The following is a 57,671-nucleotide window of genomic DNA, read 5'->3' on the forward strand; positions in this document are numbered from 1 at the left end:
CTGGAGCCCCGTGCCCGGCGGCGCGTCCGCGCAGCGCTGGTACAGCCAGTCGACGAAGGCGGCGGCCTCCTCGGTGAAGCCCAGGCGCATCAGCGCGTAGAGGGTGAAGGCCGCGTCGCGGATCCAGGTGTAGCGGTAGTCCCAGTTGCGCCCGCCGCCGGGCGACTCGGGCAGTGACGTGGTGGCCGCGGCGACGAGGGCGCCGGTGGGCTGGTGGACGAGGAGCTTCAGGGCGAGCGCCGAGCGTTCGACCATTTCCCGGTAGCGGCCCTGGTAGTGGGAGTGGCGCAGCCAGCCGTCCCAGTAGCGCAGCGTGTCGTAGAGCAGCCGGGTCGCCTCCGCGCGGTCGATGGGCCGCACCCCGCCGGGGGCGCCGTCGCCGTCCCACTGGACGGCGAGTTCGAGCGTCTGCCCGGCCTCCAGGACCACCGTCGCGCGGGCCGCGTCGCCGTCGGTCCGCAAGGGGGCGGACGAGCGCAGCACCAGGCTCCCGGCCGAGCTCGTGAAGACGGCTCCGGCCCCTTCCACGACGGTCACTTCGTGCGGGGCGCGGGCGTAGTCGAAGGCCGGGCGGCAGCACACGTCGACGGTGGCCCGCCCGCGCAGCACCCGCACGTGCCGGACGATCTGCCGGATGCCCGCGCGGGGGCAGGATTCGTGATCGGGCACCATGAAGTCGTACAGCTCGGCGACCGACTGCTGTGCCAGGAACCGCGTGAGCAGCACATTGGAGTCCGGCATGTAGAGCTGCTTGGTGTGTTCCACTTCCCGGACGGCGACGGAGAAGGCGCCGCCGCGCTCGGCGTCGAGGAGGGCGCCGAAGACCGAGGGCGCGTCGAAGCGTGGCAGGCAGCACCAGTCGATCGTGCCGTCGACCCCCACGAGCGCCACCGTGTGCAGGTCGCCGATGATCCCGTGGTCCTCGATCGGCAGGTAGGCGGAGCGCTGCGTTCCGGCCTCGTGCTTCATCTGTCCCTCCTCGCCGGGACATCACCCACCACACCACCCGTTATACGCCCGTCGGGGTGCGACCGCCCGGGCCCGCCGGGATCGCGCACAGGGCGCGTCCACGCGAACACTTACGGCGACGCTTTCGGTGACCGTCACGCGAAGGAGCCGGCAGGCCGCCGCGCCGCGCTCTTCGGCCCGACTGAGCGCCTGACGTGCGGTTTTGAGTGGTTGTCAGTGGCCCGGCGTAGCGTAGTACGCATGCCCCCTGCATCGTCTTCCGGTCCTGTGCGCGTGGATGCCGCTGATCTGAACGAGGCGATCCGCGCGTTCCTGGTCGCGCGCCGGGGCCGGGCGTTGTCGCGCGAGGAGCGGGTGGTCTACGAGGAGCTGCGGGCGCGCTGGGTGGCCGCGACCCGGCGGGACCGCTACGGCACGGCGGCGTAGGGGCGAGATGGCGAGGGCGCGGGCCAGCTCGGCCTGGCCGAGCCGTCGTTCCTCACGCAGTCGGCGCAGTCGCGCTCCGGCATATGTCTTGGCCATGCCATCGCCCTAGGCCGTACAGGGCACTTGACCGGCGGCTTTCTGCCGGGTGCGGGGCCGCCCCTGAGGTGGGGCGGCCCCGGCACGGCGGTGGCGGCCCGTCACACGTGACGGAACGCCTCCCGGTCGAGGAAGACCAGTTGGGCCCGCTTCTCGGGGAGGTCGATCTCGGGGCCGCGGACGAAGCCGGCGCCGGTGAGGCGGTCGACGGCCTTCGCGTTGCGGGCGTCGGGTTCGGCGACGATCCGCAGCCGGCCGGGGTCGGCCGCGAGGACGTAGGTGAGGAAGACGGAGAGCAGGGTCGCGGTGAAGCCCCGTTCCGTCCCGCCCGCCGGGGGGCCGATCATCAGGTGGATGCCGAAGTCCCCGGGCCGCACGTCGTAGCACTCGCCGACGGGGTCGGCCTCCGGCTCGTACGTCTGGAAGAGGGCGACGGGCCGGCCGTCCCGTTCGAGGAGGTAGGCGTGGTGGGTGGGCAGGGAGTCGATATAGGTGTAGATCTCCAGGACCCGCTCGCGGTCGGCGTCGCGCATGCCCCAGAACCGGGCGCGTTCCTGGGTGACCCAGCCGTGGATCAGTCCGGCGTCGGCGGCGGGGTCGACGGGGACGACCCGGACGGTCCCGAAGCCGTCGACCGCCTGCTCGTGCACGGCCGCTCGCTCCGCGACGGGTACGGACTGCGTGGGGGAATCAGACATCGTCCTGCTCCTCGGTCAGTTGCCGCCAGTCGGTGATCACGGGGACGAGTCCGCCCCGCAGCCACAGCGGCAGTTGGTCGCGGTGGTGGGCGTCGCCGGGCACGCCGGAGGCTCCGAAGGGCACCGCCCAGAGGCTGTCCTCGCGGCGCGCGAGGTCCCATACGTAGCGGGCGGCGGGCCCGCGCGCGCTGCGGTCGGTGACGCCGGGGACGCTGGAGGTGGACAGCACGCAGTCGTGGTCGCCCGACAGGCCCGGCCAGTCCTCGGGCGTCGCGCCGGGCAGCGACTGCCAGGGCGCGAGCCGGTGCACCTCTCCCCACGGGACCGACGGCTCCCCTTCCGCCGCCACGTCCTCCAGTGCCGCGCGGACAAGCCCGGCGCGGTCCACACCGGGCAACAGGTCGTCCCGCAGCAGGTGTTCCAGGGCGAAGGCGATCCGGGGGGCCAGGGCGAGCCACGGCAGGAAGACCTCGGGATACGCGGGCGGCTCGGCGAGCCCCGCGAGCGCCGGGTGCGCCGCGAAGCCGCGTACGACGGCCGACCGCAGCGTGGCGTACGCGGTGGCGTCCGTGCTGTCGGCGTCCATCCGGCGGTCCCAGCGCAGCAGCCGGTCCCGCAGCCGCCGGGCGTCCGGGCTCAGGCCGTCCAACTGGGAGAGCAGGTCCAGCAGGGGTGCGGCGGAGGCCAGGTGGGTGTCGGTGTGGACGGCGGCCATGTCCCCGGCGGACCACTCCCGTGACGCGTCGAGCAGGTGGCGGATGCGGTCGGCGCGGTGCGGTGCGGCGAATTCGACGCCGAGCGGTGCGGCCAGGCCGCGCTGATTGGCCATCACCGCGGTGCCGTCGACATCGGCGCACGGCATCGGGTCGTGCCAGCCCTGCCAGGTGTGTCCGGGTTCCCAGGCGGGTACGACGCGCAGCCGGTTGTCGTGGTGGCGCAGCGGTACGCGTCCGGCGACGCGGTGGAGGAGGCCGCCCTGGGTGTCGGCGGCCTGGACGACGTTGACGGGTTCGGCCCAGTGGTCGAAGGCCCGGTCGACGTCGGTGACGGTGGTGGCCCTCAGCAGGGCGGGCAGGGTGGCGAAGCCGAGGTCCTCGCTCACGCGCGGGGGGATGCGCAGGCTGATGGCCCGCGGTGCGTCCGGGCCGCCGATCACGACGGGGCCGCGGTCGGTCTCGATCACCTCGACGTCGACGGGGTCGCCCCCGGCGACCTCGACGGTCTCGGTGTGGACGGCGGCGGGCCGCCAGCCGTCGGGGCCGAGCGCCTCCACGGCGGTGCCGCGGCGGCGGAGCTTCTCGTCGTAGAGGTCCTGGTAGTCGGCCATGGCGTTGGTGATGGCCCAGGCGACCGTGCCGGTGTGGCCGAAGTGGGCGATGCCCGGGACGCCGGGCACGGCGAGGCCCACCACGTCGTACTCCGGGCAGTTGAGGTGGATCTGCTGGTAGATGCCCGGGTCCTCGATGAAGCGGTGCGGGTCACCGGCGATGACGGGGGCTCCGGTGGCGGTGCGGTCGCCGGTGACGAGCCAGCCGTTGCTGCCGGAGGTGGCGGGGCCGTCGGTGGCGAACAGCTCGGTCATGCCGGGGCCGAGCACGCGGGCGGCCTCCTCGCGCCACAGCTTGGCGGGGAAGCCGGCGAAGAGGATGTGGTGGGAGAGCCAGATCCCGAGCGGGGTCCAGGGCCGCCACTGTCCGGGTCCGACCCCGGCGGCCGCGAATTCCGGTGCGCGGCGCGCGCCCGCGGCGAGGCCGGAGTTGACGCCGTCGACATAGGCCGTGACCCACGCCCGGGTGCCCGCGTCAAGGCTCTGGAAGCAGCGGCGGGCGGTGTCGTCGAGGCGGGCCTGCCGGGCCAGCCGGTCCCAGCCGACGGCGTCGGGCCCGAGGAAGGCGGCCGTGGTGCCCTGGGAGCGGTGCCGCTCCACCTCGATCTGCCAGGCCCGGTCGAGGGCGGCGTTGCGCCCTTGGGCGCGGGCGAGTTCGTCCGGGCTTCCGGCTCGGAGGTGGGGGATGCCCCAGGCATCCCGGTGGACCTCGATGCTCACAGAGTCTCCTTGTTCCGCGGCGGGTTGGCGCAGGTCACGGCGGGTCTCGGGGGTGTGGCGACACCCCTGCCCGACGAAGACTTAGGTTAGGTTAACCTAAGCCCCACCCCCTCCCGTGATCACCCTCCCCGCCGGGCGGAGCCTGCATTTCCCCGCCGAAGATTAGGTTAGGCTCACCTAAGTTGATCGCAGTCAGCGACCGGAAGGACACCACGCTCATGAGTTTCCCGGGGCACACCGCCGAGGCCGAAGCCCCTTCGGCGGGCGAGATATCGGCAGCCCCCGCGCCCGGCGCGGCGCACGCCCGGCCGCACCTCTTCAACCACCTCACGGTCGATACCTACCGGCGTTCCCTCACCGCCGGGATCGACCGGGTGGCGAGCCGGATAGCGGGCACCGAGCGCCCCTTCACCGGGATGTCCCCCGACCGGCTCGCCCCGGAGATCTCCGGCATCGACCTGGACCGCCCGCTCGAGGACCCCGCCGCCGCCCTCGACGAACTCGAGGACGTCTATCTGCGGGACGCCGTCTACTTCCACCACCCGCGCTACCTCGCCCACCTCAACTGCCCCGTGGTCATCCCGGCGCTGCTCGGCGAAGCGGTCCTGACCGCCGTCAACTCCTCCCTCGACACCTGGGACCAGAGCGCGGGCGGCACCCTCATCGAGCGCCGCCTGGTCGACTGGACGGCCGAGCGCATCGGCCTCGGCCCGGACGCCGACGGCATCTTCACCAGCGGCGGCACCCAGTCCAACTTCCAGGCGCTGCTGCTGGCCCGCGAGGAGGCCCTGGAGCTCGCGGCCAAGAACGCCCCCACCCCGCTCGAACGGCACGAGATCCTGCCGCGGCTGCGCATCCTCACCTCCGAGGCCAGCCACTTCAGCGTCCAGAAGTCCGCCAAGCTGCTCGGCCTCGGCCCGGACGCCGTCATCTCCGTGGAGACCGGGCCCGAGCGGCGCATGCGGCCCGCCGCCCTGGCCCGCGAGATCGACCGCTGCCGCGCCGACGACCTGGTGATCATGGCGGTCGTCGCCACGGCCGGCACCACCGACTTCGGCTCCATCGACCCGCTCCCCAAGATCGCCGACCTGTGCCGGTGGGCCGGGCTGTGGTTCCACGTGGACGCCGCGTACGGCTGCGGCCTGCTGGCCTCCCCCACCCGGCGGCACCTGCTCGACGGCATCGAGCGCGCGGACTCGGTGACCGTCGACTACCACAAGTCCTTCTTCCAGCCCGTCAGTTCCAGCGCGCTGCTGGTGCGCGACCGCGCCACCCTGCGGCACGCCACGTACCACGCCGACTACCTCAACCCGGCCCGCATGGCCGAGCAGCGCATCCCCAACCAGGTCGACAAGAGCATCCAGACCACCCGCCGCTTCGACGCGCTGAAGCTCTGGCTGACCCTGCGCATCATGGGCGCGGACGCGATCGGCTCGCTCTTCGACGAGGTCGTGGACCGCGCGGCCCAGGCGTGGGAGCTGCTGACCGAGGACCCGCGCTTCGAGGTCGTCACCAAATCCCAGCTGAGCACCGTCGTCTTCCGCTACGTGCCGGCGGACCAGCGCGGCCGGGACCTGGCCGACGGGGCGAACCTGTACGCCCGTGAGGCGCTGGCCGCCTCCGGCGAGGCCGTGGTCGCGGGCACCAAGGTCGACGGCAAGCACTACCTGAAATTCACCCTGCTCAACCCGGAGACCTCGCTGGACGACATCGCGCACGTCCTCGACCTCCTCGCCGGGCACGCGGGCCGGTACGTGGACGAGCGGCTCACCGCCGAACTCCTCCACCGCGCCGGCTGAACTCCCTCGCCCCGCCCTCACCCCCGCCCCCTCCAACGGGAGACCTCCATGTCCACCCATGACTTCATCGCGATCGGCCTCGGCCCCTACAACCTGGGCCTCGCCTGCCTGACCGAGCCACTCGACGAGCTCGACGGCCTCTTCCTGGAGAGCAAGCCGGACTTCGACTGGCACCCGGGGATGCTCCTGGAGTCCGCCACCCTCCAGACCCCCTTCATGGCCGACCTCGTCACGCTGGCCGACCCCACCTCGCCGTACTCCTTCCTCAGCTACCTCAAGGAGTCCGGGCGGCTGTACTCCTTCTACATCCGCGAGATCTTCTACCCCCTGCGCAACGAGTACAACGACTACTGCCGCTGGGCCGCCGGCAAGCTCCGCAGCGTCCGCTTCGGCCACGAGGTGACCTCCGTCGCGTACGACGAGGGCACCGGGCTCTACACCGTGCACGCGGTGCGGACGGCCACCGGGGAGACGACCACGCACCAGGCCCGGCACCTCGTCCTCGGCACCGGCACCCCGCCCTACGTCCCCGAGTCCTGCCAGGGGCTCGGCGGCGACGTGCTGCACAACTCCCGCTATCTGGACGGCAAGACCGCCCTCCAGACCAAGGACAGCATCACCGTCGTCGGCAGCGGCCAGAGCGCGGCCGAGATCTACTACGACCTGCTGGCCGACACCGACACCCACGGCTACCGCCTCGACTGGGTGACCCGCTCCCCCCGGTTCTTCCCGCTGGAATACACCAAGCTCACCCTGGAGATGACCTCCCCCGAGTACGTGGACTACTTCCACGCGCTGCCGGAGGACACCCGCTACCGCATGGAGTCCGAGCAGAAGGGCCTGTTCAAGGGCATCGACGCGGAGCTCGTCAACGGCATCTTCGACCTGCTCTACCAGAAGAGCATCAAGGGCCCGGTCCCCACCCGGCTGCTGACCAACACCGCGCTGGAGAGCGCCTCCTACGACGACATATCCGGGACGTACACCCTCGGCCTGCGCCAGGTGGAGCAGGAGCGGGACTTCTCGCTCACCACGCAGGGCCTCGTCCTGGCCACCGGATACCGCTACCGCACGCCCGACTTCCTGGAGCCCGTACGCGACCGGATCCGCTGGGACCGGCACGGGCGCTTCGACGTCGCCCGCAACTACAGCATCGACACCACCGGCCGCGGCATCTTCCTCCAGAACGCCGGCACCCACACGCACAGCATCACCTCCCCCGACCTGGGCATGGGCCCGTACCGCAACTCGTGGATCATCCGCGAGCTGCTGGGCCGCGAGGTCTACCCCATCGAGAAGTCCATCGCCTTCCAGCAGTTCGGCGCCCCCGAGGGCGGTGAACTGCGATGACGGAGGCCCCCTTCTCCCGCTTCTCCCGCTTCTCCCGCACCGACGAGCAGCTCGGCGAGTTCACCGTCCGCCCGCTCGACCCGGACGCCGATGCCACGATGCTGCACCGCTGGGTCACCCACCCCAAGGCGACGTTCTGGATGATGCAGGACGCCGATGTGGCCGAGGTGGCCCGCGTCTACGGCGAGATCGCCGAACACCCGCACCACGACGCCTTCGTCGGGCTGCTGAACGGCCGCCCGGTCTTCCTGGCCGAGCGCTACGACCCGGCGCACGTCGAGCTGGTGGGGCTGTACGAGCCGGAGGAGGGCGACGTCGGCATGCACTTCCTGTGCGCGCCGAGCGACATCCCCGTCCACGGCTTCACCCGTGGCGTGATCACCACGGTCATGGCCTGGCTCTTCGCCGACCCGGCGACCCGGCGCGTCGTGGTCGAGCCCGACGTGAACAACACAGCGGTGCACGCGCTCAACGCGGCCGTCGGCTTCGTGACCGTGCGCACCGTCGAGAAGCCCGAGAAGGACGCCCTGCTCAGCGTCTGCACCCGCGACCGGTTCCACAGCAGCCCGGCCGCCACCCGAGGAGTGACCGCGTGAACCCCCGTGAAGCCGTCTCCCACCTGACCCCGGCCCACTGGGCGGCCGCCAACCGGCAGCTGATCCGCAAGGCGCTCGCGGAGTTCTCCCACGAACGGCTGCTCGCCCCCGAGCCGACGGCGCCCGGCCGCTTCGTCGTCCGCAGCGACGACGGCACGCAGGAGTACCGGTTCGCCGCCCGCCTCCTGTCGCTCGACCACTGGCAGATCGACGCCGACAGCATCACCCGGCACCACGGCGACGAAGAACTCCCCCTGGACGCGCTGGACTTCCTCATCCAGCTGCGGGGCACGCTCGGCCTGTCGGACGAGATCCTCCCGGTCTACCTGGAGGAGATCAGCTCCACCCTCTCCGGCACGGCCTACAAGCTCGCGAAGAAGCCGGTGAGCGCGGCCGAGCTCGCCGACGCGGACTTCCAGACCATCGAGACCGGCATGACCGAGGGCCACCCGGGCTTCGTCGCCAACAACGGGCGCCTGGGCTTCGGGGTGCACGAATACCACGCGTACGCTCCCGAGGCCGCGAGCCCCGTCCGGCTGATCTGGCTGGCCGCCCACCGTGACCACTCCACCTTCACCTCGGGCGCGGGCCTCGACCACGACCGGCTGATGCGCGACGAGCTGGGCGACGAACTGCTCGGCCGCTTCGCGGACACCATGTCCGGCCTCGGCCTCGACCTCGCCGACTACCACCTCATCCCCGTCCACCCCTGGCAGTGGTGGAACAAGCTGTCCGTGACCTTCGCCGCCGAGGTCGCCCGGCAGCGTCTGGTGTGCCTCGGCCCCGGTGACGACGACTATCTCGCCCAGCAGTCGGTGCGTACGTTCTTCAACACCAGCGCACCGGCCAAGCACTATGTGAAGACCGCGCTGTCCGTGCTGAACATGGGCTTCATGCGGGGCCTCTCGGCCGCCTACATGGAGGCGACCCCGGCCATCAACGACTGGCTCGCCGACCTCGTGGCCCAGGACGAGATCCTCCAGGCCGCACGCCTGTCGATCATCCGGGAGCGGGCGGCCGTCGGCTACCACCACCGGCAGTACGAGGCGGCCACCGACCGCTACTCCCCCTACCGCAAGATGCTCGCCGCCCTGTGGCGCGAGAGCCCCGTCGCCGGCCTGGAGCCGGGACGGCGCCTCGCCACGATGGCCTCCCTGCTCCACACCGACCATGAGGGCCGCTCCTTCGCGGCCGCGCTCGTCGAGCGGTCGGGGCTGGCCCCCGAGGTATGGCTGCGGCGCTACCTCGACGCCTACCTCACGCCCCTGCTGCACAGCTTCTACGCCTACGACCTGGCCTTCATGCCGCACGGCGAGAACGTGATCATGGTGCTCGACGGGGGCACGGTCGAGCGGGTGATCTTCAAGGACATCGCCGAGGAGATCGTCGTCATGGACCCCCTGGCGGACCTTCCCCCGGAGGTCCGGCGCGTACGGGCGGACGTCCCCGAGGACATGAAGCTGCTGTCGGTCTTCACCGACGTCTTCGACTGCTTCTTCCGCTATCTGAACGCGGTCCTGGTCACCGAGGGCGTCCTCGACGAGGAGACGTTCTGGCGGACGGTCGCCGCGTGCGTGACGGACTATCAGGCGTCGGCACCGCACCTCGCGGACAAGTTCAAGCAGTACGACATGTTCGCCGAGGAGTTCGCGCTCTCCTGCCTCAACCGGCTCCAGCTGCGGAACAACCAGCAGATGGTCGACCTGGCCGACCCGTCGGGCGCCCTCCAGCTCGTGGGCAACCTGCGCAACCCCATCGCGCGTTACGCCCCTCCGGCATGAGCGTGACCGCCGAAGCCACCCGGACCGGGACCAGGCTCCCCACCCGGTGGCTGATCCTCGGCGTGATCTGTCTCGCCCAGCTCACCGTGGTGCTGGACAACACCGTCCTGAACGTGGCGGTGCCCTCCCTCACCCGGGAGCTGGGCGCGACGACCGCGGACGTCCAGTGGATGATCAACGCCTACTCGCTCGTGCAGTCCGGCCTGCTCCTCGCCGGGGGCAGCGCCGCCGACCGCTACGGCCGCAAGAAGATGCTGCTCACGGGGCTCGCCCTCTTCGGCATCGGTTCACTGGCGGCAGGCCTCGCCGGCTCCACCGGTGAACTCATCGCCGCCCGCGCGGGCATGGGCGTCGGCGGGGCCCTGCTGCTGACGACCACGCTCGCGGTCGTCATGCAGGTCTTCGACGCCGAGGAGCGCCTGCGGGCGATCGGGATCTGGGCGGCGGTGAACGCCCTGGGCTTCGCCGCCGGCCCACTGATCGGCGGTCTCGTGCTCGACCACTTCCGGTGGGGCGCGATCTTCCTGATCAACATCCCCGTGGTGCTGCTCGGTCTCGTCGCCGCCTGGAAACTGGTGCCCGAGTCCAGGAACCCCGACGGGCACCGGCCCGACGTGCCCGGCGCCCTGCTGTCCACCGTCGGCATGTCGGCCGTCGTCTTCGCGGTCGTCTCCGGCCCCGAACACGGCTGGGGCACGGCCCGGGTGCTCCTCCCCGCGCTGGGCGGAGTTCTCGTCCTCGGGGCGTTCGCGCTCTGGGAGAGCCGCGTCCCGCACCCCATGCTGGACATGGGCTTCTTCCGCGACCGCCGGTTCGTGGGAGCCGTCGTGGGCGTCGTGCTGATCACCTTCGGCAGCGCGGGCGCGCTGTTCCTGCTCTCCCAGCAGCTGCAGTTCGTCCGCGGCTACTCACCGCTCGAAGCGGGGCTGCGCACGGCGCCGTTCGCGCTCACCGTCGTCGCCCTCAACTTCACCGGGATATCCACCAGGCTGCTGCGGCGGCTCCGGCTGCCGCTCGCTGTCGCCGTCGGTGTGAGCCTGCTGGCGGCCGGGTTCGCGGTCGTCGCGGCCTTCGCCTCCGACGGCTACGGCGTGCTGCTCCTCGGCCTCGTCCTCATGGGCACGGGCTGCGCACTCGCCAACCCCGCGATCGCCGAGGCGGTCATGGGGGCGATCCCGCCCGAGAAGGCCGGCGCGGGCGCCGGGGTCGACGGCACGATGTCGGAGCTGGGCGGCAGCCTGGGCGTCGCCGTCCTGGGCGCGGTCATGAACTCCCGCTTCACGGCCCTGCTCCCGGCGGCGGCCACCGGCACGGCGTCCCTCCCCGCCGCCCTCGCGGCCGCCCCCACAGAGGCGGACCGGTCAGCGGTCATCGACGCCTTCGCTTCCGGAGTCGAGACCAGCCAGCTGGCGGGTGCGGGGGTGGTGCTCCTCGGCGGCTGCGCGTCGGCGTGGCTGCTGCGTAGGGCGGCTGCCGCGACGTAGGGGCTCCGCTGCGGACCGGATGCGGCACGTTGCCGCCTGCGGCGCAGCGGCCTCGTAGCGGTGGGCCCGGGCTCACCCGGAGCCCGGGCCCACCCTCAGCTTCTTACCCCGCGGTCAGATGCTCCAGCGCGAAGGCGACGGCGTCGGAGACGGCCTTGTCCGCAGCGGGGAGACGCCCGACGAGGAGATGCCACACATGCCCCGCCTCCGGGGCGACGTCCAGGCGCGTGGGCACGGAGTCCTCCGCCAGCTTGGCGGCGAGCCGGAGGGCGTCGCTGAGCATCACCTCGTGTCCCCCGATCTGGATCAGTACCGGAGGCAGCCCGCGGGTGTCGGCGAAAACCGGCGAGGCCAGCGGACTGTTCGCCGGAGCCCGCCCCAGGACGATTCCCGCGGCGCGGCGCAGCCCCTCCCGGCCGACGGACGGGTCGATGCCGTCGAGGGAGAACATCGTGGCCCCGGTGTGTTCCAGGTTGGCCCAGGGCGAGAGGGCGATCGAGGCCGCCGGCATCGGAAGACCCTGGTCGCGGGCCGCGACCAGGGCGCTGACCGCCAGCGCGCCACCGGCCGAGTCACCGGCGAACACCACGTTCTCCGGCTCCACGCCCTGCTCCAGCAACCAGCGGTAGGCCGTCACCGCGTCCTCGACCGCGGCCGGGAAGGGCGCCTCGGGCGCCAGCCGGTAGTCCGGCACGAGTGCATGCGCGCGCAGGCGCCGGGCGAGGTGGCCGACCAGCCCGCGGTATCCCTGCGGGTCACCCGTCAGGTACGCGCCGCCGTGAAGGTAAACCATGTAGCGGCCGTCGACCGCACCTGTCGTGACCACGCGCTCGGCGGCGACGCCGTCGGCGTCCACCGCGTGGAACGCCACCCCGTCCGGCGCGGGAAAGCTGTCCTGGAAGAACTTCCGGTAAGCGAGCCGGACGTCCTCGAGGGAGTCCGGCCCCTCCCCCGCGGCCGCTTCGATGACGTCACCACTGCGGGCCGCCCACTCCTTGTAGAAATCGGAAACATGTATCGAGACCACAACGGTCCTCCTCAGGCACAGGCGAACAGCGGCTTCGTGCCGGCTGCCGACGAACACCGCGAGTCTCGAACGCTCACATCAATGTGAAGGTCAAACGCTGACGCAGTAGGTTCGCTCACATGCGCATCGGAGAGCTGGCACACCGTACCGACACCCCCCGGCGCCTGCTGCGCTACTACGAGGAGCAGCACCTGCTCACCCCCGAGCGCTCCGCCAACGGCTACCGCGCGTACAACGAAGGCCACGTGGACCGCGTACTGCAGATCCGCGGACTGCTCGACGCCGGACTGCCCACCCGGATCATCCGGCAGATCCTCCCCTGCCTCGACAAGCCGCGGACCATCTACTTCCCCGACGTGACCCCCGAGATGACCGCCACCCTGGAGCACGAACACGACCAGCTGACCCGACGGATCGCCAGCCTGACCCGGAACAGGGACGCCATCGCCGACTATCTGCGCCGCGTACGCGACCAAACCCCCACCGACACCCAGACCAACTAGATGATCTATTCCAAGGGGTGCCTATGGTGACGAGTACGCGGCAGAGGTTCCCGTCTCCGTCCCCGTGGACGAGATGATCCACGCCCTTGCCGCTCAGTTCACCGTGCTGAGCCGTGTTCAGGAGCGGACTGGGATCAAGTTCATTCACGCCACGGACCGCGAGGAAATCGGCGGCTGGGACCACGGCGACTACACGCACAGGGGAAAAACCGCCCGCCCCCTCAGCCGCGCCCCCGTGACTTCGCGTCGCGCCGCGTTTCCTCCTCGCGGAAGAGGTCGGCCAGCCGCTGCGTCTGCTCGTCGAGTTCGATGGGTGCGTCCTCGTCCTCGTCGCCGGTGATGACGCCCTGCTCGCGCAGCTGCTGGTCCTGCACCATCACGGGCGGCTGCGGATCGGGGTCGGAGGGGCGCGGGCCTTCCGGACCGTCCGGCCCGATGCGCACCAGCCGTTCGATGCGCACCACCTTGAACCGGCGCCCGGCCACCTCCAGTTCGTCACCGCGCTCCGCGTCGAGCCGGTCGGCGGCGGCCATGTAGGGGGCGCGCTGTTCCGGGGTGAGTCCGAGGTGCCACGGGATCATCACCCGCAGGCCCATGGCGAGGGTGTCCCGCGCGCCCTGCGGCGTGGTGGCCGTGCCCGCGGAGTCGGGCCGCCAGTGGCCGTACTCCTTCTCGGCCGTCCCGAAGGTCGCGGGCAGCAGCACGCCCCCGGGGTGTGTCTCCGCGGCACGCAGCGAGTCGTCGCGGACGTCCCCGGGTACGGCGCCGGCCTTGCGCACGAGCGCGAGCAGCTCGACCTTGAGGATGCCCTCGGACATGCCGGTGGCGGTGAACGGGTCGATGACCAGGCCGCGTTCGGCGTCCCGCGTCTTGTACGACTCGCCCGGCACGGCCGGGTCCGGGTCGCTGGGGCGGGGCGGCTCGGGTCCCTGTCGGCCGGAGCGGACGAAGCGCTCCGCCCGCGCGACGCGGTAGCGCGCGCCCAGCACGGTCATCTCGTCGACGGTCTCCCAGTCGGTGCGCTTCGCCGCCCGCACGCACTCCTCGTACGCGTCCGCGTCCCCGTCCCGCTCCGCCTCCTGCGCCAGCTTGCGGAACTGGCAGCCCATGTCGTCGCGGGCGTCCTGGGGGGCGAGGCCGGTGAAGGACGAGACGATCTCCCATCCGCCCTCCTCGCGCTCGCGCACCACGCCGAAGACCGGCCCGCCGGCCAGGAGGATCTCGGGGTACGACTCCCGGGCCCGCCACGCCTCCACGTCCGCCAGCGCGGCCACCGGCGCGTCGGGCGCGGTCACCCGGACCATCCGGTACGCGGGCACGTTCTCACCATCGAGCTCAGCCATGCCCACAGGATGCCCGGTGCCCCGCGGCTCCCGCAGGCGAACGGCCCGCCGGGGGCCGGACGATCGGCGGGGTGCGCGCCGGAGCCGTTCCGGCCCCTCTTCCGAGTCTCCCGGGCCGGTGGCCCCGCGTGGCGCTCGCGCACCGTTTCGATCACTCTGCGTGAAGCGAACGTCCGGATATCGGACGGCTGCGCCGGGCTTTCACCGTCTTGCTCATACTCGTACCTTCGATCTCGCATATTGGACAGGTACGACCATGAGCCGGACTCTCGCGTCTCCTCCCCCGCTGCGGGAGGACGACGCTCCCCAGCAGGATTCCCCGCTGTCGAACGGACTCAAGCAGCGGCACCTCTCGATGATCGCCCTCGGCGGAGTCATCGGGGCGGGCCTCTTCGTGGGCTCCGGGGCCGGTATCGCGGCCGCGGGCCCCGCGATCGTGCTGGCCTACGCCGCCTCCGGTCTGCTCGTGATGTTCGTGATGCGCATGCTCGGCGAGATGTCCGCCGCGAACCCGGCCTCCGGCTCGTTCTCCGTGCACGCCGACCGCGCGATCGGCCGGTGGGCGGGCTTCACCGCGGGCTGGATGTTCTGGACCCTGCTGGTCGTGGGCGTGGCGATCGAGGCGATCGGCGCGGCCCACATCGTGCAGGGCTGGCTGCCCGGCACCCCGTCCTGGCTGTGGGTGCTGGTCTTCATGGCGCTCTTCTGCGGCACCAATCTGGGCGCCGTCTCGAACTTCGGTGAGTTCGAGTTCTGGTTCGCCGCCCTGAAGATCGGCGCCATCGCCCTCTTCCTGATCCTCGGCACGCTCGCCGTCCTGGGCGTGCTGCCAGGCAGCGACTCCCCCGGCAGCGCGCACCTCCTCCACGACGGCGGCTTCCTGCCCAACGGCGCGAACGGGCTGATGATCGGGCTCCTGGCCTCGCTCGCGGCGTACGGCGGCCTGGAGACGGTGACCATCGCGGCCGCCGAGTCCGAGAACCCGGTGCGCGGCGTGGCCAAGGCCGTGCGGACGACGATGTGGCGGATCGGCATCGTCTACGTCGGATCGATGCTGGTGATCGTCACGCTGATCCCGTGGAACGACAAGGCCGTCACGGACGACGGCCCGTACGCGGCCGTGCTCGACCGGCTCGGCGTCCCCGGCGGCGGTCAGATCATGAACGTCGTCGTCCTGATCGCCCTGCTGTCGGCGATGAACGCCAACATCTACGGCTCGTCGCGCATGGCCTACTCCCTGGTCTCGCGCGGCCAGGGGCCCAAGGCCCTCGGCAAGGTCTCCGGCCGGGTGCCGCGCCGCGCGGTGCTCTCGTCGTGCGCCTTCGGCTTCTTCGCCGTCCTGCTGTCGTACTGGTACCCCACCACCGTCTTCGCCTGGCTGCTGAACATGGTCGGCGGCGTCGTGCTCGTCGTGTGGGGCTTCATCGCCGCCTCGCAGCTGCTGCTGCGCCGCCGGCTGGAGCGCGAGGCGCCCGAGCAGTTGGTGGTGCGGATGTGGGCCTTCCCGTATCTGACCTGGGTGACGCTGGCCGGCGTGGCCGGGGCGCTGGTGCTCATGACCCTGAACGCCGACACCCGGGTGCAGCTGTACTTCACCGGTGGCCTGGCGCTGACGCTGGCCTTGGTCGGCTACGTACGGCAGCGGGCCGCAGCAACGCGCTGACCCGCACGCGGCAGGACGCCCTGGGGCGCAGGCTTTCGAAGCCTGCGCCCCAGGGCTTTTCCGTCAGTCCGTCCGAAGGGGCCTGCGCAGCAGGAAGACGCCCACCCCTGTCGACAGCAGGATCACGCACCCCGCGAAGACCAGGCCCGCCCCGCGCAGCCCCAGCGCGAGGGTGAGGGCGCCGACCCCGACCACGGGCAGCGAGATGCCGACGTAGGCGACGACGAAGAAAGCCGAGATCGTCGCGCCGCGGTGCTCGTCCGGAGCGGCCTCGCTCACACTGGTCACGGCCGCGCGGAAGGCCAAGCCCTGGCCCAGCCCCCCGACGACCGCGCCCACGATCAGCACCGGCAGGGACTCCATCAGGAGAGAGACCCCCACCAGCGCCATTCCGCACGTCAGCACCAGGCAGCCGGCGGGCAGCGCGCGCCGGACACCCACCCGGCCCATCAGGGACTGGCCCGCCGTGGAGGCGCAGAACACCGAGAAGACGACCGCGCCGGTGACGGCCAGGTTGCGCACTCCCAGGGTCTCGGCGACGAAGCTGGGCGCCACCGCGGTGAACAGCCCCATCAGCGAGAAGCCGGCGAACGCGGCCAGCCCGGCCGGCACGAACGCCCCGCGCGCCTCCTGGGGGACGACCATGCCCTGAGGGCGCAGCGGCGGTCGGGGAGTACGGCGCGCCACGGTCTCCGGCAGCCGGCGGGTGACGGCGAGGGCCGCCCCGAGCAGGGCGACGTGGGCGAGGAAGGGCAGCCGGAGCGGCCACGGCGCGTACTGCGCCAAGGTCCCGGACAGCAGCGGACCGCAGCCCAGACCGCCCATGTTGGCGGCCGTGGCGGCGAATCCCGCACGTCCGCGCGCCTCCGGGGGCGCCAGCTCCAGTACGGCGGCGGTCGCCGCCCCGCTGAAGAGCCCGGCGGAGAACCCCGAGAGCAGCCGCCCCGCGGACAGCAGCGGCAGCCCGTCCTCGCACAGGAAACACACCGCGCTCAGCAGCGACAGCCCCAGGGCGGCCAGCAGCACGGGGCGCCGCCCCAGGACGTCGGAGAAGTCACCGGCGACGAGCAGCGCGGCGATCACCCCGAGCGCGTAGACCGCGAAGACGACCGTCACCATCAGCTCGGAGAACCCGATCCGCTCCCGGTAGAGCCCGTACAACGGCGTCGGCAGCGTGGTCCCCGCCATCCCGACCGCGAACACCCCCGCGGCCGCGAGATACCGGCCTCGGGCATTCATGGCTCCAAGCTAATGACGCGCCGGGGATCGCTCACCTCGAAATCAGGGAATCACTCACCTCGAAATCGTTGGACGCCTCCGGGCCGGTCGGCGAACATCCACGGATGAACGATGAATCCATCCGCTTCGCCGAGCTGTCCGGCGAGGCGATGTCCGCTCTGCTCGACGGGGACCTGTCCGCGGCCCGCGCGATCGCCGGGGTCGCGCTGACCGACTGCTTCCTGACCGACAGAGCACGGTGGCTGTGGCGGTACCGGCTCGGCCAAATGGCCGCCGACCCCGGCCGCGCGCGGTGGATGGTGCGGCAGGCGGTCGTCGTCGAGGGCCTCGTCGTCGGCCACGCCGGCTTCCACGGCCCGCCCGACGAGGCGGGCATGGTCGAGATCGGCTACTCGATCGCTCCCCCGTTCCGCCGCCGCGGCTACGCCCGCGCCACCCTGGCCGAGCTCCTCCGCCGGGCGGCGGCCGAACCCGCGGTCACGACCGTGCGGGCGACGATCGGCCCCGACAACGCGGCGTCCCTGGCCACGATCGCGGGCTTCGGCTTCACCGAGGCCGGAGAGCAGTGGGACGAGGAGGACGGCCTGGAAATCGTCTTCGAGGTCCCGGCCCGTCCGGGTGCTTGAGGGGGAACGTCTCCGGCCGGAGAGGTCTCCCTCGCCCTCTGCATGAATGCCCGGAACGCGTCCCACGGGGTGTTCGCGCGTCAGCGGGCGCGCAAGGATAGGGGTATGACCGCGGCCCACCGCGCCATGGCCCAGTTGGAGACCTGGCCGGACCTCGCGCGCAGCAGACCCAGTTGTCGCGTCGGTGACGCCTTGCGCACGGCGGAGTCCGAGGTGGTGCACTTCCACTCCGGGCGGGAGGCCGACCTCCACCTCACCCGTGCGGTCCTGGCGGATCTGCTGCCCGTCCTCCGGCAGAGCAGCGCGATCCGGGCGTGTCCCGGAGCGGCGTGGGTCACCGTGCTGCTGGAGTGCGACGCGGACGTGGAACTCCTGATCACTCTGGTCAGCGTCGCGCTCAAGGCACTTGTCGACACATGGCCGCATCCGGCCGCGCAGCCCTGCAACGGACACCGCATCCTGCTCGTGCCCGCGGAGCCGGTCGTGGTGGAGGCCGCGCCGCCGCTGCTCGCGGCGCTGCTCGGGTCCGTACGGAAGGCCGCGGGCAGGCGGCCGGTGTCCCGGCTGCGTCCGTCGGTCTGAGGGGAACGGCCCCGGTCACGTGTGTCGACGTCCGTCCTGACGCGGCGTCGGCCGCAGGATGGTCGGTGTTCGCAGGCCTCGCTGCGGGCGGGGTTCCGGCACCGGGAGGCGGCCCGTGGGCACGGTGGCGGCTGTGCTGTTCGCGTTGCTCACCACCACCTGCAACGCGCTGGCGACGGTGTTGCAGCGCAAGGCCGCCGGCCGGGTGCCCGTGGAGGACGGTCTTCGGTGGGCCCTGATCGCCCGGCTGGCCCGTCAGCGGGTCTGGCTGGCGGGCATCTCGACGGTCGTCGCGGCGGCCTGCTGCCAGGCGCTGGCGCTGAGGTACGGGCCGCTGTCGGTCGTGCAGCCGGTGTTCGTGCTGGAGCTGCCCGCGGCGCTGCTGCTCGCCGGGGTGATCCTGCGTCGGCGCCCGTCCGCCGAGGTGTGGCGGGCGGCGGCGTGCATCACGGCGGGGCTCGGTATCGCGCTGTGGGCGGCCGCGCCGAGTGCCGGGCACGCGGCCGTTCCCGCGGGCCGCTGGGCGCTGGTCCTGGGCTGCTGTTTGTCCGTGACCGCGGCCCTGATCGCCGTGGCGGCGGCGCGGGCCCCCGGACCCGTCCGGGCCTCCTGCCTCGCGATGGCCGCCGCGATCTGCTACGCGCTGACGGCGGCCCTGCTCAAGACCGCGGTGCTGCGCTGGGAGGCGGCGGGCGCCGGCGGTTTCCTCGCCGCCTGGCAGACGTACGGGTTCGCGGCGACGGGCGTGGCCGCGCTCTTCCTGCTGCAGAACGCCCTCCAGTCCGGCTCCCTGGTCTTCTCCCAGCCGGCCCTGACCCTGGGCGACGCCGGTACGAGCGTGGCGCTGGGCGTGGCCCTGTACGGGGAGCGGATCCGCGGCGGCTGGTGGGCCGTGCCCGAACTGGCGGGCGTGGCGCTGATCCTCACCGGACTGATCCTGCTCAGCCGGTCGTCCCTGGCACACGAACTCACCGGGACGGGGGCGGGCCCTGGACGGCGGGCCGACGCCGTGCCCCGCTGAGTGCCCTCACGGGCGTCAGAACCAGTGTCATGACGGCCGCGCGTCCAGACGGAACACGCCCGTCCATGTGCGGTCGTGGGTCAGCAGTTGTTCGAGCGCCCGGAAGCCCTCGTCGACGCCGATGGCCGCGTATGCCTCATCAGTGGCGCGCCGTACCGCACCGCCGCCCCGCCACGGGCCCCAACTGACGCTCAGGGCGGGGAGTCCGCGGGACCGGCGCCAGGCCGCGAAGGCGTCGAGCCACGCGTCGGCCGCGGCCCCGGCGGCCTGCCCCGGGGTGCCGACCAGGGTGGCGGCGGAGGAGAAGGCCACCCACCAGTCGGGCCGGTGGCCGAGCGTGGCGAGGTGCAGCCGCCAGGCTCCTTCTGCCTTGGGCCGCCACACGTTCCCGACGCGCTCGTCGGTGAGCCGGGAGGCGGGCCCGTCGTCGGGCACCCCGGCCGTGTGGAGCACCCCCGCCAGCCGTCGGCCGCCGTCGACGGCCGCGGCCACGAGACGTCCGGCGGTGCGGTCGGCGGCGATGTCGCCGAGCACGATGCGGATCTCGGTCCCGGCCGCCCGTACGCGGTCGAGCCGGGCCGCCGCCTCCGGCAGCGGATGTGAGCGCCCTCCGAGGACGATCCGTCCGGCCCCGTGCCGGGCCAGCCATTCGGCGGCCTGCAGGCCCAGCCCGCGCAGGCCGCCGGAGATGATGTACGAAGTGCCGGGGCGGACCGCGGGTGAACTGCCGCGCGGCGGCAGGGCCCGGGTCGCGCCGCTCCCGGGCACGGTGAGGACCAGCCGGCCGATGTGCTCGGCCGCGGCCATGGCACGCATGGCCTCCGCGGCCTGTTCCAGCGGGAATTCACGGCACGGGAGCATCGGCAGCCTGCCCGCCGCCACGTCGCCCAGGATCGATCCCAGCCGGTCGGCCAGGAATTCCGGGTACTCCTCCAGCGTCTCGTCGAGGAGCACGCGGCTGAACGTGACGCCGTCCTTGGGCACGAGCATCGGGGTGACGTCCTGATTGCCGATCTCGACGAAGTGCCCTCCGGGCGCGAGGAGGCCGGGTCCGGCCCGGCCGGCCGCTCCGGCGAGGGAGTTGAGCACGGCGTCCACCCCACGGCCGCCGGTGATCCGGCGGACCTCGTCCACGAAGGCGAGGGTGCGGGAGTCCATGACGTGCTCGACGCCGAGCTCGCGCAGCCACCGCCGCTTCTTCTCGCTGCCCGCCGTGGCCAGCACCCGGGCGCCGCACCGGCGGGCCAGGGCGACGGCGGCCAGACCGACCCCGCCCGACGCCGCGTGCACGAGCACGCTCCGTCCGGGAGCGAGCCGCGCCTGGTGGCACAGGGCGTACCAGGCGGTGAGATACGCGGTCGGGAGGGCCGCGGCCTGTGCCGCCGTCATCCCTTCCGGGAGCGCGCGGAGCAGGGCCGCGGTGGTGACGACGAACGATCCGGACGCTCCGTCCCCGACCCCCACCACCCGGTCGCCCGGCAGGAACCCTTCGACGGCCGGCCCGACCGCGGTGACCGTACCGGCGAAGCCGCTGCCCAATTGCCGCCGCCTGCTCCCGGCCGGCAGCAGGCCGAGGGCGTTCATGACGTCGCGGAAGTCCAGGCACGCGGCGCTCACGCGGACTTCCACCTGGCCGGGGCCGGGCGCCCGGCGTTCCTCCCGCACCAGGCGGAGGCCGTCGAGGGTGCCGTCGTCCCCGGGCCGGAGCCTGAAGACGTCCTCTCCGTACGCGACCGGCTCCGGGACCGGCCACGTCTGTCCACCGGGTGCCGGCGGGGCGGGGACCAGCCGGGCCACGTAGCGGACGCCACCGCGCCAGGCGACCTCTTCGCCCGCCGGCCCGGCGGCCAGCTCGGGGAGCAACTGCCCGGCCCCGGCGGCCGGATCGGCGTCGGCCGGTGTCAGGCGCAGCCCGGGGCATTCGCGCATGACCACGCGCGCGAAGCCGCCCAGGGCGGCGGCGTCCGGGTGCCCCGCGTCGCCCGGTGCCACGGCCCTGGCGCCCCGGGTGAGCAGCCATACAGGGCAGTTGCCGGGCGCGTCGGCCTGCTCGCGCAGGGCCGCCAGGGTGTTCCGTACGAGCCCCAGCGACATCCCGGGTGACAGCTCGGGCCCGGCGGCCGGGTCGGCGCACAGCACGAGGCCACCGGCGCCCGCGCGGGCGGCCTCGGCGATGTGCTCGGGGGCGACGAGTTCGCACCGCGCCCCGGCGGCGGTGAGGGCTTCGGCGAGCTCCGTGGCGAGAGTGCCCTCCGGGCCGAGGTCGGCGACGAGCCACCGGGCGTCCGCCATGGGTACGGGCCCCTGCCCGGCGGGCAGCGGCTGCTCGTGCCAGGCGATCTCGAAGAAGTGCCCCGAGCTCGTCTCCCGCGGGGCGCCACACCTCTGCCCGATCAGGCCCCGCACCTGTCGGCTCCCGGCGGAGAGCGGCGGCTCGGCGTCCGGGGGCGCGTCAGCGGTGAGGCCGGTGCCGGCGGCTTCGGGCCGCGAGAAGGGCGTGGAATGCCGAGCGGCCACTTGGGAGCTCCCTCACGTCATCGCTGGACTTGAGAAAAGAGCATCCCCACTTCCGCATCCAGCATTCGTGATGTTCTTCCCATAACGGCGGACGGACGGTGCGCTCCTCGCCGTCCGCCCTGTCAGGTCCGGGGCATGAGGCGGCCCCCGGACACCGTGGAGGTGTGTCCGGGGGCCGCCCGTCCGTGGGGAGTGCCGGTCAGCTGCCGCCGACCGTCGCGCCGTACGCGTTGAGGGCCGCGGTCACCGGCTGGAAGAAGGTGTTCCCGCCCATCATGCAGTCACCGTCGCCGCCGGAGGTGATGCCCACGGCCGACGAACTGGCGGGCGGATTCTGCGGGTCGTAGTCGAAGAAGGCACCGCCGCTGTCGCCCGGCTGGGCGCAGGCGTCGGTCTTCACCAGGCCGGTGACGCGCCCCTCCTGGTAGTTCACCGTCTGGTTGACGGCGAGGACGGTGCCGAAGTGGACGTCCGTGGTGGAGCCGCTGCGGCCGACCTTGTCGCCCACGACCGCGTCGCGGGCCCCGGTGATGGGCAGCAGCCGGCCGTTGTAGAGGTTCACGGCGCTCGGGTGGTCGACGGTGGCGGTGTACTCCGCGAGGGCGAAGTCGGTGCCGGGGAACTTCGAGTCGACGGTCTTCGCGATCTCGGGGCCGCCCTGCGTCTGGGCCCAGCTCTTGATCACGTTGCCGCAGTGCCCCGCGGTGACGAAGCCGTCCGGTTTGCCTGCCCGCTTGACGTTGAAGCCGACGGAGCAGCGGGCGGAGAAGTCGCGGCCCCAGATGGCGTCGCCGCCCGCGATGAACCGGGTGAGCTTCGTGGCCGTTCTCCTCATGAGCACGGTGTCGCCGAAGGAGCCGACGGTCTTCTTGAGCCGCGCCAGCTTCGCTCCCGTGACCGTGGGGTCGGCGGTGACGACGACCCGGTTCGTCCGCGCGTCCGGCCCCCAGGTGGTGCCGGGAATCGCGGGAGTGGCGTCCAACGCCGCCTTCGTGGAGTCGAGTTCGGCCTGGGAGTACGTCACGAGCTTCGGCTCGGCGCCCGCCGCGCGGACCACGGTCTCCGCCGCCCGGTCCACGACGTCGACGACGAGTCTGCGCGAGCCCTCGTCGTAGTACGACCCGGCGTCCTGGCCCTTCAGCCGGCCGAGGAGCGTCCGGGCCAGCTGTCCGGCCGAGACGGCGGAGAGAGCACGAGGAGCCGCCGCGGTCGACGCGCCGGCGCTCTGCGGCGTGAGGGACACGGCCGCGAGCGCGGCCGTCGCGGTGGCTGCCAGGGCGGCGCGCACACGAATCCGGGAAGGCTTCAACTGGCACCTCCAGTGGGGGGACGGACCCAGTGGTGGGGCACTCAGGGCCCGAAGGACAGAGGCATGGACGCCGACCCTCTTGACAAAAGCCGCGTCCATGCCAACTTCTTGTCGAGTATCCCGACCCCAAGAGGGCGTGTACAAGGCGTACTTGGCGTTGTGCACTCGCTCATGTGCTCCCCCGTACGGGCCGTACGGGGCAGCTGTCACCGGAGGTGCCGGGTGTCGCTCCCTGCGCGTGGACGGATCCGGGCCCGGCTCCGCCGTGCCGCGCGTCCCCCCGTCCGCCGTTCACGCCACTGCTCATGGGCTTCCTCGGAGATCGGGAGCGGGATGGAACGGCTTCAGCATTACAGACTCCGTTCCGCTCCGCCTCTCCCGCGCGGCCGGCCCGTACGAACGGTAGGGCACGCCGGGGCCCGCTGCCGGAGTCTTTCCGACCGGCTACAGCCGTGTGGGTGACTCCGGCTGACGGCTGAAAGGGTCACGCGCCGGTTCGGCCGATCGGAGCAGCGCGCCGCCGGCTACCGCTCGCGGCTGTACTTGCGGACCAGCACCCCGTTGTCGAAGGCGCGGACCGAGTCGAGCGTGAAGTCGGTGACCGCGAAGCCCGAGCCGAACATCGGCATGCCCGAGCCGTACACCTGCGGATAGGTCTTGATCACCAGCTCGTCGACCTCGTCCAGCAGCTCGCCCGCGAGCTGTGAGCCGCCGCAGAGCCAGACGCCCCGCTCGCCGTCCTCCGCCTTCAGCGCCCGGACCGCGCCGACCACGTCCCCGGAGAGGATCGTGACATGGAGGTCGGGCGACTCCTCGATGGTGCGTGAGGCGACGTATTCCCGGAGGTGGCCGTACGGGCTGGTGATGCCGGCGTCCAGGGCGAGCTGGTAGCTGCCCCGCCCCAGGATCACCGTGTCGAACCAGCGGTTCTCCAGCCCCTCGATGCCGAGGGCCGTCCGGCCTTGGGCCGAGATGGTCTCGGGGTGTTCCGTCTTGAGGAAGTCGAGGAACTCCTCGGTCGCGAACCGGTACATGGACGAGGCGTCACCACCCGGATCGCCGATGAAGCCGTCGATCGAGCAGGCGACGAAGTAGGTGAGCTTGCGCAAGGTGGTCCTCATTTTCTGGTGGGAGATACGACAGCGGGCGAGCCGTCACACGTCTACCGCCCTGACCGCTTCCTCCAGCAGGGCCGCGGCCTCGTCGATCGCGGCGGTCAGCGTCTGCGGCTGAGGGGTCAGGTCGCTGAGGACGTTGTCGATGTACCGGAGCCCGGCCCGGTCCAGCAGCGTCTTCTCGTTGGTGACCCACTGGCCGCGGGCCGCCAGCACCGCGTGTGCCGTCTGGCAGGCGGCGGTGGCGATCGCTCCGGCGCAGTCGCCGAGATGCCCGCGTCCGGCGTGGGCCGCGCGGGCGTAGGCGAGCGTGTGCCGGGCATCGTCCGACCAGCGCCGGGGCGCGTGGTGCCGCAGCGCCGCGGGATAGCCGGGGCGCGGGAGCTCGCCGTGGAGCACGCGGTTGACGGCCAGTTCGGCGACGACGAGGTACGTCGGGATTCCGGCCAGGTGGAACAGCAGCCTCTCGACACGGAAACGGCCCTCGCGCGCCTCCGCGAGGTGGAACTCGACATCGGCCAGGTCACGGTAGTGCACGTCGACGCGCCGCCCGTCGACGTCCAGCCAGGCACCGCCGTTGAACACTCCCCCGCCCCACGCCCCGACCTCGGAGACCTCCCCGGGCCACCCGAGAGCCCGGACACTCTCCACATCGAACGCCCCGCGGTAATAGACGGCGAAGTCCCAGTCGCTGTCGGGCCCGTGCGTCCCGCCGGCCCGCGACCCTCCCAGGGCCACCGCCTCCACGCGGGGCAACACGGCGAGTCGCGTGGTGACGTGGGCGAGGAACGATGCATCGTCGGGCGTCGGCATGAGCGCGAGCGTAGACGGAGCTCTGCCCCGACGCCGCTCCTTTTTTCTCAGGCTGTCCCGGGCCGGTTGCGTCGGGCGTCCGGCCAGGCTACTTTCTCACTAATCAAATTTGAATACTCGCGCCTCGCGAAGGCACGAAGGCATCGAGGAGAGAGCATGACGGTCCTGCCCGACACCGCCTACCAGCCCACCGACGAGGAACTGGCCAGCATCCAGCGGTGGTTCGCCGAGTACGACGCCGCCGCCGGCCGGCGTGAGATCGAGCGGATGGCCGATCTGGCCGTCTTCCCGCTCAACCTGGTGAGCGACGACGCCGCCGGGCAGGGCGCGAGCGCGCAGTGGGACCGGGAGCGGTTCGTCGAGACCATGGGGCAGGTGATGGGTGACGGCGCCGAGGACATCACCTTCGAGTCCACCCGCACCCCCGTCTTCCTCGGCCCCGCGATCGCCGTGGTCTTCACCGACTCGGTGATGACCGCCCAGGGGCACACCCAGCGGCTCCGCTACGCGGACATCCTGATCAGGCGCGACGGTTCCTGGGCGTTCCAGACGATGATCCAGGGCGGCTGGGGCGACCAGCTGCGCTGAGCCTCACCCGGCCCGCCTCAGCCGATCCCGCCCAGCAGCGCGGCCAGTTCACCCGGGGCGGAGAGGAAAGGGGAATGGCCGGTGGCGAGGCGTTCCACGTAGGTGGCGCGGGTGGACATCTTTTCCTGGAGGGTGGGCGGGAGGGCCTGGTCGCGTTCGCAGATCACGTACGTGGAGGGCACGGTGCGCCACGCCGCCCGCGTCACCCGCTGCTGGAACGACCGCAGGCTCTGCTCGACGAGTTGGCCGATGGCACGCTCGGCCACGTCCTCGGACATGTCGCCGTACAGCGCCGTGCGGGGGTCGAAGAAGACGGGAGAGGTGCCGCTGAGATCCTCGGGTCCGGCGGTGTCGCGGCCGTGGATGCCGTGGAGGGACTCCCCCTCCGTCGGCATGTAGGCCGCGAGATAGACGGCGTGGACGACGTCCGACCCTTCGATGGCCGCCTGGGCGGCGGGGATGCCGCCGTAGGAGTGGGCGACGAGGACGACAGGGCCCTCGATCTGCCGCAGTCGGGCGGATATCGCCTCTGCGTCGTCGTACACACCGGCGGTGGGCGTTCCCTGCGGGCCCGCGCTGGGCAGGTCGACCGTACGCGACCGCAGGCCGTCCGCGGCGAGGGCGTCCTGCAGAGCGGCCCAGCACGTGGACCGGTGCCAGGCGCCGTGGACGAGGAGAAACGTCGGGCGGACCACGGTGGTTGACATGGTGGCGCTCCTTACGATCTGACGGTGTGTGGGCCAAGTCTGCGGTCGGGGCGGGCGGCGGCGCCATACGCGCCACCACCCGCCCAGGCGGCTTCACACCACTGGAAACCTCACGTCACACTGAGGACTTCACACCGCCGAGGACACCGAGTCCCGCTGAGGACTCCGCTCCGGTTCGGCCGGCGCACCGCCGCCGGGCGTGACCGCGGCTGTCCGGCCCGGCGGTCGCACCAGAGCCAGCACGATCAGCCCGCCGAGCGCCGCCGCGAGGGAGGACAGCAGGAAGACCCGGTCGAGCCCCGCGGCGAACGCCTGGTGCACCAAGTGCCGCGCCGCGTCCCGGTGGGCCGGGGGCGCCGCGTCCATCACGTGCCGCGCCTGCCCCGCCGCCAGCGCGGCGGCGCCCTTGTCGGCGTCCGGCACCGCCCCGGACCCGGCGAGCGCGGTGGCCGTCCGGCTGGTGAAGACCGCGCCGAGGACGGCGATGGCCAGCGTCATGCCCAGCTGGCGGAACGTGTTGACCGCCCCGCCGGCCATCCCCGCCCGCTGCGGCGGCACGGTGGAGGTGGCGGCCGAGACAAGCACCGGTGTGGCCAGGCCCACGCCGATCCCGGTGACCACGAGACCCCCGATGAGGGAGGCCCGCCCCGCGTCGGCCGTCATCCCCGCGCGCAGCAACAGCATGCCCGCCGCGACGAGCAGCAGGCCGATGCCGATCGGCAGGCGCGGGGCGAGCCGCTGGATGTGCCGTCCCGCCACCGCGGCCACGAGGAACGACGCCCCCGCCAGCGGCGTCAGGGCGAGACCCGCCGCGACCGGGCCGAGGCCCAGGACGGACTGCAGCCACAGGGACACCAGCACCAGACAGCCGAAGGCGCTGCCTTGCAGCAGCAGCGCACCGCTCATCAGGCCCGCGAACGACGGGCGCCGCAGCAGCGCCAGGTCCAGCATCGGGACACCACCGCGCCGCGCCGTGCGGTGCTCGATCACCACGAAGGCCACGAGCGCCAGGACGGTGACGGCGAAGGTCGCCAGGATCTCGGCCGAGGTCCAGCCCGCGTCCCCGCCGCGGATGAGCCCGTAGGTGAGGGTGGCCGCGGCGACGGTGAAGGCGGTCGCGCCGGGGACGTCGATACGGGCCGCCGCGCCGTGGCCGGAGGGCTCGCGCGGCGGGTCGGCGCGGACCACGCGCAGCGTCATGGCGACGGCGACGGCGACGGCGGCGATCGGCAGCCCTCAGCTCCGGCGGCACGGAGATCTCCTGCTCGATGCGCACACGCGGCCCCGGCCTTGAGGAACCCCTCCTCCTGGAGAAACTGCCGCGCACACCCCAGGTGGTCGACGTCTCGGCGCACTGCCTCCTGCACGTCTTCTTCGGCCAGGACCTCAGCGCGATCAACAAGAGCGGGCCGCTGACGGCAGCCCAGGTCGAGGCGCTCACACCCCCGGCCGCACCGGCGCCCGCCACCGACGCCGCCGCACCGGTGGCCCTGGACGACGGCGACCGGCACCTGCTCGACCTGCTGGCCCGGGACGGCCGGGCGGCGCCCGCGGAACTGGCCGCCGCGACCGGCCTGTCCACCTCGACCGTGCGCCGCCGCATCACCGAGCTGAGATCGGCGGGCGTGCTGTACTTCGACGTCGAGTACCACCCGGACGTCATGAACCGGAACTTCCGGGCCGCCCTGTGGCTGGAGATCGACCCGTCCCGCCTCGCCGAGGCGGGAGCGGTGCTGGCCGGACACCCCGAGGTGGCCTTCGCCGCCGCCGTGACCGGCACGGCCAACCTCTACGCCAGCATCGACGTCACCTCCGCCCAGCTCTTCTACCGCTACCTCACCGAGTCGGTGGCCGCGCTGCCGGGCCTGCGCCACACGGCGACCGCCCCCATCCACCGCACCCTGAAGGGCCCCGGCCCCTACCTGCCGGCCAGGGCGTGACTCCCCGGCCGTGGGCAGTGCCGGGCCGCTACCGGATCCCGGTCGTCGTGCGGCGGTACGTCGAGCGCCGGTCGTCGATGGCCTTGCGGCGGTCGCCGTAGACGGTCTCCTGGGTGCCCTCCTCACGGAGGAAGGCGTGGGGGAAGCCCAGCGGCACCGCGCTCACCTCGTCGAGCCGCCGGACCGCGTCCGCGTCCAGCTCGACCCGCGTGGCGGCGAGGTTGTCGGCGAGCTGGCTCTCCTTCGTCGCGGCGATGATCGGGACGATGTTGCCGGGCCGCCCCAGGAGCCACGCCAGCGCCACCTGGGCCGGGCTCCAGCCGCCCTGCTCGGCGACCTCCAGCACCGCGGTGATCACCTCGTCCTCGTTGTGGGGCCCGGCGTAGCCCCTGGGGTCGGTGTCCAGGCGGCCCGTCCCGCCACGGCGGTACTTACCGGTGAGCTTGCCGCCCGCGAGCGGGCCCCAGGCCAGCACGGCCTGGTCGAAGGCGCGGGCCTGCGGGAGCAGTTCGCGCTCCGGGGTCCGCTCCAGCAGGTTGTAGCACAGCTGCGAACCCGCGAAGGAGGTCCAACCCCGCAGCTCCGCCAGCGTGTTGGCCTGCGCGATCTCCCACGCGGGCCAGTCGGAGACCCCGACGTAGAGCACCTTCCCGGCCCGCACGAGGTCGTCGAGGGCCCGCATGACCTCCTCGACCGGGGTGAAGTTGTCCCGCGCGTGCACCCACAGCACGTCGACGCGGTCGGTGCGCAGCCGTTTCAGGCTCGCCTCGACCGACTGCACGAGATTCTTGCGGTGGTTGCCCGCCGAGTTCACATCGCCCTTGCGCGTCGCGCCGGTGTACTTGGTGGCCAAGACGAATTCCTCGCGGCGCCCTTCGAGCAGCTCGCCGAGGATCGTCTCCGAGCTGCCGTCGGTGTAGATGTCGGCCGTGTCGACGAAGTTGCCGCCCGCGTCCGCGTAGGCGTCGAGGATGCGGCCGCTCGTCTCCTTCGAGGCGCCCCACCCCCAGTCCTCGCCGATGGTCATGGCGCCGAGGCTCAACTCGCTCACCCGCAGGCCGGTCCTGCCGAACAGTGTGTATCGCACGAGGTCCCCTTCGATCGGATCGGTGGTGTTCCGCGCCGGACGCTACGGCCTGGAGCGCGCTCCAGCGCAAGCGTCATCTGCCGAACGTCACCTGTCGAAGCCGATGTGTACGTGGTCGTGGTGGGTGTCGTCGGAGAAGAACTGGTTCGCGGTGGCCCCGCCCGTCAGCAGCAGCGGCCCGCCGACGTTGTACGAACCGGCCGCCGCGGCGTCGCGCATAAAGGACTCGATCAGTGCGCGCGGTGTCGCCGGGTCGACCACGGCCTTGCCGTCGATCCGCCATACGTCGACGGCGCGGCCCGGCGGGTGGTCGCTGGGCCGGTCGGTGCCGAAGACGTCGAGGGGGTGGCCCGACCTCAGGACGGTGACCTCCATGCGGTAGCGGCCCGCCAGTTGGAGAAGCGCGGTGAGCACACTGGTGTGCACACCGCCGCCGCGGATGTCCGCCTCGGCCGCGGGCGGCAAGTTCACGCGGGTGTCACCGAGCACGCGGCGCGCCTCGTCGGGCAGCGAGGGCGCGGCCGGGCCGGGAGCGGCCGGGTGGAGCGCGGTGACCGACCAGCGCGGCCGGGCGGCGGAGAGCCGCACGTCCACGGTCGTACCGCCGGGTCCGACGGGCCCGCCTCCCGTACGCGTCCACTGGCGGCAGACCACGAGCACGCTCGCCGTGTCCGCCAGGATCCCGCCGTACTGCGCGTCGACGACCTGCGTGACGGATTCGTCGGCCGCCGTCAGTAGCGGGCCCGCCTGCTCGGCGAGCGCGGCGGGCAGGCCGAGCGCCGCGATCCGCTCCCGGGCCTTCGCCGCGCCTCCGCCGCCGGGCCGCCAGGTGCCGAGCGCCTCGACGAGCTGGGCGGCGCGCAGTTTCACGTCCGGCTGGATGTCCGACGCGCTCGGCCGCCACTCCGTGGCACGGGGAAACGCGGTGCCTCCCGGCGACGCGGAACCGGAACTGCCGCCCGCACTCTTCTCCTTCGCGGACGAGCACGCGGACGCTCCGACCGCGAGCCCGGCGGCACCGAACAGCAGGGTCCGGCGGCGCACGCCCGTGGGATCGACGTCACTGGGCACGGCGGGCCTCCTCGGGCTGAGGCTTCACGTCGGACATCGGGCGCCGGGCGCGCCGCCCGTCCAGTCTCGCCGGGTGCCCGCCGGTACGCACGCGGCCGGACGCCGACCGGCGGGCCGTGGCCGGAACGGGCGCCGTCACGGTGGTGGCTCTGACGGGTGCAGCGCTTGCCGCCCCCGCTGTATCCCGAGCTCGTGGCCCGCGCGGGCGGGAACCCCTTCGCGTGGACCGACCCGCAGGGGCTGAAGGCCCGGCAGCGGGTGGTGTACTCCGCCCACACGGCGACACCGGACAGGCTGGGCCGTCACCGCCACCACCGCCACCATCCGGATACGGCGCCCCGCCCTCAGGGCCTGTCACCTCGCGGCACGGCGACGTCGGTCAGCAGGGCCGTGCCCGGGTGGAGGTCCGCCCAGGTGCCGTGCCAGGTGAGCACCGCGATCGCGGAGGTCGGGAACTTCGTCCCGGCTCGCTGCCGGGCATCGCCGACGGCTTCACCGGCCAGCGCCAGGACCAGTTCCTGGAGCCCCGGGTTGTGGCCGACGATCAGCAACGTCCCGATGTCGGCGGGCACTTCACGAATGGTCTCCAGCAGGCCGGTCGCGCTCGCCGCGTAGAGGCGCGGTTCATGGCGTGCGGGCGGTGGGGTGCCGAGCTGCCCGGCCGCCAGCTCCCACGTCTGCCGGGCGCGCCGGGCGGTGGAGCACAGGACGAGATCGGGCAGGCAGTCCGCCTCGCACAGCCACCGTCCCGCCGCCGGCGCGTCGCGAAGGCCCCGCGGGGCGAGCGGCCGTTCGTGGTCGGCGGCGTCCGGCGGCCACGCGGACTTGGCGTGCCGCAGCACGAGCAGCCTTCGGCGGGCGCTCATGCCGGCGGGTCGTACGACGTCGCGTGGCCGATCTCGCGGGTGAGTTCGAGTGCCAGGACGCGGTCCAGATAGGTGAACGTCTCGAACTTCGCCCCGTCGGGCAGCCCGGTGTCCGTCTCCAGCCGGTTCAGCGCGTCCAGGACCACCGGGACGTCCAGGTCGTCCTCCAGGCCCGCCAGGGCCCGGCCGAGGATCTCGGCGCACATCGGCTTCGACGGCGCCTGTGCCCAGCGGGCCACCGAGCCCCGCCACCGCTGCAGCGTGCGCTGCGCCGCCGCGAGCTCCTCGGGGGTGAAGGCGACGGGTTCGTGGTGCGGGTGGGTCAGCAGCGCCAGCCGCAGGGCCAGGGCGTCGAGGCCGATCGGGGACGGCTGCTCGTAGGGGTGCACCACGCCGACCCGCACGGTGACGGCCTGCTCCGCCGGTTCCTGACCGGCCGTGACGTACACATCGGCCCGGCCGCCCAGCGCCCGGGCGACCTCGTCCGGTGTGCCGGTCGCCGCGGGCGGGCGGATGCCGAGCACGGCTGCCCGCGCCTCGTCGGCGTCCCGCGTGCCACCGGGGCCGACGAGCCCGAGGAGCGCCTGCCCGCCGTGCAGTTCGGCGGTGCGTACGAGGATGTCGGCGACCAGGCGCGCCCGCAGCTCGGACGGCTCCGCCGAAGCACCGGCCCGCGCCCGCCGGACGAAGACGCGCAGCGGGTAACGGTGTCCCGTCCCGACGTCGACCTGCTCGCCGGAGCGGGCGTCGAGAACGCGCAGCGCGGCTCCCGGCCTCTCGGGCCGGTCCATCGGCACCGCGCGCATGCCGTCCACTCCGGGCATCGGGTGACCCTCTCGTACACGTGACGGCCGCGGGCCGGGCCGGTGGCCGCCGTCGACTGGGACCACCACGCAACCGCCACGGGCCCGCCACGTCAACCCCGCCACGCGTGTCGCGCCCCGGCCCGGCCGACCCCGTGGGGCTACGCCTTGCGGAGGCGGCCGATGATGCCGTCGAGGTCGTCCCTGAAGCGGTTCTCGCGGACGAAGTGGCCGCCCGGGTCTCGTACCACTCGTGGGGGATTCCGACGGAGTGCCGGGCCACGACACCCGGAACGATCCGGAGTGACAGCGCCCGGCGGTTCCCGGTAGACCTGGATGTGCCGTGATTCCCGGCATCCACCGCCGCGTCAAGGGGGAGGCGTGAATGTGTGACGCACGGGAACACGGACGGCGCCGCCCCGTATGGCCCCCGGCGCCCGTGGGCTCACAGCACCGGCGTGGGCCGCGGGCACGGGGGGACCGCGGGGCGGTCCTTCGTCCGCACGGCGGGCAGCCACGCGGTGGGCCGCGTGGAGCCGGCCGGGAGCCGGACGCGGAACCACTGGTCGGACCGGGTGCCCGCCTCGTCGATGATGGGCATCCCCCGGGGGAGTTGGCAGTCGACGGCGAGGACGTCACCGTGCCACACCCGTGTCGGTACGACGTTGTCGATGGTGTAGGGCCGCAGCGGATCGATGGCCAGCCCGAGGCTGCACTCCGGCTGCCGGTCCGTACGGTCGCCGCAGCGCTGCTCGACGTTGAACACCCGGATGCTGCCCGCGGCGTCGGCCAGGGTGGCGGCGGGCTCGCCGGACCGGGCCGGCGAGGCAGGACCGGATCCGTGGACGGCGTACGACCAGACCGCCGCGACCGCCCCGCACGCCGCGACGGCCACGAGGGCGGCGCGGACCCTGCCGCGCCGCCGTACCGCCGGGCGCGCTTCCTTAGGAGAGTCCGCTTCCTGCCGGGCGTGGATGCGTGCCAGCAGGCTCCCGGCGGTGTGCGTCGCGCGGTCGTCGTGGGTCGGGGCGAGGCAGTCGGCGGCCAGCGCGCGCCAGAAGGGCGGTACGGCGTTGTCCATGCGCAGCGGTGCGCGCCCCTCCGCGTACTCCTGCGCCGCGGCGGCGCGCGAGACGGGAGTGGCACCGGGGAACGGCGAGGCGCCGGACGCGAACACTTCGTGGATCATGATGCCCAGGGCCCAGATGTCGGCGCTCTGGCGGACCCGCACGCCCTGCTCGCCGAGCGAGGCCTTCCAGCGCTCGGGCGGGAGGTAGTCGAAGGTGCCCATCGGGGGCGCGTACGCGTGGGTGCCGGTCAGCTCCGTGGCGAGGCCGAAGTCCGAGAGCTTGACCGAACCGTCCGGCATGAGCAGGACGTTGTCCGGTTTGAGGTCGCCGTGCAGCCAGCCCGCGCCGTGCAGGTGGGCCAGGCCCTCGCAGATCTCGGTGATCAGCCGGGCGCCTTCGGCCTCGGTCACCTCGGCGCCGAGCCGGTCCCGCAGGCTGCCCGCGGCACGCTCCATGACCAGCACGGTCGCCCCGTCCAGGAACGGCCGGCCCGGTTCGCCGAGCACGACGGAGTCCAGCAGGCGGATCAGTCTCGGGTGGCGGTTCCGGTGGCCGAATTCCACCTCGCGCCGGGCACTTTCCGCGACCTTGTGGGCCTGCCGGGGCGCGAGCCCGCCGGTCGGCAGGAACTTGAGCGCGACGTCTTCCGGGTCCGTACCGCCCTCGGCCGGCCGTCCCGCGTAGACCGTCGCCCAACCACCGGACGCGATCGGCTCGGTGACCTCCCAGCCCCCGACGCGGTAGCCGCGCGGGAGCTGTTCCACGGCGTCGTCCCCCGAGGTGTCACCAGGATCCCGCACCGTCCCCTCCTCCGGTCCGCCGGCCCTGTCGGTGGGCGCCACCACGGCTCATCCCGTCGTCTCCCGCTCCCACGTACCCGCTCCGGCGCGGGGCGGCAGCAGGGCGAGGTGCTCCTCCCGCACGAGTCCGAACCGCAGCGCGAGTCCGACGATCGCCTCCCGCTTGCCGTTGCGGCGGGCCTCCCTGCGGGGTTCGCCTCCGGCCGGTTCGCTGATGCGCATCTTCTCCTCGGCCAGGTAGTCGATGTGAGAACTCACGGCGCGGGCCGTGAGGTTGCCGCCGGCGGCGTGACACCCGAGCCGTTCGACGATCTGCGGGGTGGTGGGCACGGCGACCGGCGACTCGTCACGCAGCCGTGGTTCGCAGAGCGCGACCAGCACGAGGAAGTACGTCGCCGTCTCGTCCAGGCAGTACGCGGTGACGGTGCGGCTCCCCCACTGGCCGCCCATGCCGTCCGGGTCGAGGTAGACGTGGTCGGGCGCGAACACCTGGAAGGCGACCGTGGTACTGCGGCGGGTGGGCAGCACCACCCGGGAGAACTCGAAGGGGATGGGCGCTCCGGCCCGCCGTGGCGGCACCCTCAGGTATTCCCCCGCGCCCTCCGGGTTCTCCACCAGATAGCTCTGGGTCGCGCTGTGGTTGCTGAGCTGCCAATGGTCGTCGGTCACCCGGATCTCCCCCGCCAGCCGGGAGATCGCCGCGTCGGCGAGGCGGAGTTCGACCGGTGTCGTCGCGGATCCCCGTCCGAAACGCGCCACTTCCCCCGGGCCGAGCCTTAACGTCACCGCCCCTCCTCCCGGCTCCCCGCCGGCGTCGCCGCTCCCCTGCGGCAGGTGGATCACTATCCCGCTCACTGTCCCTCCTCGCACCCCCGTCCACGGCTGTCATGCCCGGGCCGCCCCCGCGGCCACAAGACACTCCCACACTTCCTGCATACCGTCACGCCGCCCGATGGGCCAGGGCCGTGGAGGCGTCGCCCCGGGGCCCACCTGCATCACCCGGGCCGCCGACGCCTCAGAGCCAGCCGCGCCGTGCCGCCTGGACGCCCGCCTGGAAACGGGTGGTGGCGCCCAGTTTGGCCAGGAGGACCGCCCTGGGCCGACCCGGTCCACTACAGCGACGTGATGCCCGGCGCGCTCTCACCGGGGTGCAGCGGCGGCGGCGTCCTGCAGAACTTCGACCCCGCCACCGGCGTCGGCCTCCAGACCGCCGTCTTCTCCCGCTACGACGACCCCGGCCAGATCATCGGCCTCCTCGGCTGGGTCCAGGGCCCCGACATGAGCTCCACCCACCTCGGTGACGAGGAGCGGGCCGTCTGCAACGCGGCCCAGTCGGTGGCATAGGGCCGGGCCCCCGGCACCGCTCGTACGGCGCGCCACGGTCCTCCGTGGCGCGCCGTCGCCGTGGCCGCCCCTCTCGGCCGAAAGCGGCCGGGGCCGTGCCGGGGTGCGCGATGATGCCGGGATGACTCTGACATCGATGTGCTTGTGCCTGGTGACCCGGACCACTGCCACCGGCGGCCGGGAGGTGCTGCTCGGCCGGAAGAAGCGGGGCTTCGGCGCCGGCAACGTCGTGGGCCTGGGCGGCCACGTCGAGGCCGGGGAGACGCCCGCGCGGGCCGCCGTGCGTGAACTGGCCGAGGAGTCCTCGCTGGTGGCTGCCGAGGCGGAGCTGCGGCACGCGGCGAGACTGGTCTTCCGGTTCCCGGCCCGGCCGGACCACGACCAGGAAGTGGCGGTGTTCCTCACCGACAGGGCCGAGGGCACCGCCCGGGAGTGCGAGGAGATCGCACCGTCCTGGCACCCGGTGGACGAGCTGCCGCTCGACGCGATGTGGGACGACGCGCGGCACTGGCTGGCGGACGTGCTGGCCGGCCGGCGCGTGGAAGCCGAGTTCGTCTTCGCCGACGACAATCTGACGGTGGCCAAGGCCGACGTCCGCAGGGAGCCGGTGCGCGGGACCGGGTCAGGAGACTGATCTCCGCGACACCGCCGGCATCGCCACGACCGTCAGCACCTGGAACGCCACGGCCGTGAGCGTCAACGCCCCCGCCCCGTGCGTCAGGACGAGTCCCCCGGCCAGGCTCCCGACCGCCTGGCCGGCGTAGACCGCCGACCCCGACAGTGAGAGCACCACCTGTGCCTGCTCGCCACTCGCGTTGATCAAGCACTTCTGCAGGGCGGGGTTCATGGTCCAGCCGATCAGCGACCACAGCACGACCGTCACGAAGAACGCGACGACGGTCGGCGCCCGGTGGGAGCCGACACGGGCCAGGAGCGCCATGAGCCCCATGACCAGGACGAGGGCGCAGGAGGAGAGCAGGGCGAGGCGCTCCGGCGGGAAGCGGTCGATCAGTACACCGGTCACCAGGTTGGAGAGCACTCCGCACGCGCCGTAGGCGAAGAAGACGAAGGCGACGGCGGCGCCGTGCAGCCCCGCGATGTGCTGGGCGGTCCACTCCAGATAGGCGTACAGCGCGAACATGCCGCAGAAGGTCAGCATGCTGACGAGCAGGACCGCGGGCACGCCGGGCAGGACGGCCGCGCGGGCGCGTTCGGCGATGGGTGCCTCCGCCGTGGGCGGCACCGGGGGGAGCGCGCGGGCGAGGCCGAGGAGGGCGACGAGGCTCAGGAGGGCGACGAAGAGGAAGGTGGCCCGCCAGTCGGAGAACGCGGCGATGACGGTGCCGGCGGGGACGCCGAGGGCACTGGCGATCGTGATGCCGCCGAGGACGGCGGTCAGGGCCCTGCCGCGTTCCTCGGGCGGGACGATGGCCGCGGCGGTGGCGGACGCGGCGGGCATGAACAGCGCGGTGGCCAGAGCGGCCACCACCCGCGCGGCCATCAGGACCGCGTAGTCCGGCGCCGCCGCGGCCAGGGCGTTGGCGACGACGAAGCCGGCGAGGGCCGCCAGGAGGACCCTGCGCCGGTCACGGTTGGCGGTGCCGACGGCGATGAAGGGGGCGGCCAGCGCGTAGACGGCCGCGAAGACGGTGATGAGCAGGCCGGCGGTGCCGACCGACACCGACAGGTCGTCGCCCACCGAGGACAGGACGCCGCTGATGACGAACGCGTCGGTGCCCAGGGCGAAGGAGCCGAGAGTCATCAGCAGGACCGGCCTCCTGGCCGGTGGGCTGGGGAAGAACCTCGCCGGGCCCCGTCCGCCCGGCGCTAACCCCAAGGGGCTTCCTCTCCGGTTTCGTCTCCGGTTTCGTCTCCGGTTTCCTTTCCGGTTTCCTTCCTGGCGCCCCGTCCGGCGCCCGTGAGCGCCGCGGCGCCCCGGAGTTCCGCGATGTCGGGGAACCCCGCCCGGCTCCACAGCCACAGCGGGGTGTGCACGTCGATGGGGGCCATGGCGGAGCCGGCCAGCGCCTCCGCCCAGGTCTCGGCGACCGCCGCCCGGTGCACCGCCGAGCCCTCCAGCACCTCGCTCCCGCACAGCCCGAGCCGCACCGTGGCCTGGATGACGTGCGTGTCGGGGGCGATGGTGATCAGTTCGCGGGACGTCCACCTCACGTCCGCGTACTGCTCCAGGGCGTAGAGCCAGTAGTTGAAGATCTTCGGGCCGGACAGGTAGGGGAACTCCGGCTTCCTGCGCACCCGCACGATGTCCGTGAGGCGGGCGATGTCCCTCCCCGCCGACGTGAGCAGGCCCGCGACGTCGCCGTCCGCCGACGAGCCGGCGATCCCCCGGGCGACACGGCGCCAGATCTCGGGGTGCCGGTTCGGCTGGAGGGCGACCCGGTGTGCGAGGAGGTGCCGGGCGAGATCCTCGGGGGTGCGGTCGAGGACCCGTGCCGGGGTGAACACCCAGCGGGAGCGGGGGTCCTGGTACGCCGCGGCGACCGCCCGCCAGAGCGCGTAGCTGTCGCGCTGGTAGTTCAGGGACATGCCCAGCGTGAGGGTGTCCAGGAGGTGTGCGGGGGGCACCACCGCGACGAGCGCGTCCTCGGGCATGACCTCGCCGCCCAGCAGGCTCTCCCGGTGGGCGGCCACGAGGCCCCGGACCCGTGCCAGGACGGCTGAGCCTGTCGTCACGCTACCCCTTGTCGGATATCAGGGCGCGCCTCATGGACGCGAGGATGTCCAGCCAGTACGGCTCGAGGCGCGTGTCGTCGGGAAGACCGGTCCGCCGGAGCTCCCGCTCCGCCGCGAGCAGCGCGCCGTCCGTGCCGAGCGGTGTGCGGGCCGGCATGGGAGGCATGGCCTCCACCTCGTCCGCGCAGCTCAGGACGGAGCGCAGCTGGCCTTCCTCGCCCGCATAGTAGTGGAGCGATCCGCAGTGATGGTAGTAGGAACCCAGCGCGAGCCCGAGCTCGTTGGCCACGGTCTCCTGCACCATGGTCAGGAGGACGACGTCGTAGGGCATCACTCCGATCAGGGACTGGGAGCGCATGGACGCGATGCAGTCGAGGCGGCCGTCGCGGTGCAGGAACTGCAGCGACCCGAAGCAGGAGAAGTCCCTCGGCTCGTCGCGGAGGTCTGCGGGGTGGATGAAGCCGAGGTAGGCCCTGCGGGTGGACAGGTCCCGCCTCATGAGGGCGATCAGGTCGCGCAGCGGTGAGGTGGTCCCGTCGCCGATGAGCCGTTGGGAGAGGCCGCAGACCAGCGTGCCGTTGTCGTCGGTGAACGCCTTCCCGCGCGCGTTGTAGGCGATCACCTGGTCCGCGCTCGCGCCCGGTGTCAGGGCCCACAGGTAGTTGGCGAAGGCGAATCCCCTGTTGGTGTGCCGGCACGTGCCGGGGAGGAGGCGGTTCCTGGGGTCGCGTATCCGTACGGTCGGCGAGATGACCTCGTAGGTCACTCTCTCCGCCGTCCCGAAGCCGGAGCCGACCGAGGTCCGCGACCGCGGCCCGGGCACCCGGTCGCCCTCCTTCACGAGCAGCGCCGTCAGGTGGTGGTACGCCTCGTGGAAGGACTCGAAGGAGTTCACTGCCGCACCCCCACCGCGATCGAGACCACGCTCTCGGGCAGGGACCCGTCGGCGAGATACGTGTCGGGGCTGTAGGGGCGCCCGGTGGGCGGCACCGGCGGGCATTCGACGAAGTCGGTGAGTGCCAGGCCGGCCAGCCGGAAGAGTTCCTTGGTCCGGGTGCGGTCGGGTGTGAAGGAGTGGACGCCCGGAACCTCCTTGCCGCTGGAGGAGACGAACCGCGTCGTGTGCGTGGTGCGCCGCCGGCCGGTGGACCACACCGCGGACGGCCAGGTGAGCACGATCCGCCCCTCGGGCGCGAGCAGTTGGGCGAGGCAGAAGACGCCGAGCGGGTAGGCCATCCCGTCGACCAGGGATCCCACGACCCAGTCGTAGGCACCGTGTCGCGCGGGCAGGGCCCTGATCGGCTCCGTCATGACGCCGTCCGGCAGATAGCGGGCCATTCCGGCGCTGGACTCCTGGCAGGAGTAGTCGGCCTCGCCCGTGTCCACGGCCCGGCGGAGCCAGCCCCGCCCCGCGCCCACTTCGAGCAGCCGGGCGCCCGCGGGTGTCCTCCCCAGGATTCCGCTCAGCCGGGGAGCCGAAGCGTGGTGGAAATCGGCGGTGGTGAGCCGTAGTTCGTCGATGAATTCCTCGGCGATTCCCGTATATCCGGCACGGTTCTCGAGATCGACGCACCGGCAGTCCGGATACGCTTCCGACGCCTTGTGCACCTCGAATCCCTCGCGTACCACCTGGGCGATCTCCTCGACGGTGTCCCTGTTGGAGCGGTGGAGGACGAGGTGTGCCTCGTCGGCCATGCGCGACACCTCTTCCGGAGGCTTTTGCTCCGGGAACAGGGCCGCGTGGAAAGCCGTGGTGGAGCGTACGTCGGGCGCGGACAAGGGCGCTGACATAGGCGCGGACATGGGAGCGGAAAACGACTCGGACTCCACGGCCCCGATGTCTTTCAGCCTCTCCGCGAGTTCCGCACGGCCGGCTCCCGCCGGGCCGCCGATGAGGACAGGGTGCGGGGCGGTGTCAGTGGACATTGAAGATGACATCCCCTGTTCGCGGCAGCAGGCAGAATCTGCACTTGGCGCAGTCGATGCCTTCTCGGTATTCCTCGGGGCAGGCGATCTGCCGTACTTTCGGGCGGGGTTCCTCCGCTTCGGTGCCGGGCACCCGCGGGTCCCGCACCCGGCTCACCCGCCAGCCCGCCGGGGGGTGGCCCATGGTGTGGTCGACGGAGGCGAAGAGCTGGAAGTTGGGCAACCGCCTGAGCTCGTCGAACGCGGGGAGCATGGCCGGGATCACCCAGGAACGCGTGTAGGCCCAGAACAGGTGCTGGGGCACGGCGCGGGCTATGTCGCGCCACATGGAGACGTACCGCTCGCCGAAGAAGTCCCCGGAGGAATGCACCCGCACGGCGACCACGGGAGGAGTGGCTCCCCGCGCGGCGTCGGCCAGTTGCCGGAGAATGACCCGGCCCAGACCTTCCGGGTTCTCACGGGCATGCCGCTCATTGGCGAACCACAACGGCCGGTTGAAGACGACCTCGCCGCTCGTGTCCCCGTTGTAACAGTTCCGGGCGCACCAGTCGCTCGCCCCGGGACATGTGCGCAAGGTCGGCAGATTCCATACGAGAACACGGCCTATGTGCTTTCCCGACGTCCCCGTCTTGATGTTTCCCGGCTCCAGCGCGGGCCGGTCGACAGACGGAGCGGAAATGCCCACAATGGGGAGACCCCGCTGTTGTGCAAGGTATTGAGATCTCTGCTGGATCTCTTGTTCCGAAGGTGTGGCCCGCTTCACGTTTCCCCCGAGCAGTGCAGCCCGCATGCTCCTTGATGCCCAGGAAGCTAGCACAGGGGGTGAAGGCTGTGGAGAGGTCGGGAGTCCGTTCTCCGGTGCCGTTCAAGCCAATTGAGCTCGTGATATTCGACTGTGACGGCGTATTGGTCGACAGTGAATGCATCGCCATGCGGGTCCACGTCCTGCTGGGCGCGGAACTGGGCTGGCCGCTCACCGAGGACGAGGCGGTCGAGCGGTTCATCGGCCGCTCCATGCTGTCCATCACCGGCCAGGTCGCCGCCCGGCTGGGGAGCCGGGCGGCCGCGACGTGGTGGGAGCGGTTCGTCGAACTGCACCGCCGCGAGGTGGACCTCGGCCTGCTGCCGGTCGAGGGGCTGCCGGAGGCGCTCGACGCGATCACGCTGCCGACCTGTGTCGCCTCCAGCGGTTCGCACGAGAAGATGGTCCACACGCTCGGCCGCACCGGCCTCTACGACCGCTTCGCGGGCCGCATCTACAGCTCCACCGAGGTCGCCCGGGGCAAGCCGGCGCCGGATCTCTTCCAGTACGCGGCACGGCGGATGGGCGTCGACCCCGCGGCGTGCGCGGTGGTCGAGGACAGCCGGCCCGGTGTCGAGGCCGCCCGCGCCGCCGGCATGCGCTGCTTCGGCTACTGCGGCGGGCTGACGCCCCGCGCCTGGCTCGAAGGCCCCGGCACCGTCGTCTTCGACGACATGCGGAGCCTGCCGGCGCTGCTGGCGGGGCGGCCGTGACCGGCCCCGCCGCGGGCGCCCGGTCCGCCTACGCCACTCCGCTGCGCGCCACGATCCGGTAGGCGTTGGAGAAGCGGGTGCGACGGAGGAGGGGGGTGAGCAGCTGCTCCAGACCGTACACACCGGCCACCAGGGGGACGGCCGACCAGAACATGGTCGTGCGGGCCTTGCGCTGGAGGTCGCTGGGTGGCTGGGCGTGCCAGGGTTCGTCGGCGGGCGGCAGGGCGTGCCCGAGGAGGAGGACCGCCGCGCCGGTGAGGTCGAACGGGGTGTGCGGCTCGTGCCGTTCGACGGCGACGACGGTGTAGCCGGACGACTCCAGTTCGCGGCGGAGGTTGGCGAAGGGCATGAGGTGCAGGTGCTGGGGCTGGAAGTACGGCATCCACCAGCGGCCCAGGACCCCGCTCATCGCGCTCTCCGGGTCCGGGACCTCGATGATCAGGTGGCCGCCGGGGGCGAGTACGGTCCGGGCGGCGGTCAGTTCGGCACGCGGGTCGGCGGTGTGCTCCAGGTAGTGGAACATGCTCACCGTGTCGTAACGGCCCTCCAGCTTGAGGGCGAGGTCGGTGAGGAGGCCGCTGTAGGCCTCGGCGATCCGGCCGTTGCGCTTGCCCTCCTCGGCGCCTTCGCTGACGTCGAGGCCGTCGAAGACCGTGTCCGGATGCACCGTCTTGGCGACCTGGGGGAAGTGCCCGTGCCCGGTGCCGACGTCCAGCCAGCGGCGGGAAGTGCCGAAGGGGAGGAGGGCGCGGGCGCTGGCGAGGTAGCGTTTCTGGCTGCCCTTGACACCGAAGATCCACTCCATGGCCTCGGCGCCCAGGCCGTCGTAGAAGTCCCGGTAGTAGAAGTCCAGTCCCTCGGGCGTGAGCCGGGGGTTCTGGAAGGAGTGGGAACAGTCGTGGCACTCGTCGAGGACGAAGGTGCCGGGCTTGTGCTGCATCAGGTCGATGGTGCGCAGCCTCGTCCGCAGCCGGGAGGAGCCGCACCAGGGGCACGTGGTGCTCCTCGGCCCGTGGAAGCGTTCGGTGCCGTGGGCGAGTTCGCGCTGGTAGCCCACGCGGAGCTGGGCGACCTCCTGGGTCCGGTTCATGGGCTTCCTGGTTCTCCCTGTCGTGTGATGGCGAGTTCTTCGAGGTGCGCTGCCGCCGCGGCGGCGCCTCCCGCGGCGCGGAAGGACTCCTGGACGTGGCGGGCGGCCGCGCGGTACTGGGGAAGGGTGAGCACGCCGTCCAGCGCGGCGCCGATCGTGCGACGGTCGCCGCGACCGAACCGGATCCGGATCCCGGCCCCGGCCGAGGTCACCTGTGCGGCGATCACGGGCTGGTCGTCGCGGATCGGGGCGACGACGAGCGGCACCCCGTGCAGCAGGGACTCCGCGACGGTGTTGTGCCCGGCGTGGCAGACGACCGCCGACGCCCGGCTCAGCAGGTCGAGTTGGGGCATGCGGCGTACGGCGAGCACGGCGTCGTCCGAGGTGCCGCCGAGCACCCCGCCCGGGTCGGCGATGACGGCCTGGAGGTGCCGTGAGCGGTCCCGTACGGCGGCCGCGCACTCGGTGAGGAAGCGGGCGCCGAGATCGGTGTTGGCGGTGCCGAGGGAGACCAGGACGGTGTGCCGCCCGGGGTCGAGCCGCTCCCGGGGGAAGGGCGCCGTGCCGGGCCGCCGGGTGAGCGCCGGGCCCACGAAGCGGGTCTGCGGGGGCGCGGCGTACTCGCCCATCAAGGCGGTGGTGGTGAAGGCCAGGACGAGGTCCGGCGAGAAGCGGGGGTCGTGGGTGCGCCCCGGGTCGCCGAGCGTGCCGCGCAGCCCGGCCAGCAGATCGTCGATCCACGCCTCGACCTTGGGCATTCCGCCGAGCACGGCGGAGAACTCGGCGGAGGTGGTGGCGGAGGTGGCGTACGGGATCCCGAGCCGCTCGGCCACCAGGGCACCGGCGAGCGCCTGCTGGTCGGCGACGATCACATCGGGGCGGAAGGCGGCGGCAGCCCGTTCCACCCCGGGCGCCATGGCCAGGGCGAGCGGCCCGAGGAAGTCCTGCCACAGGAAGCGCAGCGCCGCGACCCCGCGCAGTTCGGGGGGCCTGCGCAGATCGTCGGGTGCGTCGCAGGCGTGGATCTCGGCGTCGGGGCCCGCCAGTTCGCCGACGATGCCGGGGGTCCCGGCCCAGGCGACCTCGTGTCCGCGCCGGGTGAGTTCGCGGGCCACCGCGACGGCGGGGTTGATGTGCCCGACGAGCGGGGGCACCACGAGGAGGAACCGGCTCATACCCGGATCCCCTCCTTCCGGTGGCGGTGGCCCGTCCCGATCCAGTCGAGCATGAGCGTCCCGACGGTCCGTGGGTCGCCCACGAGCACGGAGTGCCCGTGGCCCGCCACCCGGTGGGTGCGGCAGTCGGGGAGCAGGGATTCGAGCCAGGGCGCGGTGTCCGCGAGGTCGGAGGTGCTCCCGTAGACGGCCAGCACGGGCAGGTCGAGGGTCCGCCAGCGCTCCTCGGCGGGTATGCGGCTGGCCGCGATGTCCGCGGCGAGCGTCGTCCCCTGCAGCAGCGGACGGGCCCGGCTGACCAGCCGGGCGGGGTGCCGGCCGTAGGTCCGCTCGATCCAGGGCAGAGCCTGCCCGTCGCGGAGCCGGTTCGCCGAACCGGCCAGCAGGCGGCTCATCTTGGCGGCCCAGGCCGCGGTGGGCGGTTCGGACTCCACGGCCAGGAGGCTGGCGATCCGGTCGGGGTGGCGCAGGGCGTAGTCGAAGGCGACGGTGCCGCCGAAGGAGTTCCCGACCAGGTGGACCGGCCCGGTGGTGTCCATGTCGTCGAGGAGGGCGGCGAGGTCGTCGGTGAAGTCCTCCAGGCGGTAGCCGGTGGCCGGGCGTTCGCTGCGGCCGTGGCCGCGCTGGTCGTACATCACCACGTCGTGCCCGGCCGCCGCGAGCTGCGGGGCGACGGTGAAGTAGTAGCTGGTCAGGTTGTCCGTGGCGATGCCGTGCACCAGGACGACGGTGTCCTGCCCGGCCGGTCCGATGCGCAGGGTGTTCAGGCGCGGGCGGCGGACCGTCACCCGAGGCGTCCGGCGATGTGGCGGACCATGTGGCCGACGGAGAGTTCGATGATCTCGGTGAGTTCGAGGGCGGCGAAGTAGGCGGGGAAGTCGACCCGTTCGCCGTAGCGGCGCCCGAGTTCGCCGGTGAGGGTGACCAGGTCGATGGACTCCAGGTCGAGGTCCTCGACGAAGCGGGTGTCCATGGTGACGGCCGTGCCTTCGAGGCCGATCTCGGGGACCACGCGGTGCAGTGCCTCGGTGAGCTCGGCGAGGACGGTGCGTTCGGCGGTCCCCGGGCGGGGGGTGACGGCGTCCGGCGTGGGGGTGGTGGTCATGAAGGGCTCTCCTCGTGGTGCTGCCGGTGGGTGTCCTCGGTCCAGGCGACGATGTACCGGCGGGGCCGCAGGCCCGCCGGGTTGCCGACCTCGGCGAGGGACACGGGGTGGGTGCGGCCGGAGGGTGTGCGGACCGTCAGCCGGTCGCCGTCGGCGGCGACGACGCGGAAGTCGCGCGGTCTGCCGCGCAGCCCGGTGCCCTCGGCCTTGGCCGCGGCCTCCTTGGCCGCCCAGAAGCGGGTGAGGGTGCGGGGGCCGCCGCCGAGGCGGTCGAAGAGCCGGAGCTCCTCGGGGGCCAGGGCCGCGTCGCGGGTGGCCTCCGGCCGCTCGGTGATCTCCTCGATGTCGATGCCGGTGGGCGCGGCCCCGGCCGGGCGCACCAGGGCGACCGCGGCTTCCGCGCGGTGGGCGAGGGACAGGTCCAGGGGCGGGAGCCGCCGGCCGTGCACCCCTTCCGGGTACGGGCGTCCGCTGTCGTCGTTGCGCACCCGGATCTCGGCGGGGTAGACCGGGCCCGCGCCGTGCTGCCACAAGTGGTCGCGTACGGCGTCCTTGGCGGCGATCCGGCCGAGCAGCCACTGCGGTCTGCCGCGCGGCGGCCGGGCCGCGTAGGCGTCGCGTTCGGCGCCGCCCAGCACGTTGCGCATCATCAGCTCGCGGGACGCCGGGTCGGGCCAGTATTCGAAGGCCAGGTGCCAGCCGCCGGGCTGGACTTGAGCCAGTGTGCCGTGCCCGGGCCGGCGCCGGATGGCGTCGGTGGCGGGCGGTGAGTCGAACCGGCGGTCCTCCCAGCCGCTGATCCCGCACCAGACGGTGCCGCGGTGGCTGAGCTGGATGTCCGCGGCCAGCAGCGTATCGGTGAGGGTGGTGATACGGATGTGGCAGTCGAGGCGTTCGCCCGCCGCGGGTTCCGGGCCGTGGAAGCGGATCTCGCGGATCCCGACCGGCAGGACCACCGTGCGGTCGGGGTGGGTGGCCATCAGCCAGTAGCCGAGCAGTTGTCCCGCGCTGTCGAGGAGCGCGCCGGGTGCGGGGGGAGCGGTGAGCACGCCCCGGACGTGCCGGACGCCGAGCGCGGTGACGGTGGTGACGCCCTGGAAGAGCGGTCCGTGGAACATCCAGCGTTCCTCGTACATCTCCCGGGCGGGGACGGTGGGCGCGTCCTCGTCGGCCGGGACGGGCCAGCGGGCGGGCGGTGCCGGGTGGCGGGGCGCCGTCTCGGTCTCCGCGCGCGCGTACCGGCCGAAGTCCACGGTGTGACGGCCCGGTTGTCCGGGGACGGCCCGTACGGTCGTGGTCACGTCGACGGCGGGCTCGGCGACCAGCCACTCCAGGAACCGGGCGCCGCGGACCGCGACCGTGACACCGGTACCGGGCGCGGACACCGCGTCGGCCATGTGCCGGATCATGGTGGTCGCGGGGACCACCGGCCAGCGGTCGCCGATGTCGGGCCAGTCCGGCCGCTGGTGGTAGAAGCAGTGGTCGACGAGGTAGGGCATGGTGTCGAGGGCGACCCTGAGCGTGGTGGCCCGGGGGACGTCCGCCGTGTGGCCCGGCACCACCGGGCCGGAGGTCCTGACGCCCGTGGCCGCCCGGGGCGCGTCGTGCGCCGCCGCGAAGAGGTCCGCCGCCGCGTCGGCCGTCTCGGTCAGCAGGGCGCTCAGCTGTGCGGCCTCCGGGAACCGCCGCGCGGCGTCCGCCAGTCGGCCGGTTCCGGGGGCGGCCGCCTCCGGGGCGGTGAGCGCGCCGCGCAGCACCGTACGGAGCCGGTCCCGGGAGGCGGGTTCGAGGTCGACCGGGCCCGCGTCCAGACCGAGCCGTACGCCCGGCGTGCACGAAGATGACGGGGCTGACGGGGCTGACGGGGCTGACGGGGCTGACGGGGGCGACGAGAGGGGTGCGACGGTCGTGGTGCCGCGGCCTTCTCCGGTAGCCAGCGCGGCGAAGTCGGGCTCCGCGCCGTACGCCCAGAGCCCGGCCACGGCCCGTCGCAGCCGGCCGAGGCCGTCGCCGTCGGTGGCTCCGGCCGTGACCGCCAGGTGCTCGCGGTCGGCGAGGACGTCGCCGACCAGGGCCGGCAGCTGGCCTTGGCCGGCCTGGACGAAGGCGCGGAACCCGGCCGCGTACAGGGACTCGACGAGGCCACGGAAGCGGACCGGCTCCAGGAGGTGGCGCACGGCCAGCTCGCGGATCTCCGGCTCCCGGTCCGGGAACGGCGCGCAGGTCGTCCCCGACCAGACCGGCACCGAGGGGCGGTGCAGGGTGAAGCGCCGCATCCCCTCCCGGATCGGTCCCAGGCAGGGGGCCAGCATGGGCGTGTGGAAGCCGGATTCGAAGGGCAGCGCGCGGCCGAGGACGCCTTGCCGGCGCAGTCGTTCCGACACCTTCTCGGCCTGGGCCGCGGGGCCGCAGACCACGCTTTGGTGCGGGGCGTTGTCATGGGAGAGCACCACCTCGCCGATCCCGGCCAGGGCCGCCTCCACCTGGGCGGCGGGCGCGCCGAAGGCCACGAAGACCAGGTCCGGGACGCGCAGGGCCAGGGGGTCGAAGTCCCGCAGGAAGACGTCCACTTCCTTGTCGGCGAAGATGCCGCCGACGGCCATGGCCGTCCACTCCCCCACGCTGTGCCCGGCCAGGGCGTCGGGGGTGACACCGGCGCGGCGCAGCGCGCCGGCCAGGAGGCGTCCGGCGTCGACGACGGCGGCCCCGTGCTCGCCCACGGCGCCGACCCGGGCCTGCTGCCAGGTGGGGCGGGGCAGTCCGAAGTGGCGGGCGACGTCCTCGCCCTGGGGGGTGAACCCGGTCTCCAGGCCGGGGAAGAGGAAGGCGGTGCGGCCACCGGCCGGTCCGAGCAGCGGCGCGGGCGCGAACCACACGTCGCGGCGGCCGCCCCAGGCCCGGCCGCGGGCGACCGCCTTCCGGGCCAGTGCGAGACGTTCGGCCCCGGGCCCCGCCACGACCAGCCGGGCGCCTCCGGTGCCGACGGTCCCGCCCGCGCGCAGACGGTCGTCCCCGGCTTCGAGCAGCGTGCGCAGTTCCTCGGCCGTGTCGGCCGCGATCCGCAGGACGGGGTCGGGTTCGGCGACCCTGAGGGCCGTGGACGCGGCGCGCCGCTTCCCGGCCGTGGGGCGGAACTCCTCCAGGACCACATGGGCGTTGATGCCGCCGAAGCCGAAGGCGTTCACCCCGGCCCGGCGCACCTCCGCGTCCCAGGGGCGGGCCACCGGGGACGGGCGGAAGCGGGTGGCGAGCAGGTCGGGGTGGGGGTCCTCGCAGTGCAGCGTGGGCAGGAGCACTTGGTGGTGGAGGGCCAGGGCCGCCTTGACCAGGCCCGCCGCGCCCGCCGCCGGCATGGTGTGGCCGATCATCGACTTGACCGAGCCGATCACCGCGTCGGGTTCGCGCGAGGAGCCGAACACCCGGCGCAATGTGGTCATTTCGGCGGCGTCGCCGTTCGGGGTCCCCGTGCCGTGCGCTTCCAGCAGGCCGATCGCCGCCGGGGCGGCGGGGTCCACCCCCGCCGACTCCCAGGCGAGCCGGACCGCCCGGACCTGCCCTTCCGGGTCGGGGTTGACCAGGGCCGCGGCCCGGCCGTCGCCGGCCACCCCGGTGCCCCGTACCACCGCGTACACCCGGTCGCCGTCGCGCAGCGCGTCGGCGAGCCGCTTGAGGACGACCACCGCGGTGCCCTCGCCCATCAGCACGCCGTCCGCGTCCCGGTGGAAGGGGCGGATCCGCTCCGTCGGGGAGAGCGCGCCCAGCCGGGCGAACACCGACCACAAGGTCACGTCGTGGCAGTGGTGCACGCCTCCGGCGAGCATCACGTCGCAGCGCCCCGCGGTCAGCTCGCCCACCGCCTGGCCGACCGCGAGCAGCGAGGAGGCGCAGGCGGCGTCGACCGTGTAGGCGGGGCCGCGCAGGTCCAGCCGGTTGGCGATGCGCGAGGCGGTGAAGTTGGGGACGAGTCCGATGGCCGCGTCGGGGCTGTCGGGCCCCAGGGCCTCCTCGAAGGCCGTACGGACCTGGGCCAGCTTCTCCTCCCCGACCTCGGGCAGCAGCTCCCGGAGCGTACGGGTCAACTGGCCTGCGGTGCGGACGCGTTGGTCGAGTCGTGCCAGCCCCGCCGTCAGATAGCCGCCGCGGCCCAGCACGACACCGACCCGCGCGGGGTCCGCCGTCGCGAGGCCACCCGCGTCGGCGATCGCGGCGGCGGCCGTGCTCAGGGCGATCAGCTGGTCGGGCTCGATGGCCGGGACGGAGCCGGGCATGATGCCGAAGGCGGCCGGGTCGAAGCCGGGGAGCCGGTCGTCGACGAACCCGCCGCGCCGGCAGTAGATGGCACCGGAGCGGTACTCGTCCTGGTCCCAGCGCCCCGGCGGCACTTCGGAGATGGCGTCCACGCCGGTGAGGAGGTTGTGCCAGTACCGGTCCAGGTCCTCCGCTCCGGGCAGCGTGACCGCCATGCCGGTGACGGCCACCGGCTCCTGCTTAGGACTCCCGGGAAGACCGAGGTTCACCGTCACCACCCCGACGCGGTGTAGAGGACCTCGCACGTGTCGTCGTCACCCCAGGTGAGTTCGCGCAGCAGGGCGAGCGTCCCTTCCTCCGGGTCGATCAGGGCGATGCCGCGCCGGGCGTACTCCCGGGCGAGTTCCGGGCCGACCATCCCGCCGTGCACGCGGTCCGGGGCCCACGGCCCCCAGTGCACGGTCAGCACCCGCGTGCCCGTGGAGCGCTGCCACTGCCGGCCCAGCTCGGCGAGGGCGCCGTTGGCGGCGGCGTAGTCCGCCTGACCCCGGTTGCCGTACACGGCCGCGACGGAGCCGAACAGCAGGGTGAAGCGCGGCGGTTCGGGGAGCCGGCGCAGCGTGGTGAACAGCGTGCGGGCGCTCTCCGCCTTCGTCTCGTGCACCCGGGTGAAGGAGGCCGGTTCCTTGTCGGCGATGAGTCTGTCCTCGATGACTCCGGCGGCGTGCACCAAGCCGTCGACGCGCCCGTGGCGGGCGTGGGTCTCCTTGACCGCCTGCTCGACGGCCTCCGCGTCCCGCAGGTCGACGGACCGGTAGGCGGCCTCGCCACCGGCCGCGCGGATCCCGGCGAGGGTCGCGTCGATCTCGCGGCGGGCCAGGACGGCTCCCGCCTCCCGCTCGATCTCCGCGGGCCGGAGCCCACCGCGCGCGGCGAGCGCGGCCCGCAGCGCGGCGCGTCCGGTGACGCCCGCGAGCCCGGGCGGTTCGGGGGCGTCGGCGATGGCCGTACGGCCGAGGAGTTCGATCCGGCAGCGGGAGGCCGCCGCGAGGGCGACGGCGACGCGCGCGGCGATGCCCCGCGCCCCGCCCGCGAACAGCAGGACGGACTCCGGCCCGAGCCCGAGGGCCTCGGCCGCCCGCGCCCCGGTGGAATCGTCGTCGGTGCGCAGCGGTCCCAGCGGGGCCTCCTGGGGCTCGACGCCGAACCTCCGGCCGTCCTCGGCGCGCTCGACGACGGGTGCCCGGCCGGGTGCCAGGAGTTCGGCGACGATCGCGTCGGCCGTCCCGTTCGCGTCCTGCCCGCCGGGAAAGGTCACCAGGCGGGCGGCCGTGTCCGGATACTCGTGGGCGACGGTGCGGAGGAAGCCGCCCAGTCCGTCGCGGTGGCCGTCCTCCGCCCACCGTACGCACAGCAGCCGGCGCGGACCGCTCCCGAGCAGGTCCTTCAGGAGAGGGAAGGCGTTCGGCAGTACGGGGCCGGCCAGCAGGATCACTCCGTCCAGCGGCCCGGCGGAGTGGCCGGGGGCCGCGTCGGAGTGGGTGACGTGCGCCCCGTGCTCGCGGAGCCGGGCGACAAGGGGCTCCGCGACGCGGGCGCTTCCGCCGAGCACGAGGAGACGCTTGTCACGCAGGGCCGTGGAGCCGTCCGGCGCGGGGGTGCCGTCCAGTGCCACGCGCCGGAGCACGTACCGCCGGGGCGCGACTCCGGCCGACTCGGCCGCCTCGGTGCCGTCCGGCTCCTGCTCCACGTGCTGCTCCGGGCCTTCCGTGCGCTCGGTCATCCACTCGGCGATCGACGCCGCGGTACGCGCCCGGGTCAGGCTCTCCAGGTCCGCGTCGTCCCAGCCGCGCGGACCGGCCCCGGCGCCGCCCACCCTCTTCGCCAGTTCACCCGCGATCTCCGTGCGTTTGATCGAGTCCACGCTCAGGTCGGCTTCGAGGTCGAGCTGGGGATCGATCATCTCCACGGGGTATCCGGTCCGTTCGCTGATGACCGAGAGCACCGTACGCAACAGATCCGGCTCGCCTTCGGTGGGCGGTGCGGCGGGGAGCTCGGTGGGAGGTTCCGCGGGGAGTTCCGTGGGCAGCGAAGGCGCCACCGCCCCGGCCGGCACGGAGACCGGCGGCGGGGCCTCCCCCGTCCCGCCGAAGTACGTGAGCAGGACGTCCCGTTGCGCCGCGATCAGTTCACGGCCGCCGCGCAGGAAGTCCTGGAGCAGGGCCTCACGGCCCGCCTGCCCGGCCCCTTCCCCGCCTTCCCCGCCGCCGGTCCCGGTCAGCGGTGCGATCCGCCGCGCCGGCCGCAGCCCGCCGGGGAGCAGCCCGCCGTCCGCGGTGCGGACCAGGTGCCCGTCCACGAGCCAGCCCGGGCGCTCCGGCGGCCGCCCGGGCTCGGCCACGACCGCGTCCCGGCCCGCGAACAGCGCTTCCGCGTCCATCTGTACGCCACAGGAGACCGCCAGCCGGGCCAGCGCCTCCAGATGGCCGCGCAGCCCCGCCTCGGAGTGCGGCTCGAAGGGCACGGCCACGTGCGGCCGGTCGCCGAGAACGGCGCGCGTCAGGCCGGTGAGCGCGGTGCCCGGGCCCGCCTCGACGAAGATCCGGGCGCCGGCCTCGTACATCGCCTCGATCTGCTCGGTGAACCGCACCGGTGCCGCGATCTGCCCGGCGAGGCGGGCCCGCAGCTCCACGGTGTCCGCCGGGTAGCGGGTGGCCGTCAGACCGGACCACACCGGGATCCCGGGTGCCCGCAAGGGCCGGGTGGCGAGCACCTCGGCGAACGTCTCCGCCGCGCCGGTCATCATCGGGCTGTGGAAGGCGCACGCCACGTCGAGCGCCCGCGCGGCGAATCCGGCCTCCTCCAGTGCCGCCGTTGCCCGCCGGACCGCCCGGGCCGGGCCGGAGATCGTCGTCTGGGACGGGGAGTTGAGGCCCGCGACCACCACCTGACCTGTGAGACCGGCGCCGGCCAGCACGCCTTCCACCGCGGCCGCCCCCGCCGTGACGGCGGCCATCGAACCCGGCTCGTCCCCGGCGGAGCCCAGCATCGCCTCGGCGCGCAGCCCGCTCAGCTCCGGCAGCGCCTCGGCGGGAAACGCGTCGGCCACACAGAGCGCGACGAGTTCGCCGTACGAGTGGCCGGCCACCATGTCGGGGCGGATGCCCAGGTCCGCCAGCACGTCATGGACGGCGAGGCAGGCGGCGCCCAGGGCCGGCTGGGCGCGGCGGGTGTCGGCGAGCCGGGCGCGCTGCGCTTCCCGCGCGGCCGGGTCGAACGCGGCCGGGGGGAACATCGCGGTGACCGGGGCACCGCGCAGCCGCTCGTGTGTCTGCGGGAAGGCGGTGAAGAGGTCCGCCAGCATGCCGGGCCGCTGGCTGCCCTGGCCCGGGAAGAGGAAGGCCAGCTTGCCGTCCGCCGGTTCAGCCACGGCCGTGAGGCCGTCCGCCCCTTCGGCCCCTGCGGTGAAGACGCCGGGCGCCGCCTGTCCGGCCAGTGCGGCCCGGAGCAGTCCGGGCAGCTCGTCGAGGTCCGCGGCGACCACGGCGGCGGTGACGGGACCGGCGGCCGGGTCGGAGGCGCGGCGTGCTGCCGTACGGGCCAGGTCGCGGAGCCGCCAGGGCGTCCGACGAGGCGCGTCACCGGACGCGTGCGCCCCCGCCAGCCGGAGCAGATCCTCGATCGCCGCCTCGCCGCAGAAGAGGAACAGTTCGGCGGGCCAGACGTCGGCTGCCCGCCGTGGCGGCGGCGCGCCGTCGCACCCGCGCATGACCACGTGGAAGTTGGTGCCGCCGAAGCCGAAGGCGCTCACGCCGCCGACCCGTTCACCGGCCGGCTCCGCCCAGGGCAGGGACCGCCGGTGGAAGACGAAGGGGCTGCTCTCCGGCTGCCATCCGGGATTGGGCCGCTGGATGTGCAGGGTCGGCGGGCGCACCCCGGTGTGGAGGGCCAGGGCCGTCTTGATGACACCGGCCAGTCCGGCCGCGCACTTGGTGTGGCCGATCTGCGACTTCACCGAACCGATCACGCAGCCGCCGGGCTCGGCGCCCGACTCCTGGAACACCTGGGTGAGGACGTCGAGTTCGGTGCGGTCGCCGACCACCGTGCCGGTGCCGTGCGCCTCGATCAGGCCGACCCGGGCCGGGGAGATCCGGGCCTGGGCGTAGGCCCGTTCCAGCGCCGCGCGCTGGCCCTCCGGCCGGGGCGCGGTCAGGCCGAGGGACCGTCCGTCACTGGAGGATCCGACTCCCTGGACGACGGCGTAGACCCGGTCCCCGTCGCGCCGCGCGTCGGCGAGCCGTTTGAGCACCACGCAGGCGACGCCCTCGCCCAGCGCGATGCCGTCCGCCCCGGCGTCGAACGCCTTGCAGCGGCCGGTGGGGGACAGCGCGTGCACGGACGAGAAGAGCACGTAGTCGTTGATGCCGTTGTGCAGGTCGGCGCCGCCGCACAGGACGAGGTCCGCCGCGCCCGTCGCCAGCTCCTTGCAGGCCACGTCGACGGCGGCCAGGGAGGAGGCGCAGGCGGCGTCCACGGTGTAGTTGGCACCGCCGAGGTCGAGCCGGTTGGCGATCCGCCCGGAGATGACGTTGGCGAGCATCCCGGGGAAGGAGTCCTCGGTGAGCGTGGGCAGTTGGTCCGCCAAGTCGTCCGGGAGCCGTCCGCCGAGGTAGGACGGCAGGACGGTGCGCAGCGTGGTCGCGTTGGCCATGTCGCCGCCGGCCTCGGCGCCGAAGACCACGCCGGTGCGTCCGCGCGGGAAGTCGCGGTGCTCGTAGCCCGCGTCGGCGAGGGCTCGCCGGGCCGCTTCCAGAGCGAGCAGCTGCACGGGTTCGACGGAGGCGAGCGAGGCCGGCGGGATGCCGAAGCGCAGCGGGTCGAAGGGGATGCCCGGCAGGAAGCCGCCCCACCGGGAGACCGAGACGTCGCTCGCGGGCGCCCCCTCGCCGTAGTGGAGCGCGGGGTCCCAGCGGCCCTCGGGCACCTCGGTCACGGCGTCCGCGCCGCCGAGCACCTGTGCCCAGAAGTCGGGCAGGTCGGGGGCGCCGGGGAACATGCCGGCCATGCCGATGATCGCGACGTCCAGCGGCTGCGGCGCGGGGGTCGTCTCCGTGGCTTCGCCGTCGGTGAGTTCCGCGATCCGCCGCGCGTAGAAGGCGGCCGCCCCGTCCGTCACGCCGTGGTGCAGTGCGGTGACGGTCGTGGTGGCGTCGCGCAGCACCGCGACCTCCCCGGCCATGAACATGCCCTCGTCGTGCTGCCGCCCTTCGCCCACCTCGCGGAGCTCGCCGTCGACCCGCTCGACGCCCTTGCTGGCGATGCGCAGCCGCCCGAGGTTGAGCTGCTCCAGCCGCTCCCACGCCTGCCGCCTGGGGACGCCCTGCCGACGCAGTTCCTCTTGGTGTGTGCGGTAGGTGTCGGTGAACGGGCTCGGTACGCAGCGGGTGACGTGTCCCGGCGCGGTGTCCAGCAGGACGGTGCTCTGCGCGGTGAGCACCGTGCGCTGGAAGAGCGGCTGGACCGCGCCGCACTCCACCGCCTCGCGGGTGAAGAGGTACGCGGTGCCCATCAGGACGCCGACGGCGGCGCCGCGCCGGGTGAGCCCGGCGGACAGGGCCGCCACCATGGCCGCCGAGCGCTCGTCGTGCACCCCGCCGGCGAACAGCACCTCGATCTGCTGGTCTCCGCTGTCCAGGAAGTCCTCCAGGACGGCCAGTTGGGCCTCCCAGAGCGGGAAGGAGTTGCTGGGCCCGACGTGGCCGCCGCACTCGGCGCCCTCGAAGACGAACCGCCGGGCCCCCGCGTCGAGGAACTGGCCGAGCAGTCCGGGTGTCGGGACCTGGAGGAAGGTGCGGATGCCGTGGGCCTCCAGCGCGGCCGCCTGCGCGGGGCGGCCGCCGGCGAGGATGGCGTGGGTGGGCCGGAGTTCGCGCACGGCCTCCAGCTGGGCGGCGCGTACGTCGTCCGGTGCGAAGCCCAGGATGCCGACGCCCCAGGGCCGCCCGTCGAGCGCGGCCCTGGCCTCTTCCAGGAGGGCCCTGGCACGCTCGGGACCGGCCAGGGCGAGCGCGATGAACGGAAGGCCGCCGCCCTCGGCGACGGCGGTGGCGAACCGCGCCTGGTCGCTGACCCGGGTCATCGGGCCCTGCGCGACGGGGAGTCCGGTGCCGAAGGAGCGGCTCAGGGCCGACCCGGGGAGCAGCGCCTCCGCCGCGCCGTGGCCCCGGAGTGCCCGGTCGATGCCCTCGCGTACGGACCGTACGGCGGCGCCCACCGTGCGGTGGTCCCGGGCGAAGCGGCGGGCGAGGAAGGCGTCCTGTCCGAACGGGACGGGGCGGTCGCGCAGTTCGGCGGGGATGCCCGGGCGGTCCGGGTCCAGCAGGCGCTCGCCACCGGCGAGGACCGTCCCGGTTCCGTCCGCCGTGCGCAGCAGGCGGACGAGGGCGGGCGGGGTGGCCGCTTCCTCCAGCAGCGCGAGCTGTACGTCGAGCACGACACCGGCGGCGCCCGCGACGACGGCCGCCGCGGCGGTGTTCGGTCCGATGCCACCGCAGGCCCAGACGGGGACACCCAACTCGGGGTCGGAGAGGAGCTGTTGCAGGAGGACGAAGGTGGACAGTTCACCGGCGGGGCCGCCGCACTCGCCGCCGCGCGCGATGACACCGGCCGCGCCCTTCCGCGCCGCGGCACGGGCCTCGGCCCGTGAGCGGACCTCGGCCAGGACGGTGACTCCGTGGCCCGCGGGCCACTCGGCGCCCGGGGCCAGCAGCACGGTGTGCGGCCCTGTGGCGGCGGGGTCGCACAGCTCGCCCGGAGAGAGAGCGCAGCCCTCCGGGACGCGCACGCCGAAGGCGCCGCCCGTCCAGCGGCGGGCCAGGGCGAGGGCTTCGCGGGCGCGGCGGCCGCCGCCGGTGAGGTCGAGGACTCCGAGCCCTCCGGCCGCGCGCACGGCGGCGACGACCCGCGCGTCGGCCTCTCCGAAAGGACTGACACCGATCACGGTCTGCACCACGGAGGCGGCTCCCCATCAGGGACTCTGAAAGCTGGACGATGCCAAAGGAGCCGGTTGCAAGGACGATCGCTCCCGCCTCCGCAGTCGCTACTTCCCCACAGCATGACTTCCGGATCACTGTGGTACACACCCGGCCGGAGATGCAAGTCCGGCTGTATCGCGCACAGTTGCGCGCGCGGGGATCCCGTCACTGCCCGCGCATCATATTCCGCTTGACAACGGGCCTCAAGACCTCACCCTCGACACATCCGTTCACTCGTTCCCATGGAAATCTAGGAACTTCTGTGCTTTGTCGGCGAGTTGACCGCACGTCGGCCCGCCTCCGCGTCAGCGGCCGGTCCGTGCCGTGAGGCGGGCCCAGGCGTTCCCGTCGTAGGGGCAGCGGGGCCGCAGGTTCACGCGTTCGCTGAGCAGCGTGCGGGTGAGATCGTGGTGTCCGGCGCGCAGGGCCGCCTCGACGAGGGTCTTCTGGAGGGCGTCCCGCTGCGCGTGGCTGCCGCCGAAGGTGTGGAGGCGGCGGCGCAGAGGCAGCAGCAGGCCGACCGCGTCGGCGTACCGCCCCTGCCCGTACGCCACGAGCGCCCGGCACACCGGCAGGCCGATCTCGGCGGTCATCGGGACGTTGGACCCGCCCGTACGCCCGGCGGCGTCGTCCCGCAGCCAGGCTTCCCGGTCGCGGACGAGCCGTTCGGCCTCGGCCGTGCGACCAGCCCCGACGTAGGTCATGACGGCGTGCACGTCGTTGAAGGCGTAGTAGGCACCGTCGCCCCGCCGCGCCCAGGCGTCCGCAAGCGCGGGCCAGCGGTCACCGGTGTCCGCGCCCGAGAGGTACAGGCGCCAGAGCAGTGACGCGGCGTCGAGGAGTTCCATCGCGGCCCCGGCCGAGCCGTCGTGGTGCACGGCGGCGTCGTAGACGGCGAGGACCTTGTCCATGCGCCCCGTCTCCATGACGTAGAGGGCGTAGTGCCACCAGTTGTGCACGTTCAGGTAGTTGCCGGTCGACCAGTCGTCCGTGCGGGCGTCGAGATAGCGGATGCCGTCCTCGTACCGGCCCTGCATCTCGTAGGCGTGCACGACGGCGTGGATGCCCCAGACGTCCCGCGCGTTGCGCTCCACCGCTTCCAGGCCCACGCGCTCCGCCAGGGTGTAGTGTCCGGCCTCCTCCAGGCCGAAGGCGTACATGCCCTGGAGCAGGCCGTAATGCGGATCGTCCACGTCCCAGGAGGACAGGGCTCCGCCGACGCGGTCGCGCAGCAGCGCCGCGTCGCCGGTGAAGAAGTCCAGCTGGTGCCCGACGGCGAGGGCGAGGGCGTCCCTCGGGTACGCCACGACGAGCTCGGCGAGGACGCGGCCCGCGTGCCGCATGTCGCCGTCCAGCCAGCGGGAGGCGGCCTCGACGTGCATGCGCTCGCGCGGGTGGAGGTCCGCCACGTCCACCGCCCGGCGGTACGCCTCGAACGCCGTGGCCGCTTCGGCCGCGTCCTTCTCCTCCGTGCCCAGCAGCCCGAGGTAGGCGCCGAGGACGTGGCCCATGACGGACCGGGGCGAGGCATCGAGCACCGCCGCGGCCTGCGCCGCCACCTCCCCGCGGAAGAAGAGCAGGCTGTCCAGCGCCCGCTCGTAGAG

At 73.3% G+C, this 57,671-nt stretch carries 46 protein-coding genes and 1 pseudogene (2 of these 47 running past the window's edge); 16 read left to right on the plus strand and 31 right to left on the minus strand.

The annotated features are described in order from the left end of the window. Positions 1-969: the 5' portion of a glycoside hydrolase family 15 protein gene (locus AB0435_RS09620; RefSeq protein WP_366426590.1), read on the minus strand. Its footprint begins 897 nt before the window's first position; only the first 969 of its 1,866 coding nucleotides appear in the window; its start codon is at positions 967-969; its stop codon lies off the left edge, out of view. A gap of 273 nt (positions 970-1,242) precedes the next feature. Here AB0435_RS09620 and AB0435_RS09625 point away from each other — a divergent pair, with 273 nt between their 5' ends. Continuing rightward, positions 1,243-1,395, plus strand: a complete 153-nt coding sequence (locus AB0435_RS09625) for a hypothetical protein (RefSeq protein ID WP_366004487.1) — start codon at positions 1,243-1,245, stop codon at positions 1,393-1,395. A 197-nt stretch (positions 1,396-1,592) separates the two neighbouring features. Here AB0435_RS09625 and AB0435_RS09630 read toward each other — a convergent pair whose 3' ends face one another. Then, positions 1,593-2,189 carry a GNAT family N-acetyltransferase gene (locus AB0435_RS09630; protein ID WP_366004486.1) on the minus strand — a complete coding sequence of 199 codons (597 nt, stop codon included), beginning with the start codon at positions 2,187-2,189 and terminating at the stop codon, positions 1,593-1,595. Beyond that, positions 2,182-4,236, minus strand: coding sequence for a penicillin acylase family protein (locus tag AB0435_RS09635; protein ID WP_366426591.1), 2,055 nt, complete (start codon positions 4,234-4,236; stop codon positions 2,182-2,184). Before AB0435_RS09635 ends, AB0435_RS09630 begins: the two co-directional genes overlap by 8 nt. Positions 4,237-4,454: 218 nt before the next feature. Here AB0435_RS09635 and AB0435_RS09640 point away from each other — a divergent pair, with 218 nt between their 5' ends. The 5 genes from AB0435_RS09640 to AB0435_RS09660 are packed head-to-tail and all read left to right on the plus strand — an operon-like array spanning position 4,455 to position 11,246. After that, on the plus strand, positions 4,455-6,035 hold the full coding sequence (locus AB0435_RS09640) for an aspartate aminotransferase family protein (RefSeq protein WP_366004493.1): 1,581 nt from the start codon (positions 4,455-4,457) through the stop codon (positions 6,033-6,035). A 48-nt stretch (positions 6,036-6,083) separates the two neighbouring features. Then, positions 6,084-7,385, plus strand: a complete 1,302-nt coding sequence (locus tag AB0435_RS09645) for a lysine N(6)-hydroxylase/L-ornithine N(5)-oxygenase family protein (RefSeq protein WP_366426592.1) — start codon at positions 6,084-6,086, stop codon at positions 7,383-7,385. After that, entirely contained in the window at positions 7,382-7,981 is a 600-nt protein-coding gene (locus AB0435_RS09650; protein WP_366004483.1) for a GNAT family N-acetyltransferase, read from the plus strand. The genes AB0435_RS09645 and AB0435_RS09650 overlap by 4 nt, the downstream gene beginning before the upstream one ends. Then, a complete protein-coding gene (locus tag AB0435_RS09655) occupies positions 7,978-9,762 on the plus strand; it encodes an IucA/IucC family siderophore biosynthesis protein (RefSeq protein ID WP_366426593.1) in 1,785 nt (594 codons plus the stop codon). The genes AB0435_RS09650 and AB0435_RS09655 overlap by 4 nt, the downstream gene beginning before the upstream one ends. Beyond that, the gene (locus tag AB0435_RS09660) at positions 9,759-11,246 is read left to right on the plus strand and encodes an MFS transporter (RefSeq protein ID WP_366004481.1); all 1,488 of its coding nucleotides are present in this window, start codon (positions 9,759-9,761) and stop codon (positions 11,244-11,246) included. Before AB0435_RS09655 ends, AB0435_RS09660 begins: the two co-directional genes overlap by 4 nt. A 103-nt stretch (positions 11,247-11,349) precedes the next feature. Here the strand turns inward: AB0435_RS09660 and AB0435_RS09665 are convergent, their stop codons facing one another. Beyond that, positions 11,350-12,273, minus strand: a complete 924-nt coding sequence (locus AB0435_RS09665) for an alpha/beta hydrolase (protein WP_366004480.1) — start codon at positions 12,271-12,273, stop codon at positions 11,350-11,352. Between the two features lie 119 nt (positions 12,274-12,392). Here AB0435_RS09665 and AB0435_RS09670 point away from each other — a divergent pair, with 119 nt between their 5' ends. Next, positions 12,393-12,776 (plus strand): MerR family transcriptional regulator, encoded by a 384-nt coding sequence (locus AB0435_RS09670; RefSeq protein WP_366004479.1) that lies wholly within the window; start codon positions 12,393-12,395, stop codon positions 12,774-12,776. A gap of 221 nt (positions 12,777-12,997) precedes the next feature. Here AB0435_RS09670 and AB0435_RS09675 read toward each other — a convergent pair whose 3' ends face one another. Beyond that, complete coding sequence (locus AB0435_RS09675) at positions 12,998-14,119, minus strand: DUF5954 family protein (protein WP_366426594.1); 1,122 nt, start codon at positions 14,117-14,119, stop codon at positions 12,998-13,000. Positions 14,120-14,375: 256 nt separating this feature from the next. On the opposite strand from AB0435_RS09675, the gene AB0435_RS09680 reads away from it, so the two are divergent. Further along, positions 14,376-15,782 carry an amino acid permease gene (locus AB0435_RS09680; RefSeq protein WP_366004477.1) on the plus strand — a complete coding sequence of 469 codons (1,407 nt, stop codon included), beginning with the start codon at positions 14,376-14,378 and terminating at the stop codon, positions 15,780-15,782. Positions 15,783-15,845: 63 nt separating this feature from the next. Here AB0435_RS09680 and AB0435_RS09685 read toward each other — a convergent pair whose 3' ends face one another. Next, on the minus strand, positions 15,846-17,021 hold the full coding sequence (locus AB0435_RS09685) for an MFS transporter (protein ID WP_366004476.1): 1,176 nt from the start codon (positions 17,019-17,021) through the stop codon (positions 15,846-15,848). A gap of 104 nt (positions 17,022-17,125) precedes the next feature. Here AB0435_RS09685 and AB0435_RS09690 point away from each other — a divergent pair, with 104 nt between their 5' ends. The 3 genes from AB0435_RS09690 to AB0435_RS09700 all read left to right on the plus strand — a co-directional run bounded on the left by AB0435_RS09690 (position 17,126) and on the right by AB0435_RS09700 (position 19,250). Continuing rightward, entirely contained in the window at positions 17,126-17,647 is a 522-nt protein-coding gene (locus AB0435_RS09690; protein WP_366426595.1) for a GNAT family protein, read from the plus strand. 105 nt (positions 17,648-17,752) lie between these two features. Next, complete coding sequence (locus tag AB0435_RS09695) at positions 17,753-18,229, plus strand: luciferase family protein (RefSeq protein ID WP_366004473.1); 477 nt, start codon at positions 17,753-17,755, stop codon at positions 18,227-18,229. 133 nt (positions 18,230-18,362) lie between these two features. Next, positions 18,363-19,250: a DMT family transporter gene (locus AB0435_RS09700; protein ID WP_366426596.1), complete on the plus strand. Its 888-nt coding sequence runs from the start codon at positions 18,363-18,365 to the stop codon at positions 19,248-19,250. 27 nt (positions 19,251-19,277) lie between these two features. Here AB0435_RS09700 and AB0435_RS09705 read toward each other — a convergent pair whose 3' ends face one another. From AB0435_RS09705 to AB0435_RS09720, 4 genes are all read right to left on the minus strand, one after another. Then, a complete protein-coding gene (locus AB0435_RS09705) occupies positions 19,278-21,767 on the minus strand; it encodes an SDR family NAD(P)-dependent oxidoreductase (RefSeq protein ID WP_366426597.1) in 2,490 nt (829 codons plus the stop codon). Between the two features lie 199 nt (positions 21,768-21,966). Then, a complete protein-coding gene (locus AB0435_RS09710; RefSeq protein WP_366426598.1) occupies positions 21,967-23,076 on the minus strand; it encodes a S1 family peptidase in 1,110 nt (369 codons plus the stop codon). Between the two features lie 524 nt (positions 23,077-23,600). Then, positions 23,601-24,185: a dihydrofolate reductase family protein gene (locus AB0435_RS09715; protein WP_366426627.1), complete on the minus strand. Its 585-nt coding sequence runs from the start codon at positions 24,183-24,185 to the stop codon at positions 23,601-23,603. A gap of 45 nt (positions 24,186-24,230) precedes the next feature. After that, positions 24,231-25,004 carry a nucleotidyltransferase domain-containing protein gene (locus AB0435_RS09720; RefSeq protein WP_366426599.1) on the minus strand — a complete coding sequence of 258 codons (774 nt, stop codon included), beginning with the start codon at positions 25,002-25,004 and terminating at the stop codon, positions 24,231-24,233. 156 nt (positions 25,005-25,160) lie between these two features. On the opposite strand from AB0435_RS09720, the gene AB0435_RS09725 reads away from it, so the two are divergent. Next, positions 25,161-25,592: a nuclear transport factor 2 family protein gene (locus AB0435_RS09725; protein WP_366004467.1), complete on the plus strand. Its 432-nt coding sequence runs from the start codon at positions 25,161-25,163 to the stop codon at positions 25,590-25,592. 17 nt (positions 25,593-25,609) lie between these two features. Here the strand turns inward: AB0435_RS09725 and AB0435_RS09730 are convergent, their stop codons facing one another. Beyond that, complete coding sequence (locus AB0435_RS09730) at positions 25,610-26,299, minus strand: alpha/beta hydrolase (RefSeq protein WP_366004466.1); 690 nt, start codon at positions 26,297-26,299, stop codon at positions 25,610-25,612. Between the two features lie 129 nt (positions 26,300-26,428). After that, positions 26,429-27,499: an MFS transporter gene (locus tag AB0435_RS09735; protein ID WP_366004464.1), complete on the minus strand. Its 1,071-nt coding sequence runs from the start codon at positions 27,497-27,499 to the stop codon at positions 26,429-26,431. 68 nt (positions 27,500-27,567) lie between these two features. Here AB0435_RS09735 and AB0435_RS09740 point away from each other — a divergent pair, with 68 nt between their 5' ends. Continuing rightward, positions 27,568-28,239 carry an Lrp/AsnC family transcriptional regulator gene (locus AB0435_RS09740; RefSeq protein ID WP_366004463.1) on the plus strand — a complete coding sequence of 224 codons (672 nt, stop codon included), beginning with the start codon at positions 27,568-27,570 and terminating at the stop codon, positions 28,237-28,239. A 28-nt stretch (positions 28,240-28,267) separates the two neighbouring features. Here AB0435_RS09740 and AB0435_RS09745 read toward each other — a convergent pair whose 3' ends face one another. The 7 genes and pseudogenes from AB0435_RS09745 to AB0435_RS09775 all read right to left on the minus strand — a co-directional run bounded on the left by AB0435_RS09745 (position 28,268) and on the right by AB0435_RS09775 (position 34,791). Next, on the minus strand, positions 28,268-29,326 hold the full coding sequence (locus AB0435_RS09745; RefSeq protein WP_366426600.1) for an aldo/keto reductase: 1,059 nt from the start codon (positions 29,324-29,326) through the stop codon (positions 28,268-28,270). Between the two features lie 87 nt (positions 29,327-29,413). After that, complete coding sequence (locus AB0435_RS09750; RefSeq protein ID WP_366426601.1) at positions 29,414-30,397, minus strand: hypothetical protein; 984 nt, start codon at positions 30,395-30,397, stop codon at positions 29,414-29,416. A gap of 344 nt (positions 30,398-30,741) precedes the next feature. Then, positions 30,742-31,263: a histidine phosphatase family protein gene (locus AB0435_RS09755; protein WP_366426602.1), complete on the minus strand. Its 522-nt coding sequence runs from the start codon at positions 31,261-31,263 to the stop codon at positions 30,742-30,744. Continuing rightward, positions 31,260-32,087, minus strand: a complete 828-nt coding sequence (locus AB0435_RS09760; protein ID WP_366426603.1) for a hypothetical protein — start codon at positions 32,085-32,087, stop codon at positions 31,260-31,262. The genes AB0435_RS09755 and AB0435_RS09760 overlap by 4 nt, the downstream gene beginning before the upstream one ends. 140 nt (positions 32,088-32,227) lie before the next feature. After that, positions 32,228-32,337 (minus strand): annotated as a pseudogene (locus tag AB0435_RS09765) (esterase); the annotation flags it as partial. Between the two features lie 174 nt (positions 32,338-32,511). Further along, on the minus strand, positions 32,512-33,936 hold the full coding sequence (locus AB0435_RS09770) for a serine/threonine-protein kinase (protein WP_366426604.1): 1,425 nt from the start codon (positions 33,934-33,936) through the stop codon (positions 32,512-32,514). Positions 33,937-33,984: 48 nt separating this feature from the next. Beyond that, positions 33,985-34,791, minus strand: coding sequence for a serine/threonine protein kinase (locus AB0435_RS09775; RefSeq protein WP_366004456.1), 807 nt, complete (start codon positions 34,789-34,791; stop codon positions 33,985-33,987). A 270-nt stretch (positions 34,792-35,061) separates the two neighbouring features. Here AB0435_RS09775 and AB0435_RS09780 point away from each other — a divergent pair, with 270 nt between their 5' ends. Both AB0435_RS09780 and AB0435_RS09785 read left to right on the plus strand, forming a co-directional pair. Next, complete coding sequence (locus AB0435_RS09780) at positions 35,062-35,280, plus strand: hypothetical protein (protein ID WP_366426605.1); 219 nt, start codon at positions 35,062-35,064, stop codon at positions 35,278-35,280. Between the two features lie 121 nt (positions 35,281-35,401). After that, positions 35,402-35,914 (plus strand): 8-oxo-dGTP diphosphatase, encoded by a 513-nt coding sequence (locus tag AB0435_RS09785; protein WP_366426606.1) that lies wholly within the window; start codon positions 35,402-35,404, stop codon positions 35,912-35,914. Here AB0435_RS09785 and AB0435_RS09790 read toward each other — a convergent pair. The 5 genes from AB0435_RS09790 to AB0435_RS09810 form a co-directional block, all read right to left on the minus strand. Beyond that, a complete protein-coding gene (locus tag AB0435_RS09790; RefSeq protein ID WP_366426607.1) occupies positions 35,903-37,042 on the minus strand; it encodes an MFS transporter in 1,140 nt (379 codons plus the stop codon). The genes AB0435_RS09785 and AB0435_RS09790 overlap by 12 nt on opposite strands. 65 nt (positions 37,043-37,107) lie before the next feature. Next, a complete protein-coding gene (locus AB0435_RS09795; protein ID WP_366426608.1) occupies positions 37,108-37,974 on the minus strand; it encodes a hypothetical protein in 867 nt (288 codons plus the stop codon). A 1-nt stretch (position 37,975) separates the two neighbouring features. Then, the gene (locus tag AB0435_RS09800) at positions 37,976-38,869 is read right to left on the minus strand and encodes a thymidylate synthase (protein ID WP_366426609.1); all 894 of its coding nucleotides are present in this window, start codon (positions 38,867-38,869) and stop codon (positions 37,976-37,978) included. Further along, complete coding sequence (locus tag AB0435_RS09805; protein ID WP_366426610.1) at positions 38,866-39,669, minus strand: hypothetical protein; 804 nt, start codon at positions 39,667-39,669, stop codon at positions 38,866-38,868. The genes AB0435_RS09800 and AB0435_RS09805 overlap by 4 nt, the downstream gene beginning before the upstream one ends. Positions 39,670-39,889: 220 nt before the next feature. Next, positions 39,890-40,474, minus strand: a complete 585-nt coding sequence (locus AB0435_RS09810; protein ID WP_366426611.1) for a hypothetical protein — start codon at positions 40,472-40,474, stop codon at positions 39,890-39,892. Positions 40,475-40,758: 284 nt separating this feature from the next. On the opposite strand from AB0435_RS09810, the gene AB0435_RS09815 reads away from it, so the two are divergent. Next, positions 40,759-41,415 carry an HAD family hydrolase gene (locus AB0435_RS09815; protein WP_366426612.1) on the plus strand — a complete coding sequence of 219 codons (657 nt, stop codon included), beginning with the start codon at positions 40,759-40,761 and terminating at the stop codon, positions 41,413-41,415. A gap of 28 nt (positions 41,416-41,443) precedes the next feature. Here AB0435_RS09815 and AB0435_RS09820 read toward each other — a convergent pair whose 3' ends face one another. The 7 genes from AB0435_RS09820 to AB0435_RS09850 form a co-directional block, all read right to left on the minus strand. After that, a complete protein-coding gene (locus tag AB0435_RS09820) occupies positions 41,444-42,505 on the minus strand; it encodes a methyltransferase domain-containing protein (protein WP_366426613.1) in 1,062 nt (353 codons plus the stop codon). Beyond that, entirely contained in the window at positions 42,502-43,680 is a 1,179-nt protein-coding gene (locus AB0435_RS09825) for a glycosyltransferase (protein WP_366004446.1), read from the minus strand. Before AB0435_RS09825 ends, AB0435_RS09820 begins: the two co-directional genes overlap by 4 nt. After that, positions 43,677-44,468: an alpha/beta hydrolase gene (locus tag AB0435_RS09830; protein ID WP_366426614.1), complete on the minus strand. Its 792-nt coding sequence runs from the start codon at positions 44,466-44,468 to the stop codon at positions 43,677-43,679. The genes AB0435_RS09825 and AB0435_RS09830 overlap by 4 nt, the downstream gene beginning before the upstream one ends. Then, positions 44,465-44,785: a phosphopantetheine-binding protein gene (locus tag AB0435_RS09835; protein WP_366004444.1), complete on the minus strand. Its 321-nt coding sequence runs from the start codon at positions 44,783-44,785 to the stop codon at positions 44,465-44,467. Before AB0435_RS09835 ends, AB0435_RS09830 begins: the two co-directional genes overlap by 4 nt. After that, a complete protein-coding gene (locus AB0435_RS09840) occupies positions 44,782-49,302 on the minus strand; it encodes a beta-ketoacyl synthase N-terminal-like domain-containing protein (RefSeq protein ID WP_366426615.1) in 4,521 nt (1,506 codons plus the stop codon). The genes AB0435_RS09835 and AB0435_RS09840 overlap by 4 nt, the downstream gene beginning before the upstream one ends. Before the next feature lie 2 nt (positions 49,303-49,304). Next, positions 49,305-56,045 carry an SDR family oxidoreductase gene (locus AB0435_RS09845; RefSeq protein WP_366426616.1) on the minus strand — a complete coding sequence of 2,247 codons (6,741 nt, stop codon included), beginning with the start codon at positions 56,043-56,045 and terminating at the stop codon, positions 49,305-49,307. A gap of 327 nt (positions 56,046-56,372) precedes the next feature. After that, a protein-coding gene (locus AB0435_RS09850) for a tetratricopeptide repeat protein (protein WP_366004441.1) crosses the window boundary here: on the minus strand, positions 56,373-57,671 show its 3' portion. The gene runs 30 nt beyond the window's last position; only the last 1,299 of its 1,329 coding nucleotides appear in the window; its start codon lies beyond the right edge, outside the window; it ends in the stop codon at positions 56,373-56,375.

This window comes from Streptomyces sp. NPDC051173, assembly GCF_040689515.1.
Classification (GTDB): Bacteria; Actinomycetota; Actinomycetes; order Streptomycetales; family Streptomycetaceae; genus Streptomyces.

Excerpts from the sequence above, each read along its gene's own strand:
- AB0435_RS09630 (WP_366004486.1), bottom strand. The coding sequence starts at position 2,189 with ATGTCTGATTCCCCCACGCAGTCCGTACCCGTCGCGGAGCGAGCGGCC.
- AB0435_RS09640 (WP_366004493.1), top strand. The coding sequence starts at position 4,455 with ATGAGTTTCCCGGGGCACACCGCCGAGGCCGAAGCCCCTTCGGCGGGC.
- AB0435_RS09645 (WP_366426592.1), top strand. The coding sequence starts at position 6,084 with ATGTCCACCCATGACTTCATCGCGATCGGCCTCGGCCCCTACAACCTG.
- AB0435_RS09650 (WP_366004483.1), top strand. The coding sequence starts at position 7,382 with ATGACGGAGGCCCCCTTCTCCCGCTTCTCCCGCTTCTCCCGCACCGAC.
- AB0435_RS09660 (WP_366004481.1), top strand. The coding sequence starts at position 9,759 with ATGAGCGTGACCGCCGAAGCCACCCGGACCGGGACCAGGCTCCCCACC.
- AB0435_RS09670 (WP_366004479.1), top strand. The coding sequence starts at position 12,393 with ATGCGCATCGGAGAGCTGGCACACCGTACCGACACCCCCCGGCGCCTG.
- AB0435_RS09675 (WP_366426594.1), bottom strand. The coding sequence starts at position 14,119 with ATGGCTGAGCTCGATGGTGAGAACGTGCCCGCGTACCGGATGGTCCGG.
- AB0435_RS09680 (WP_366004477.1), top strand. The coding sequence starts at position 14,376 with ATGAGCCGGACTCTCGCGTCTCCTCCCCCGCTGCGGGAGGACGACGCT.
- AB0435_RS09685 (WP_366004476.1), bottom strand. The coding sequence starts at position 17,021 with ATGAATGCCCGAGGCCGGTATCTCGCGGCCGCGGGGGTGTTCGCGGTC.
- AB0435_RS09690 (WP_366426595.1), top strand. The coding sequence starts at position 17,126 with ATGAACGATGAATCCATCCGCTTCGCCGAGCTGTCCGGCGAGGCGATG.
- AB0435_RS09695 (WP_366004473.1), top strand. The coding sequence starts at position 17,753 with ATGACCGCGGCCCACCGCGCCATGGCCCAGTTGGAGACCTGGCCGGAC.
- AB0435_RS09720 (WP_366426599.1), bottom strand. The coding sequence starts at position 25,004 with ATGCCGACGCCCGACGATGCATCGTTCCTCGCCCACGTCACCACGCGA.
- AB0435_RS09725 (WP_366004467.1), top strand. The coding sequence starts at position 25,161 with ATGACGGTCCTGCCCGACACCGCCTACCAGCCCACCGACGAGGAACTG.
- AB0435_RS09730 (WP_366004466.1), bottom strand. The coding sequence starts at position 26,299 with ATGTCAACCACCGTGGTCCGCCCGACGTTTCTCCTCGTCCACGGCGCC.
- AB0435_RS09735 (WP_366004464.1), bottom strand. The coding sequence starts at position 27,499 with ATGACGCTGCGCGTGGTCCGCGCCGACCCGCCGCGCGAGCCCTCCGGC.
- AB0435_RS09740 (WP_366004463.1), top strand. The coding sequence starts at position 27,568 with ATGCGCACACGCGGCCCCGGCCTTGAGGAACCCCTCCTCCTGGAGAAA.
- AB0435_RS09755 (WP_366426602.1), bottom strand. The coding sequence starts at position 31,263 with ATGAGCGCCCGCCGAAGGCTGCTCGTGCTGCGGCACGCCAAGTCCGCG.
- AB0435_RS09760 (WP_366426603.1), bottom strand. The coding sequence starts at position 32,087 with ATGCCCGGAGTGGACGGCATGCGCGCGGTGCCGATGGACCGGCCCGAG.
- AB0435_RS09780 (WP_366426605.1), top strand. The coding sequence starts at position 35,062 with ATGCCCGGCGCGCTCTCACCGGGGTGCAGCGGCGGCGGCGTCCTGCAG.
- AB0435_RS09785 (WP_366426606.1), top strand. The coding sequence starts at position 35,402 with ATGACTCTGACATCGATGTGCTTGTGCCTGGTGACCCGGACCACTGCC.
- AB0435_RS09790 (WP_366426607.1), bottom strand. The coding sequence starts at position 37,042 with ATGACTCTCGGCTCCTTCGCCCTGGGCACCGACGCGTTCGTCATCAGC.
- AB0435_RS09805 (WP_366426610.1), bottom strand. The coding sequence starts at position 39,669 with ATGGCCGACGAGGCACACCTCGTCCTCCACCGCTCCAACAGGGACACC.
- AB0435_RS09820 (WP_366426613.1), bottom strand. The coding sequence starts at position 42,505 with ATGAACCGGACCCAGGAGGTCGCCCAGCTCCGCGTGGGCTACCAGCGC.
- AB0435_RS09825 (WP_366004446.1), bottom strand. The coding sequence starts at position 43,680 with ATGAGCCGGTTCCTCCTCGTGGTGCCCCCGCTCGTCGGGCACATCAAC.
- AB0435_RS09835 (WP_366004444.1), bottom strand. The coding sequence starts at position 44,785 with ATGACCACCACCCCCACGCCGGACGCCGTCACCCCCCGCCCGGGGACC.